This is a genomic window from Dactylosporangium maewongense (assembly GCF_039531485.1).
In the GTDB taxonomy this organism is placed as follows: Bacteria; Actinomycetota; Actinomycetes; order Mycobacteriales; family Micromonosporaceae; genus Dactylosporangium; species Dactylosporangium maewongense.
In genome coordinates this window covers 294,196-351,866 of the sequence record NZ_BAAAQD010000001.1, presented here as the reverse complement: position 1 = coordinate 351,866, position 57,671 = coordinate 294,196, and the positions used below count along the sequence as shown (strand labels likewise).

49 protein-coding genes (2 of these 49 only partly in view) are annotated in these 57,671 nt (G+C 73.5%); 24 read left to right on the top strand and 25 right to left on the bottom strand.

What is annotated here, in order from left to right:
* From ABD332_RS01575 to ABD332_RS01565, 3 genes are all read left to right on the top strand, one after another.
* Nucleotides 1–609 carry the 3' portion of a CaiB/BaiF CoA transferase family protein gene (locus ABD332_RS01575; protein WP_344498676.1) on the top strand. 585 nt of this gene lie to the left of the window's left edge, so the window shows 609 of its 1,194 coding nt (coding positions 586–1,194); the start codon falls outside the window, past its left edge; it ends in the stop codon at nt 607–609.
* Nucleotides 609–1,232 carry an isochorismatase family protein gene (locus ABD332_RS01570; protein WP_344498674.1) on the top strand — a complete coding sequence of 208 codons (624 nt, stop codon included), beginning with the start codon at nt 609–611 and terminating at the stop codon, nt 1,230–1,232. Before ABD332_RS01575 ends, ABD332_RS01570 begins: the two co-directional genes overlap by 1 nt.
* Nucleotides 1,233–1,295: 63 nt before the next feature.
* The gene (locus ABD332_RS01565) at nt 1,296–2,495 is read left to right on the top strand and encodes an acyltransferase family protein (protein ID WP_344498672.1); all 1,200 of its coding nucleotides are present in this window, start codon (nt 1,296–1,298) and stop codon (nt 2,493–2,495) included.
* 20 nt (nt 2,496–2,515) lie between these two features.
* Here the strand turns inward: ABD332_RS01565 and ABD332_RS01560 are convergent, their stop codons facing one another.
* The 3 genes from ABD332_RS01560 to ABD332_RS01550 all read right to left on the bottom strand — a co-directional run bounded on the left by ABD332_RS01560 (nt 2,516) and on the right by ABD332_RS01550 (nt 6,020).
* The gene (locus ABD332_RS01560; protein WP_344498670.1) at nt 2,516–3,736 is read right to left on the bottom strand and encodes an MFS transporter; all 1,221 of its coding nucleotides are present in this window, start codon (nt 3,734–3,736) and stop codon (nt 2,516–2,518) included.
* 25 nt (nt 3,737–3,761) lie between these two features.
* Nucleotides 3,762–4,508 (bottom strand): sulfite exporter TauE/SafE family protein, encoded by a 747-nt coding sequence (locus ABD332_RS01555; protein WP_344498668.1) that lies wholly within the window; start codon nt 4,506–4,508, stop codon nt 3,762–3,764.
* Nucleotides 4,509–4,586: 78 nt separating this feature from the next.
* The gene (locus tag ABD332_RS01550) at nt 4,587–6,020 is read right to left on the bottom strand and encodes a dihydroorotase (RefSeq protein WP_344498666.1); all 1,434 of its coding nucleotides are present in this window, start codon (nt 6,018–6,020) and stop codon (nt 4,587–4,589) included.
* Between the two features lie 75 nt (nt 6,021–6,095).
* Here ABD332_RS01550 and ABD332_RS01545 point away from each other — a divergent pair, with 75 nt between their 5' ends.
* The 4 genes from ABD332_RS01545 to ABD332_RS01530 are packed head-to-tail and all read left to right on the top strand — an operon-like array spanning nt 6,096 to nt 14,568.
* Nucleotides 6,096–7,292: a CaiB/BaiF CoA transferase family protein gene (locus ABD332_RS01545; protein ID WP_344498664.1), complete on the top strand. Its 1,197-nt coding sequence runs from the start codon at nt 6,096–6,098 to the stop codon at nt 7,290–7,292.
* On the top strand, nt 7,292–8,113 hold the full coding sequence (locus ABD332_RS01540; RefSeq protein WP_344498662.1) for a cyclase family protein: 822 nt from the start codon (nt 7,292–7,294) through the stop codon (nt 8,111–8,113). Before ABD332_RS01545 ends, ABD332_RS01540 begins: the two co-directional genes overlap by 1 nt.
* On the top strand, nt 8,110–9,501 hold the full coding sequence (locus tag ABD332_RS01535; RefSeq protein WP_344498660.1) for an MmgE/PrpD family protein: 1,392 nt from the start codon (nt 8,110–8,112) through the stop codon (nt 9,499–9,501). The genes ABD332_RS01540 and ABD332_RS01535 overlap by 4 nt, the downstream gene beginning before the upstream one ends.
* Before the next feature lie 48 nt (nt 9,502–9,549).
* Entirely contained in the window at nt 9,550–14,568 is a 5,019-nt protein-coding gene (locus ABD332_RS01530) for a DUF6531 domain-containing protein (protein WP_344498658.1), read from the top strand.
* A gap of 66 nt (nt 14,569–14,634) precedes the next feature.
* Here the strand turns inward: ABD332_RS01530 and ABD332_RS01525 are convergent, their stop codons facing one another.
* The 6 genes from ABD332_RS01525 to ABD332_RS01500 form a co-directional block, all read right to left on the bottom strand.
* Nucleotides 14,635–15,063: a hypothetical protein gene (locus ABD332_RS01525; RefSeq protein ID WP_344498656.1), complete on the bottom strand. Its 429-nt coding sequence runs from the start codon at nt 15,061–15,063 to the stop codon at nt 14,635–14,637.
* Nucleotides 15,064–15,175: 112 nt separating this feature from the next.
* Entirely contained in the window at nt 15,176–15,535 is a 360-nt protein-coding gene (locus ABD332_RS01520; protein WP_344498654.1) for a DeoR family transcriptional regulator, read from the bottom strand.
* A gap of 13 nt (nt 15,536–15,548) precedes the next feature.
* Nucleotides 15,549–17,042, bottom strand: coding sequence for a glycoside hydrolase family 36 protein (locus ABD332_RS01515; protein WP_344498652.1), 1,494 nt, complete (start codon nt 17,040–17,042; stop codon nt 15,549–15,551).
* Between the two features lie 67 nt (nt 17,043–17,109).
* Nucleotides 17,110–18,447, bottom strand: a complete 1,338-nt coding sequence (locus ABD332_RS01510; protein ID WP_344498650.1) for an ABC transporter substrate-binding protein — start codon at nt 18,445–18,447, stop codon at nt 17,110–17,112.
* Between the two features lie 38 nt (nt 18,448–18,485).
* On the bottom strand, nt 18,486–19,367 hold the full coding sequence (locus ABD332_RS01505) for a carbohydrate ABC transporter permease (RefSeq protein ID WP_344498648.1): 882 nt from the start codon (nt 19,365–19,367) through the stop codon (nt 18,486–18,488).
* A gap of 10 nt (nt 19,368–19,377) precedes the next feature.
* Nucleotides 19,378–20,325, bottom strand: a complete 948-nt coding sequence (locus tag ABD332_RS01500; protein WP_344500670.1) for a carbohydrate ABC transporter permease — start codon at nt 20,323–20,325, stop codon at nt 19,378–19,380.
* 167 nt (nt 20,326–20,492) lie between these two features.
* Between ABD332_RS01500 and ABD332_RS01495 the strand changes: the two genes are divergently transcribed.
* Both ABD332_RS01495 and ABD332_RS01490 read left to right on the top strand, forming a co-directional pair.
* Nucleotides 20,493–22,838, top strand: a complete 2,346-nt coding sequence (locus ABD332_RS01495) for a DUF4832 domain-containing protein (RefSeq protein ID WP_344498646.1) — start codon at nt 20,493–20,495, stop codon at nt 22,836–22,838.
* A 55-nt stretch (nt 22,839–22,893) separates the two neighbouring features.
* Nucleotides 22,894–25,386, top strand: a complete 2,493-nt coding sequence (locus ABD332_RS01490) for a DUF4832 domain-containing protein (RefSeq protein ID WP_344498644.1) — start codon at nt 22,894–22,896, stop codon at nt 25,384–25,386.
* A 6-nt stretch (nt 25,387–25,392) separates the two neighbouring features.
* On the opposite strand, the gene ABD332_RS01485 is transcribed toward ABD332_RS01490, so the two are convergent.
* On the bottom strand, nt 25,393–26,643 hold the full coding sequence (locus tag ABD332_RS01485) for a Gfo/Idh/MocA family protein (RefSeq protein WP_344498642.1): 1,251 nt from the start codon (nt 26,641–26,643) through the stop codon (nt 25,393–25,395).
* A gap of 45 nt (nt 26,644–26,688) precedes the next feature.
* Here ABD332_RS01485 and ABD332_RS01480 point away from each other — a divergent pair, with 45 nt between their 5' ends.
* Both ABD332_RS01480 and ABD332_RS01475 read left to right on the top strand, forming a co-directional pair.
* A complete protein-coding gene (locus tag ABD332_RS01480) occupies nt 26,689–27,855 on the top strand; it encodes an ROK family transcriptional regulator (RefSeq protein ID WP_344498640.1) in 1,167 nt (388 codons plus the stop codon).
* Between the two features lie 516 nt (nt 27,856–28,371).
* Nucleotides 28,372–29,301 carry an ADP-ribosylglycohydrolase family protein gene (locus tag ABD332_RS01475; RefSeq protein ID WP_344500668.1) on the top strand — a complete coding sequence of 310 codons (930 nt, stop codon included), beginning with the start codon at nt 28,372–28,374 and terminating at the stop codon, nt 29,299–29,301.
* Nucleotides 29,302–29,309: 8 nt separating this feature from the next.
* Here ABD332_RS01475 and ABD332_RS01470 read toward each other — a convergent pair whose 3' ends face one another.
* Nucleotides 29,310–30,455 carry an FAD-dependent oxidoreductase gene (locus ABD332_RS01470; RefSeq protein ID WP_344498638.1) on the bottom strand — a complete coding sequence of 382 codons (1,146 nt, stop codon included), beginning with the start codon at nt 30,453–30,455 and terminating at the stop codon, nt 29,310–29,312.
* Between the two features lie 124 nt (nt 30,456–30,579).
* Here ABD332_RS01470 and ABD332_RS01465 point away from each other — a divergent pair, with 124 nt between their 5' ends.
* Entirely contained in the window at nt 30,580–30,966 is a 387-nt protein-coding gene (locus ABD332_RS01465; protein WP_344498636.1) for a hypothetical protein, read from the top strand.
* A gap of 75 nt (nt 30,967–31,041) precedes the next feature.
* On the opposite strand, the gene ABD332_RS01460 is transcribed toward ABD332_RS01465, so the two are convergent.
* Genes ABD332_RS01460 through ABD332_RS01410 form a run of 11 tightly spaced genes read right to left on the bottom strand, consistent with a single transcriptional unit; the run spans nt 31,042 to nt 40,425 of the window.
* Entirely contained in the window at nt 31,042–31,923 is an 882-nt protein-coding gene (locus ABD332_RS01460; RefSeq protein WP_344498634.1) for an HpcH/HpaI aldolase/citrate lyase family protein, read from the bottom strand.
* Entirely contained in the window at nt 31,920–33,083 is a 1,164-nt protein-coding gene (locus ABD332_RS01455; protein WP_344498632.1) for an acyl-CoA dehydrogenase family protein, read from the bottom strand. The genes ABD332_RS01460 and ABD332_RS01455 overlap by 4 nt, the downstream gene beginning before the upstream one ends.
* A gap of 3 nt (nt 33,084–33,086) precedes the next feature.
* Complete coding sequence (locus ABD332_RS01450) at nt 33,087–33,449, bottom strand: Zn-ribbon domain-containing OB-fold protein (protein ID WP_344498630.1); 363 nt, start codon at nt 33,447–33,449, stop codon at nt 33,087–33,089.
* Nucleotides 33,446–34,558, bottom strand: a complete 1,113-nt coding sequence (locus tag ABD332_RS01445; RefSeq protein WP_344498628.1) for a thiolase C-terminal domain-containing protein — start codon at nt 34,556–34,558, stop codon at nt 33,446–33,448. Before ABD332_RS01445 ends, ABD332_RS01450 begins: the two co-directional genes overlap by 4 nt.
* On the bottom strand, nt 34,555–34,938 hold the full coding sequence (locus ABD332_RS01440) for a MaoC/PaaZ C-terminal domain-containing protein (RefSeq protein WP_344498626.1): 384 nt from the start codon (nt 34,936–34,938) through the stop codon (nt 34,555–34,557). Before ABD332_RS01440 ends, ABD332_RS01445 begins: the two co-directional genes overlap by 4 nt.
* A complete protein-coding gene (locus tag ABD332_RS01435; RefSeq protein ID WP_344498624.1) occupies nt 34,935–35,423 on the bottom strand; it encodes an FAS1-like dehydratase domain-containing protein in 489 nt (162 codons plus the stop codon). The genes ABD332_RS01440 and ABD332_RS01435 overlap by 4 nt, the downstream gene beginning before the upstream one ends.
* On the bottom strand, nt 35,420–36,388 hold the full coding sequence (locus ABD332_RS01430) for a RidA family protein (RefSeq protein WP_344498622.1): 969 nt from the start codon (nt 36,386–36,388) through the stop codon (nt 35,420–35,422). Before ABD332_RS01430 ends, ABD332_RS01435 begins: the two co-directional genes overlap by 4 nt.
* On the bottom strand, nt 36,385–37,713 hold the full coding sequence (locus ABD332_RS01425) for an MmgE/PrpD family protein (RefSeq protein ID WP_344498620.1): 1,329 nt from the start codon (nt 37,711–37,713) through the stop codon (nt 36,385–36,387). Before ABD332_RS01425 ends, ABD332_RS01430 begins: the two co-directional genes overlap by 4 nt.
* Entirely contained in the window at nt 37,710–38,921 is a 1,212-nt protein-coding gene (locus tag ABD332_RS01420) for a CaiB/BaiF CoA transferase family protein (RefSeq protein WP_344498618.1), read from the bottom strand. Before ABD332_RS01420 ends, ABD332_RS01425 begins: the two co-directional genes overlap by 4 nt.
* Nucleotides 38,918–39,925 (bottom strand): LLM class flavin-dependent oxidoreductase, encoded by a 1,008-nt coding sequence (locus tag ABD332_RS01415; protein WP_344498616.1) that lies wholly within the window; start codon nt 39,923–39,925, stop codon nt 38,918–38,920. Before ABD332_RS01415 ends, ABD332_RS01420 begins: the two co-directional genes overlap by 4 nt.
* Nucleotides 39,922–40,425 (bottom strand): MaoC family dehydratase, encoded by a 504-nt coding sequence (locus ABD332_RS01410; RefSeq protein ID WP_344498614.1) that lies wholly within the window; start codon nt 40,423–40,425, stop codon nt 39,922–39,924. Before ABD332_RS01410 ends, ABD332_RS01415 begins: the two co-directional genes overlap by 4 nt.
* Nucleotides 40,426–40,502: 77 nt before the next feature.
* Between ABD332_RS01410 and ABD332_RS01405 the strand changes: the two genes are divergently transcribed.
* The gene (locus tag ABD332_RS01405) at nt 40,503–41,192 is read left to right on the top strand and encodes a hypothetical protein (RefSeq protein ID WP_344498612.1); all 690 of its coding nucleotides are present in this window, start codon (nt 40,503–40,505) and stop codon (nt 41,190–41,192) included.
* A 23-nt stretch (nt 41,193–41,215) separates the two neighbouring features.
* On the opposite strand, the gene ABD332_RS01400 is transcribed toward ABD332_RS01405, so the two are convergent.
* Nucleotides 41,216–42,028, bottom strand: a complete 813-nt coding sequence (locus tag ABD332_RS01400) for an IclR family transcriptional regulator (RefSeq protein ID WP_344498610.1) — start codon at nt 42,026–42,028, stop codon at nt 41,216–41,218.
* 136 nt (nt 42,029–42,164) lie between these two features.
* On the opposite strand from ABD332_RS01400, the gene ABD332_RS01395 reads away from it, so the two are divergent.
* From ABD332_RS01395 to ABD332_RS01365, 7 genes are all read left to right on the top strand, one after another.
* Nucleotides 42,165–43,409, top strand: coding sequence for a flavin reductase (locus ABD332_RS01395; RefSeq protein WP_344498608.1), 1,245 nt, complete (start codon nt 42,165–42,167; stop codon nt 43,407–43,409).
* A 16-nt stretch (nt 43,410–43,425) separates the two neighbouring features.
* Entirely contained in the window at nt 43,426–44,724 is a 1,299-nt protein-coding gene (locus tag ABD332_RS01390; protein WP_344498606.1) for an acyl-CoA dehydrogenase family protein, read from the top strand.
* A 1-nt stretch (nt 44,725) separates the two neighbouring features.
* On the top strand, nt 44,726–46,144 hold the full coding sequence (locus ABD332_RS01385) for an aldehyde dehydrogenase family protein (protein ID WP_344498604.1): 1,419 nt from the start codon (nt 44,726–44,728) through the stop codon (nt 46,142–46,144).
* Entirely contained in the window at nt 46,141–46,995 is an 855-nt protein-coding gene (locus ABD332_RS01380) for an isocitrate lyase/PEP mutase family protein (protein WP_344498602.1), read from the top strand. Before ABD332_RS01385 ends, ABD332_RS01380 begins: the two co-directional genes overlap by 4 nt.
* Nucleotides 46,992–48,116 carry an FAD-dependent oxidoreductase gene (locus ABD332_RS01375; RefSeq protein ID WP_344498600.1) on the top strand — a complete coding sequence of 375 codons (1,125 nt, stop codon included), beginning with the start codon at nt 46,992–46,994 and terminating at the stop codon, nt 48,114–48,116. The genes ABD332_RS01380 and ABD332_RS01375 overlap by 4 nt, the downstream gene beginning before the upstream one ends.
* The gene (locus tag ABD332_RS01370; RefSeq protein WP_344498598.1) at nt 48,113–49,552 is read left to right on the top strand and encodes an aldehyde dehydrogenase family protein; all 1,440 of its coding nucleotides are present in this window, start codon (nt 48,113–48,115) and stop codon (nt 49,550–49,552) included. The genes ABD332_RS01375 and ABD332_RS01370 overlap by 4 nt, the downstream gene beginning before the upstream one ends.
* A 68-nt stretch (nt 49,553–49,620) precedes the next feature.
* Nucleotides 49,621–51,327: a cellulose binding domain-containing protein gene (locus ABD332_RS01365; RefSeq protein ID WP_344498595.1), complete on the top strand. Its 1,707-nt coding sequence runs from the start codon at nt 49,621–49,623 to the stop codon at nt 51,325–51,327.
* Between the two features lie 105 nt (nt 51,328–51,432).
* Here the strand turns inward: ABD332_RS01365 and ABD332_RS01360 are convergent, their stop codons facing one another.
* Both ABD332_RS01360 and ABD332_RS01355 read right to left on the bottom strand, forming a co-directional pair.
* On the bottom strand, nt 51,433–52,791 hold the full coding sequence (locus ABD332_RS01360; protein WP_344498593.1) for an MFS transporter: 1,359 nt from the start codon (nt 52,789–52,791) through the stop codon (nt 51,433–51,435).
* Between the two features lie 70 nt (nt 52,792–52,861).
* Entirely contained in the window at nt 52,862–53,137 is a 276-nt protein-coding gene (locus ABD332_RS01355; RefSeq protein WP_344498591.1) for a Dabb family protein, read from the bottom strand.
* A gap of 83 nt (nt 53,138–53,220) precedes the next feature.
* On the opposite strand from ABD332_RS01355, the gene ABD332_RS01350 reads away from it, so the two are divergent.
* The 4 genes in view from ABD332_RS01350 to ABD332_RS01335 are tightly spaced (at most 60 nt apart) and all read left to right on the top strand, a layout consistent with a single transcriptional unit that may run on beyond the window.
* On the top strand, nt 53,221–54,816 hold the full coding sequence (locus tag ABD332_RS01350; RefSeq protein ID WP_344498588.1) for a nitrilase-related carbon-nitrogen hydrolase: 1,596 nt from the start codon (nt 53,221–53,223) through the stop codon (nt 54,814–54,816).
* Between the two features lie 60 nt (nt 54,817–54,876).
* Complete coding sequence (locus ABD332_RS01345) at nt 54,877–55,677, top strand: oxidoreductase (protein WP_344498586.1); 801 nt, start codon at nt 54,877–54,879, stop codon at nt 55,675–55,677.
* Nucleotides 55,674–56,639, top strand: coding sequence for an alpha/beta hydrolase family protein (locus ABD332_RS01340; RefSeq protein WP_344498584.1), 966 nt, complete (start codon nt 55,674–55,676; stop codon nt 56,637–56,639). Before ABD332_RS01345 ends, ABD332_RS01340 begins: the two co-directional genes overlap by 4 nt.
* Nucleotides 56,640–56,648: 9 nt before the next feature.
* On the top strand, nt 56,649–57,671 hold the 5' portion of the coding sequence (locus ABD332_RS01335; RefSeq protein WP_344498582.1) for an aromatic ring-hydroxylating dioxygenase subunit alpha. 168 nt of this gene lie beyond the right edge of the window; only the first 1,023 of its 1,191 coding nucleotides appear in the window; its start codon is at nt 56,649–56,651; its stop codon lies beyond the right edge, outside the window.

Below are 57,671 nucleotides of genomic sequence, written 5' to 3'. Positions count from 1 at the left end.
GTCGACTCCGCCATCTACGAGGCCGTGCTCACCTACATGGAGTCGCTGCTGCCCGAGTGGGTCGTCGCCGGGTACCAGCGCGAACGCACCGGCGCGATCCTGCCCAACGTGGCGCCCAGCAACGCCTACCCGACCGCCGACGGGGTCGACATCCTCATCGCCGGCAACCGCGACACCGTGTTCGTGCGCCTGTGCGAGGTGATGGGCCGCCCCGATCTCGCGCTGGACCCGCGCTACGCGACGCACGGCGCCCGCGGCGCCAACCAGCAGGAGCTCGACGACCTGATCGCGGCCTGGACCGCCACCCTGCCGGCGAACGAGACCCTCGCGTTGCTGCATGCGGCCGGTGTACCGGCGGGCAAGATCTACCGTCCGGCCGACATGCTCGAAGACCCGCACTTCGCCGCCCGCCAGTCCATTGTGGACGTCCCGCACCCCGACTTCGGCGCGCTGCCCATGCAGGCGCCGGCGCCCCGGCTGTCGGACACCCCGGGCTCGATCCGCTGGGCCGGCCCGGCGCTCGGCGAGCACAACGCCGCCGTGTACGGCGAGCTGCTCGGCCTGTCCGCCGACGAGCTCGACAAGCTGCGCGCGGACGGCGTGATCTGATGTCGCTGGACGATGACTACGTCGGGGCCGGGTTCTCCGCCCGGCTGGGGTGGGGGGCGCGGCCGGCGCTGCTGCTCGTCGACCCGGTCGTCGCCTACCTGTCGCCGTCCTCGCCGCTGTACTGCGCCACCGCGGCCGACGCCCTCGCCGCGATGGCGTCGCTGCTGGCGTCCGCCAGGTCCGCCGGGCTGCCGGTGGCGTTCACCGCCGTGGGGTTCGCCGACGAGACCTGCTCCGAGGCGCCGCTCTTCGCCGCCAAGGTGCCGGGCCTGCGGGTGTTCGCCGACGGCTCACCGCTCGCGGCGCTGCCCCCGGAGCTGGCGCCGCTCCCCGGCGAGCTGGTGCTCCGCAAGCACTACGCGAGCGCGTTCGCCGGGACCGCGCTCGCCGCGTGGCTGACCGCCGCCCGCGCCGACACCGTCGTCATCGGCGGCTACTCGACGTCGGGCTGCGTGCGGGCCAGCGCCGTCGACGCGCTGCAGGCGGGCTTCCGGCCCATGGTGGTGCGGGAGGCGTGCGCCGACCGCGCCCCCGGCCCGCACTCCGCGAACCTGTTCGACCTGGACGCGAAGTATGCGGACGTCGTCTCCCTGGATTCGGCGCGGCGCGCCATCGCAGGATGAGGTTCGATGTGAGGCGCTTCCGGACCGCCCTTGGGGATGCGCATCGTTCGTTAAACAACTGGGGTGGATCGTAACAGCCGCCTGCCGTCGCTCACCGGACTGCGCTGGGTTGCCGCGTTCATCGTCTTCGGCCAGCACCTGCTCGAGCAGTACTACAACCCGCAGCTCGTCGCCCCGAAGCCCGTCCGGTCCGCGGTCTGGGCCCTGCTCGCGCACGGCGGCGGCCTCGGCGTCTCGTTCTTCTTCGTGCTGTCCGGCTTCGTGCTCGCCTGGTCGTTCCGCCCCGGCACGCCGACGACCACCTTCTGGTGGCGGCGCTTCACCAAGGTGTACCCACCGGCGATCGTCACCACGGTGGCGGCGGTCTTCATCGTCGGCGGCGCCGGCCCGCTGCAGCTGGCCACCCACCTGACCCTCACGCAGAGCTGGCTACCGCGCCGCGACGTGTACACCGCGCTCAACATCGTCAGCTGGTCGCTGTCCTGCGAGGTGTTCTTCTACCTGTGCTTCCCGCTCCTGCTCGCCGGCCTGCGCCGGCTCGGGCCGGCCGGGCTGTGGGCGATCGCGGTCATGATGGTCGAGTGCGTCGCCGCCCTGGCCACGAACCTCGTCCACGCCTCGCACGACACCGCGGGCTGGGTCGGCTACGTCCTGCCCCCGGTCCGCATGGCGGAGTTCACGCTCGGCGTCACGGTCGCGCTGCTGGTCCGCTCCGGCGCGTGGCGCGGCCCCGGCCTGCGCTGGTCCCTGGCGCTGGTGCTCCCGGCGATGGTCGCGGGCCTGTTCGCGCCCTACCCCGTCAACGAGCACGCCCTGACCCTCGTCCCCGTCACCTGCGTCGTGGCCGCCGCCGCCCGCGCCGACCTGTTCGGCCGCAAGACCTTCTGGTCGCGGCCCGCCATGGTGTACCTGGGAGAGCTGTCCTTCGCGTTCTACCTCGTGCACTTCCTGGTGATCATCGGGTTCAACCGCACCGGTCTGCTCCCGCACCAGGCCGGCCCGGCCCAGGCCCTCGTCGCGACGGTGTCGGTGCTGTGGTTCAGCCTCATCGCCGCCATGCTGCTCCACCACGGCGTCGAGCTGCCCGCCCTCCGCCTGATGCGCCGCACCGCCTCGGCCCCCGCCGCCGGCCGCCACCGCCGCATCGCCCTGACCTCCGCGCCCGCCGTCCCGAGGCAACGCCGGGAGCTGCCGGCCCACGCGGTGCCGGCCCAGCGCGCCTCCACCACCAGACCGCGATCGCGCGCCCGGCACGCGCTGTAGCCGCCCCGCCCCGTCCCGGGTCAGGGCGGGTCGGTCGCCGTCGTCGACGGGTGGAGCGCGCGGAGGCCGGCGACCGCGAGCACGGCCGTCGCGACGGCCGCGGCGAGCGCGACCAGCAGGCCGCCGCGGGCACCCGAGCCGTCGACCGCCACGCCCGCCGCGGTCGCCGCGAGGGCGGAGCCCGCGGCGCTCGCCGAGCCGAGCCAGGCGAACGCCTCCGTCAGCACCCCGCGGTCGACGACGGCGTCGGCGAGGACCGAGCCGAGCACGATGACGACCGGCACCGCGGCCGCGGTCAGCACCGCTCCCGCCGCGACCCCCGCCAGGCCGCCGGCCGCCAGCGGCAGGGCGCCGAGTCCCAGCGCGGCGCCCGCCAGGGCCAGCTGCGTGCGTGGGGGGACGGGCCAGGGGCGCAGGCCGTACAGGAGGACCGCGACGAGACCGGTGCCGTTCGACGCGGCGAAGAGCACGGCCGCCAGCTCCGGCGCGCCGCGCTCGACGGCGAACGCGGTCACGGCGATCGACATCGTGCCGAAGAAGCCGCCGATGGCGGTGTTCACGCCGACGAGCAGCAGGAACCCGGGTCGTCGCAGCGCCCGGCGGTGGTGCGACCGGTGGCGGCCGTCGGTCGCCACGACCGGCGGCGCGGTCCGCCGTTGCAGCGCGAGCAGCGACCCGCCGGCGACCACCAGCGCGGCGGCGGTCAGCGTGCCGAGGACGGGCCGGCCCGCCGCGGCGATCGCGCTCACCAGCGCCGGCCCGACGAGGTACGCGACGCTGTTGCTGAGCGACTCCAGCGCGTATGCCGACGGGAGCGCGGCCCGCCGCCCGCCGTCCAGCAGCGCCGACCACCGGGCCAGGGCGACCGCGCTCAGCTGCGGCAGGCTCGCCCCGACCAGCGCACCGGCGACGGCGAGCAGCCAGGCCGGCGCGTGCCCGGCGGCGCCCGCCACAAGCGCACCGACCGCCACGGCGTGCACGACGGCACCCGGCAGAAGCACCCTGGCCTGCCCGAACCGGTCGATCAGCCGCCCCACCTGCGGCCCCACCACGGCGTCCGCGACGGCGAACGCCCCGGTGACCAGGCCGGCGGTCGCGTAGGACCCGGTCGCGTCCCGGACCAGCCACACGATGCTGAGGCTCGTCATGGCGATCCCGACCCGGCCGCCGGCCGTCGGCACGAAGAACGCCGCCGCGCCCGGCGTCCGCAGCAGCGCCCGGTAGCTCGCCGCGCCGGTCACCGCAGACCGCGGGTGGGTGCGGCGGTCACCGGTACGCCTGCCAGCCCAGGTGGACGGCGAGGCCGAGGCCCAGGGCGGCGATGACGCCGCGGAGCGCGGCCGGCGGGCTGCGGCGGATGACCACCGGGCCGAGGCGGCCGCCGATGAACAGGCCCACGCCGAGTGGCAGCACGGCGAGCCAGTGCACCGGGCCGAAGAGCGCGAACGCGAGCGCGGCGACCGCGTTGGCCGCGCCCAGCAGGACGTTCTTCTCGGCGCTGCCCTGCGCGAACGTCGCCGGGGTCAGCGCCAGCAGCAGCGCGAGCAGCACGATGCCGGCGGCCGCGCCGAAGTAGCCGCCGTAGACGCCGACCAGGGCGACCCCGCCCGCCAGGAACCACCCGTGGTGCCGGTGCGGCTCGGCGTCGGCCGGCCGGCGGGGCAGCAGGATCGCCAGGGACGCGCCCGCGATCAGCCACGGCACCACCACCTCGAACGTCTCCGCCGGCGCGAGCAGCAGCAGCGCGCTGCCGGTGACCCCGCCGGCGACCGCCGCGACCGCCAGCCGGCGCAGCCGCGCGGCCCGCCCGGCGAGCTCGGGGCGCGACCCGGCGATGGAACCGGCACTGCTGAAGACGAGCGAGACGCTGTTGGTGACGTTCGCCGTGACGGGCGGCAGCCCGATCGCCAGCAGCACCGGGTAGCTGATCAGCGACGCCAGCCCGGCGACGCTGCCCACCAGCCCGGCGCCGACCCCGGCGAGGGGCAGCAGCGCATACATCCACCACGACACGCACCGGAGTCTTCCCCGGCGGCCCGGCGGCGCCGCCGGCAGGTCACCCGCGCCGGAGATCCGTCACACCGAGGGGTGTCAGCGGGCGACGAACGCGCCCCGGGGGTCGCCGACGACGGCGCCGTCGCGGTACGCCACCTGCCCGCGCAGCACGGTGGCGACGGGCCAGCCGCGGACCTTGCGACCGGCGAAGGGGCAGTGGTCCTGGCCGGACAGGAGCAGCTCGCCGGTCACCTCCTGCTCGAGGTCGGGGTCGACGACGGCGAGGTCCGCGTCCTGGCCGACGAGCAGCGAGCCCTTGCGCGGCCAGAGGCCGTACGCGCGGGCCGGGTTGCCGGAGACCAGCTCCGCGACCCGGTGCGGGGCCAGGCCGCGCTTGTGCATGCCCTCGCTGAGCAGCACCGGGTAGAGCAGGCCGGTGCCGCCGAAGCCGGGCAGCGCCGGCCAGAGCTCGTCGCCCTTGTGCTCCTCCAGGCAGCAGGCGTGGTCGGAGGCGACCCAGTCGACCTTGCCGGACAGGACGCCGTCCCAGAGCGCGGCGCTGTCCTGCGCGCTGCGGATGGGCGGGTTGACCTTGCCGCCGAGGCCGGACAGCTCGTCGTAGTTGAGGCAGAGGTGGTGCAGGGTGACCTCGGTGCGCAGGTCCAGGTCCGGGCGGGCGAGCCGGGCCTCGGTGGCCGCCGCCAGGGCCTCGCCGCTGGACAGATGCAGCAGGTTCACCGGGCAGGCGGTCGCGGCCGCGAGGGTGGTGGCCTCGCCGATCGCGACCCGCTCGGTGAGCGGCGGGCGGGCGTCGGAGTACGCCTTCAGCGTCTGCGGGTCGCCGGCGGCGCGGACCCGCTCGATGAACAGGCGCATCAGCTCGGCCTGCTCGCAGTGCAGCGACAGCGAGACGCGGCGGCCGGCGTCACGGGCCGCGGCGGAAACGGCGGCGGCGGAGACGGCCTCCATGATCTGGTAGAGGTGGCCGAGGTCGTACTCGTCGCTCATCGTGAACGCCTTCGCGTCCCGGGAGTCGGCGGACAGGTTGAAGCCCTTGTAGAACATGTAGTACTTGAACGAGCTGATCCCGTGCCGGTCCACGAGCGCGGGCACCTCGCCGACCTGGCGGGTGTCCATCGGCGCGAGGTGGAAGCCGAAGTCGGTCCAGGAGCGGCCGGACACGGCGGCCAGCACCTCGGGGAGGATGTCCTCGTAGGCGCCGGTCTTGTTCAGGTAGTGCTGCCCGGTCCGGAAGTAGGACAGCACGGTGGTGGCGCCGCCGACGAGCGACGAGCGGGTCTCCTCGGCCGCGTCCACCTCCAGGGGCCGGTAGATGCCGAGGTGGTAGTGCGCGTCCACGGCGCCGGGGAAGACCAGCTTGCCGGTCGCGTCGAGCACCTCGTCGGCGTCCGTGAGGTCCTCGCCGATCGCGGCGATCCGGCCCGCGCGGGTGGCCAGATCGGCCCGGATCTCCCCCGTGTAGGGCAGCACCAGCGTGCCGTTCTTGATGATCAGGTCGTACCGCGACACGTGAAGCCCCTTCCCGGCGTTTCCCTCAATGTAACGGGGTTTCCATTTCGACGGAAGTGCCGTTAGGCTCGGGTGGTGGAACCGCAGCCCGCCCTGGCAGGCATCACCGTGGTGGACGTGTCCACCCTGTTCGCCGGCCCCCTCGCCGCCACCATCCTCGGGGACTTCGGCGCCGACGTCATCAAGATCGAGCATCCCGTGAAGGGTGACCCGTCCCGGGGCCACGGCCCCGCCAAGGACGGCGTGCCGCTGTGGTGGACCCTGCTGGGGCGCAACAAGCGCTGCGCGACCCTCAACCTGTCCAAGCCCGCCGGCGCCGAGCTGCTCAAGCGCATCCTCGCCGGCGCCGACGTGCTGATCGAGAACTTCCGGCCCGGCACCCTGGAGCGGTGGGGCCTCGGCCCCGACGTCCTCGCCGAGGTCAACCCGCGCCTGGTGATCGCGCGGGTGACCGCGTTCGGGCAGTTCGGCCCGTATGCGAACCGGCCCGGCTTCGGCACCCTGGCGGAGGCGATGAGCGGCTTCGCGGCCATCACCGGCGAGCCCGACGGGCCGCCGACCCTGCCGCCGTTCGGGCTCGCCGACGGGATCGCCGCCATCTCGGCCGCGCAGGCGGTGACCACGGCGCTGCTCGCCCGGCACGCCACGGGCCGCGGGCAGGTGGTCGACCTGGCCATCATCGAGCCGATCCTGACCCTGCTGGGGATGCAGCCGATGGTGTACGACCAGCTCGGCGTCGTCCAGGCGCGCACCGGCAACCGCAGCGTCAACAACGCGCCGCGCAACACGTACCGCAGCCGCGACGGCAAATGGCTCGCCGTCTCCACCTCCGCCCAGGCCGTCGCCGAGCGCGTGCTGCGTCTCGTCGGGCATCCCGAGGTGATCGCCGAGCCGTGGTTCGCGGCCGGGGCCACCCGCGCCCAGCACGCCGACCTCCTCGACGGCTACGTCGGCGACTGGATCGCGGCCCGCGACGCCGCCGACGTGATCGCCGCGTTCGAGGCGGCGGAGGCGGCGGTCGCCCCGATCCACGACATCGCCGCCGTGTTCACCGACCCGCAGTACGCGGCGCTCGGCACGCTGCGCGCCGTCGACGACCCGGTCCTCGGCCCGGTCCGCATGCAGAACGTGCTCTACCGCCTGTCCGCCACCCCCGGCGACATCCGGTGGACCGGCCCGCGGCTCGGCGCGCACAACGACGAGATCTACCGCGACCGGCTCGGCCTCACCGGCGAGGACATCGAGAAGCTGCACGCGGACGGGGTGCTGTGATGTCCGGATTCCTCGAGGGTGCCACGGTCCTGGACCTCGCGCAGCCGATGCGCCGGGGCATGCCCCAGTCGCCCAACCACCCGCCGTTCCGGATGGCGCTGGAGCGCCGCCACGGCGACCTGGTCCGCCCCGACGGTGGTTCGGCCGCGAACGAGCTGATCGTCACCGGCGGCCACGTCGGCACCCACGTCGACGCCCTCGCGCACGTGTCACAGGACGGCCTGCTGCACGGCGGCGTCCCCGCGTCCTCCGTGCAGAGCCACCTCGGGTTCACCTCGCACGGCATCGAGTCCTTCGAGGTGTACGTCGGCCGCGCCGTCGTGCTGGACGTCGCCCGCGTGCACGGCGTCCCGGTCCTGCCCGCCGGCTACGAGATCACCGCCGGCGACCTCGACGCGTGTGCCGCCGATGTACGGCCCGGCGACGCCGTCCTCATCGGCACCGGCTGGTCGCGCCGGTGGGAGGAGCACGACGCCTTCATCGGACAGCGCGACGGCACCCCCGGCCCGGGGGTCGCCGCCGGCGAGTGGCTCGCGTCGCGCGGCGTCAGGGTGGTCGGGGCCGAGACGATCGCCTTCGAGCACATCCCGCCGGGCAAGGGGCACGCGGTGCTGCCGGTCCACCGGATGCTCCTCGTCGAGCGCGGCGTGCACATCGTGGAGACGATGCGGCTGCACCCGCTGCTGGACACCGGCGCCCGCGAGTGCCTGCTGGTGCTCAACCCGCTGCCGATCGTCGGCGCGACCGGCGCCCCGGTCCGCCCGCTCGCCATCCTGCCGCCGGCCGGGAACACAGCCGCGAACACAGGGGGTGCGGCATGACGTTCGTGGAGCGCCTCGCCGGGTTCGCGGTCGCCTGCCGGGACAAGCCGTTGCCGGCCGAGGTGACCGCCGACGTGCCCGCCCGGGTCCTCGACATCCTCGGGCTCGCCCTCGCCGCCCACGGCGATCCGGACGCCGACGCCGCGCCCGCGGTCCTGCGGTCGGTGCGCCGCTGGGGCGGCACCGCGGAGGCGACCGTCATCGGCTCCGGCGACCGGCTGCCCGCCCCGGCCGCCGCGCTCGTCAACGGCACCCTGGCGCACTCCCTCGACTTCGACGACACGCACCTGCCGTCGGTGCTGCACCCGTCGGCGTCCGTCGTCCCCGCCGCCCTCGCCACCGCTCAGGCCACCGGCGCGCCGGGCGCGGCGGTGCTCGCGGCCGTCGCCGCCGGCGTCGAGCTGACCAACCGGCTCGGCATGGCGGCCTACGACCCGGCGATCGCCAACAGCATCTTTTTCGAGCGCGGCCTGCACGCCACCTCGATCTGCGGCGCGATCGGCTCCGCGGCCGCCGCCGCGCTGCTGCTCGGCCTCGACGCGCCCGGGGTCGCCTCGGCGATGGGCGTCGCCGCCAGCATGGGCGCCGGCCTCATCGAGGCGAACCGCACCGGCGGCACCGTCAAGAAGGTGCACTGCGGCTGGGCCGCGCACGCCGGCGTGTCCGCCGCCTACCTGGCCGCCGACGGGCTCACCGGCCCGCCGACCGTCCTGGAGGGCAGGTTCGGCTTCTTCACCGCGTACACGGACGGCCGCCGCGACGACGACGCGCTCCTGGGCGACCTCGGCACCCGCTGGGAGCTGCTGCGCACCGCGTTCAAGCCCTATCCGTCCAACCACTTCACCCACCCGGGCATCGACTGCGCCCTCGCCCTGCGCGCCGCCGGCCTCGACCCGGCGGCCGTGGACTGGATCGAGCTCGGGGTGGCGGCGCCGACGCTGCGCACCATCGCCGAACCCGCCGCCGAGAAGGCCCGGCCGCGCAGCACCTACCACGGGAAGTTCTCCGGCCCCTACACGGTCGCCACGGCCCTGCTCGGCGGCGGCGGGCTCGGCGTCGGCCTCGACGACTTCACCGGCCCGCTCGACCCCGCCCGCCTCGCCCTGGCCGCCAAGGTCCGCTGCGTCGCCGACGACCGCGCCACGAAGATCTTCCCCCACGCGTTCGCCGCCGTCCTGCGGATCGGCGCCGGCGGCACCGTCCACGAGCACCGCGTCGACGCCTCGCTCGGCAGCGCCGAAGCCCCCCTCTCCCCCGCCGCCCTGACCCGCAAGTTCCAGCTCAACGCGGCCCGCGCCCTCACCCCCGACGCCGCCGGGGCGCTCGCCGCCCGCACCACCGCCCTCGCCACCCTGCCCACGGTGGACACCCTGCTCGGACAGTCGTGAAGCCGTCGCTCACGTGACGGAGCGTGACCGCGCTGCTTCCATGTGCGCATGCCCACACGGAACGCGACCGTCATCGGTGCCCACGTCCTCAGCCACAGCGGCGAACACGCCCCCACGCTGGTGGACCTCCAGCTGTCCGGGCGGGGCCCGTCGGTCCAGATCGCCCGGACCTACCGCTCGCAGACCGGGCCGCCCGACGGCCCCTTCGGGCGGGGCTGGTGCTTCGCCTACGACAAGCGCCTGACCTGGGCCAGTGACGGCCTGATCCTGCGCGACGGCACCGGCCGCGAGCTGCGGTTCACCGACCGCGCCGACGGACCCGGCTTCGACCCGCCCGACGGCGTGTACGCGCGGCTGGAGCGGGCCGGTGACGGGCTCGCGCTGCTCCAGCCGCGCGGCAACCGGCTGGTGTTCACCGACCCGGAGGCCGGTGGGCGGCTGGTCGCCGTCGCCGACCGCAACGGCAACACGGTGCGCCTCTCGTACGAGGACGACGCCATCCTCGTGACGGACCCGTTCGACCGCGAGGTGCGGCTGCGGCTGCGCGACGGCCGGATCCATGAGATCGACGACGGCGGCCGCCGCTGGCAGTACGCCTACGACGGCGACGGGTGCCTGGTGACGGTCGTCCAGCCGCCGCGCAACAACGGCCTGGAGCGGCCCACGGTGCGGTACACGTACGACGAAAGGCTGCGGCTGGAGAGCGTCACCGACCCGAACGGCAGCACGTTCCTGCGCAACGTCTACGACGACGAGGACCGGGTCGTGACACAGCTGCACGGCGGCGGCACCATCACCTACGGGTACGAGGGCCGCCTGACCCGCCTCGTCGGCAAGAACGGCGGCCGGGTCGAGCTGCGCCACGACGACCGGGGGCACGTGGTGGAGCAGACCGTCTGGTCCGGCGGCGTCGCGCTGACCACCAGCAGCGAGCACGACCGGCACGGCGAGCTGGTCCGGCGGGTCTACCCGGCCGGGCACCGCGACGAGTGGCGCTACGACCCCGACGCCGACGACCCCCGCGACCGGGGCAACCTGATGGAGGCGGCCCGCGTCGACGCGTCCGGCTCCGTCCGGCAGGTCCGGCGGTACGCGTACGACCCGGCGCACCAGGGTGTCGTGACGATGGTGGACCCGCACGGGCGGCGGTGGCGCTGGTCGTACGACGAGCGCGGCAACCTCGTCGAACGCACCACGCCGCCGGCGACGGTGTCGCTGCCGGGCGAGGAGGCGGCGACGGTCACGCTGACCGAACGCTTCGAGGTCAACGACGGCGGCCAGCTGACCCGGTACACCGACGCGCGCGGGGCGGCCACCGAGTACCTGCACTACGCCGACGACGACCCGACCGGCGCCCGGACGGCGCCCGGCGACCCGGCCGAACCGCCGGCGCGCGGCGGCTACCTGCGGCGGGTCGTCCGGGACACGGTGACGGCCGCGTTCACCTACGACGCCGCCGGCCATGTGACGTCCGTCGTGGACGGCAAGGGCGCCGCGACCGGGCTGGTCCGCGACGCCCACGGCGACGTCACCGAGCTGCGCTCGCGGGCCGGCGACGCGTACCGGCAGGCGTACACGTACGACCTCAACGGCAACCTGGTCGAGCGCACCGTGTCGTTCGTCCGCGGCGGGTTCGACGGCGCCGAGGCCACGGACGAGCCGGCGGTCGTGGTCGAACGCTTCGCCTACAACGACCTGAACAACCCGATCCGGCGCACCGTCGCCGGCGAGGGCCTGGAGCAGGTCACCGTGCTCGAGCGGGACGCCGCGGAGAACGTGGTCCGCGAGGTGGACCCGACCGGCGCGGTCACCACCTACACGTACGACGAGCGCAACCTGCCGGTGGCGGCGGTCGCCGCGGACGGGACCGCGCTGCGCTGGACGTACACGGCGAACGGGCAGCTGGAGTCCGAGACGGACGGCCGCGGTCACACCACCCGGTTCCGCTACGACGGGCTGCACCGGTACGCGGGGTACGACGGCCCGGACGGCACCTCGCTCGACCAGTGGCGCGACGCGGCGGACCGGGTCGTGCGGGTCCGGCTGACCGGCGACGCCGGGAACGCCGACCCGGCGGTCCTCGCCGAGGCGTTCTACGCCTACGACGAGCTCGACCGGCTGGTCCGCATCGACCGGTCGTGGCACGACCCGGCGACCGGGGCGCCGCTGGGCGGCAACGGCCTGGTCTCGGCCTTCGTCGAGTACGGCGTGCACAGCAAGCCGGTCCGCTGGTGGACCCCGGCCGGCGGCGCGCTCACCATGACGTACGACGGCGCGAACCGCATCACCTCCGTCACCGACGAGTCGGGCCTGACGGCGGCGGTCGGCTACGACGAGAACTCCAACCCGGTGCACCTGCGGCGGGGCGCCACCGTGGTGACCCAGACGTTCGACGAGCTCGACCAGCTGCGCACCCGCCGGCTCGGCGACGACCCCGCCGACCTGTTCGTCCACAATGGACTCGGTCGGCTGGTCGGGCACGTGGACGGCGCCGGTGGGTCCACCCGCTACGTGCACGACGGGCTGGGCCGCCCGACCGGCAGGGTCCGCACCGCCGCGCCCGGGCAGGTGCTGTTCGACCAGGTGAGCTACGACGAGGCGGGCCGCGTCACCGCCCGCACCGACGCGGCCGGCAACCTGACCCGCGCCACGTACGGGCCGCGCGGCCTGGCCACGGTGATCGAGGCCGACGGCGCCGTCACCGGGTTCGAGCGCGACGCCGTCGGCGACGTCGTCCGGCTCACCCAGCCCGACGGCACGGTCGTCACCAGCGACCGCGACCCCGCCGGCCGGCTCGTCGCGCAGGCCGTCACCGCCCCGGGCGGGGGCGCCGTCCCGGTGACCGCGCTGCGCTACGACGGGCTGGGCCGGACGACGTCCACCTGGACCCCCGACGCGAGCACCGCCGTCGCGTACGACTCGCTCGGCCGGCCGCTCACCGAGACGCAGGCCGGCCGGACGATCCGGTACTCCTACGACACGGCGGGGAACCTGACCGGGCTCGTCTACCCGAGCGGCCGCCGGGTGAGCCGCGCCTACGACCGCCGGGGCCGGCTGACCGGCGTCGCCGAGGACGGCGTCACGATCGTCTCGTACGAGTACGACGCCGACGGGCGCCCGGTCACCGTCCACTTCGGAACATCGCTGGTCGCCGAGCTGTCGTACGCGACGGGCACGGGGCGGCTGACGGCGCTCACGTACCGGTCCCCGGGCGGGGCGGTCGCCGACGCCTTCTCCTACCTGTTCGACGACGCCCGGCGGCCGGTCGCCGAGGACCGCGGCAACGGCGCGGCCGTCACCGGCGACCGGTTCGGCTACGACGCCGCGGGCCGGCTCACGTCCGCGTCCTACGGGGACTCCGGGGTCTCCGTCCGTTACGAGCTGGGCCCGCTCGGGCTGTGGCAGCGGCGGGTCGAGACGCTGCCCGACGGCACCGAGGTGGTCGGCGCGGCGACCGTGAACGCCCGCGGCGCGTACGTGACGGCCGGCGGCACCGCGTACACCTACGACGACAACGGCCGCCGCACGGGGGAGACGACGGACGGCACCGGCCGGACGTACGAGTACGACCACGACGGCCAGGTCGTCGGCGTCGACGGCGGCGCGATCCGGTACGGCTACGACGCCCACGGCCGGCAGGTCGGCCGGAACGGGGTGACCCGGGTGTGGAGCGGCGACCACCTGCTGGAGGAGTGGGACGGCGAGCGCCTGCTGCGCAGCTACACCTACGGCGACGGCCCCGGCCAGCCGGTCCAGGTGTCCACTGAGGACGGTACGCGCTCCACGTACGTGCTGAGCGGCCGCGGCCTGATCGCCGGCCTGGCGGACGCGTCCGGCGCGCCGCCCCGCAGGTACTTCTACGACGCCTACGGCCGCCCGACCGGCTCCGCGGCGGACGGCGCGCTGCTCGGCGGCGCCGTGCTCTGGGACCCGGGCGCCGGGCTGTACTACACCCGCAGCGGCGGCGGATACGCCACGACGTCGATGCTGCCGTTCAAGCCGCCGAAGCCGGACCCGAGGCGTCCGGGGGTCGACTACCGCGACGCCTGGGACAAGATGTCCGACGTCGGCGAGGGGCTCATCGTGCTCGGCATCATCGGCGAGTTCTTCCACGTGCCCGGCTCGGAGATCGTCCTGCTGGTCGGCGCGGTGCTGGTCGCGCCGCACCAGGTCGACAAGATCGGCCAGCGCTTCGGCTGGTGGGGCCCGCCCGCGGCGAAGCCCGCCAAGCCGGGCGACCACTCGGGGCGCAGCGACGGGTTCGGCGACGGCTTCGGCGGCCTCGGCGACGGCTTCGGCTACGGCGGACCCGGCTACGGCGGACCCGGCTACGGCGGGCCGGGTCACAGCGGCGGCGGGTACGGCGGCTCGGGTTACGGCGGCACCGGGTACGGCAGCCCGGGCGGCGCGGACAGCGGAGGCGGGTACGGCGGCGGGGAGCCGGCGGGCCCGTGGGGCGACCGGCCCGACCGCGAGCCGTCCGGCTCCGGATCCGGTTCGGGCGGCCCGCGGGCGCCGGAGTACGGCGACCCCGGCGGCGGCTCGTCGACGCCCGAGTCCCCCGAGCCGACCCCCAAGCCCGACCCCAAACCGTCCGGCGGCGGTTCCGGCGGTGGCGGTGGCGGCGGCGGGAAGAAGGACGAACCGAAGGGCGGCGGCGACAAGCCCGTGCCCGACGACAAGACACCCGTGCCGCCCGGCACGCCGATCGCCACGCCGAACCCGGTCGACGGCACCGGCGAGGGCGTCGACAAGGACTGGTGGCGGGGCATGCCCGGGCGCAGCGCCCTGACCGCCCTGTCCGGCACCAAGGTCGACGAGCGCGAGGCGACGCCGCTGTTCCAGCCCCCCACCGCCGCCTCCGTCGTGGAGATCCTGGCTCCGCGGTTCATCACGAAGGACGAGGGCGGCGAGGGCGTCACCATCAACCTGCACACCGTCCACTCGGCCTGGGTCGCCGGCGGCAGCGGCAGCAGCTCGCCGGACGGCTGGGGCGACAAGCCCCACACCCTCGCCGAGAGCCTCGCCGCCCCGCGCATCCGGGACGCCTCGATCGCCCGCTTCTGACCCGGAACCCGTGAACAATGCTGCTGCTCGCGGCCGCCGCCGGCGGCCGCGAGCAGCGCCGCGTCGCTAGGGGGTGGCCTCGAACTCGTACTGATACCAGTCGGTCCAGCCGGGACGGTCGAGCGCGTGCGCCGGCGCCCGCTTCAGCCGCACCCCGTCATCCATCGTCACCGTCCGCTCGAACCAGACCCCGACGGCGATCAGGACGACGAGCATGGCCAGCAACCCGAAACCGTCGTGGACCGCGCCGCTGCGGAACACCCAGACCGTGCCGCCGACCCCGGCACCCGCCGCGACCAGGCATGCCACGCTCACCAGCACCTTCTCCCGCCGGACCGCCGAGCGGCTCAGGACGGCCACGGCGACCCGCTCCCCGCACGTCGGGCAGGTGACGACCACCTCGGCCCGGCCGCTGTCCGGCCGCTCCTTCCCGATCGCCACCCCGTCGTCCAGGGGCGCCCCCTTGTGGACCAGCCGCACCTGTGAGTCCGTCATCTCGCCAGCATAGAAGTCCGGCGATGCGTGCTCCTCGACTCCGGTGTCCGGTCCTTGTCCGGAGGTACGCCACCGGACAGGCCTCGATCCCGCTGGTTCGCCATGGCCGGGGTCAGCCGCGGCGGAGCCGGGCGCAGGCGTCGAGGGCCTGGTGCAGGGCGTTCTCGGCGGTGGTGAGGTCGTGCCGGTCGAGGGCGTGGCGGACCCGGGTCAGGCACGCGGCGAGCAGGCGGGCCTCGCCGCGTGGTGGCTGGGGACGGGTGGCGCCGCCGCGGACCCGGGCCAGGGCGCCGGTCGTGGCCAGCCGCGCCAGGTCGCGTTGCGTGGTCGCCAGGGAGGCGCCGGTGGCGTTGCGGACGTCGGCGATCGTCACGTACTCGGTCTGGGCCAGCAGCTCGATGATTCGCTGGTGGCGAACGGCCGGCAGCAGGGGTTCCGGGCTGGACTCCGTTGTGGGCTCCGGGTTGGGCATGGGCGGCACCGCCTCAGGAGATGGGGTAGAGCTGGCCGTCGGTGGCGACGGCCGGGGCGAAGTCGACCTCGCGGCCGTCGAGGGTGAAGCGGTAGCGGCCGAGCCGGCGGATGACCGGCTTCGCGTCGAGGTATTCGCGCATGTCCTCGAGCTCGGCCGGCGTGAGCCAGCTCGGCGGGTCGGAGACCGCCCGGAAGCCGCAGACGTCGGCGAGGTCGCGCAGCCAGCGGGTCTGCTGGGTGGTGAGCAGGTTGAGCTTGCTGCGGAAGTAGATGACGTCGGGGTCGACCTCGACGAGCGGGGACTGCCAGAGCCGGTGCACGCTGTTGACGACGGCGTTGCGGGCGGTGGCGTCGGAGGGGTCGATTGAGGCGTAGTTGTCCCACATGGGCGCGACGTCGGGGCCGCTGCGCAGGCCGTCGAGGATGCCGAGCGACGGCAGCAGGATCGCGCCGGAGCCGAGCAGGTAGACGTCGTCGCCGGCGGCCTCCCGCATGACCCGCAGCCCCTCCCGGTAGAGCCGGTCGCGGTCACGGCCCGGCAGCGGCGCGGCGCCGGCGTTGACGAAGTCGAGCTTGAGGTAGCGGTACCCCCAGTCGTGCACGACCGTCCGGATCAGCTCGGCGACGTGCGCCAGGGCGTCCTCGCGGGCGAGGTCGAGGGCGTAGTAGGGGCCGCCCCAGTTGTACCCGGCGACGACCGGCTGCCCGGACCCGTCGCGCAGCAGCAGCTCGGGCCGTGCCGTGGCGAGGCGCGAGTGCGGCAGCGCGATGAACGGGGCGAGCCACAGCCCCGGCGTGAACCCGGCGTCGGCGATACGGTCGGCGACCGCCCGCATGCCGCTGGGGAACTTCGCGTTCGGCTGCCAGTCGCCGACCAGCTCCTCCCAGCCGTCGTCGATCTGCACGACGTCGAAGGGCAGCCCGGCGAGGTCCGCGACGTCCTTCGTCAGCTGGGCCTCGGTGACGTTCTCGTAGTAGGCGTACCAGCTGCACCACACGTTGCCGGCTTTCCGCGTGCCGGCGCCGAACCGCGACGCGAGCGCCGCGGCGTAGGCGGCGAAGACGTCCTCCTCGGGGCCGTAGGCGAGGAACCAGTCGGCGCCGGAGGAGGCGTACCACCCGGTGAGGGTGTCGTGGTCGGCGGTGAGCCGCGGCGTGTCGAGGCCGAGCGCGCCGAGCAGCAGGGTGCCGCCGTCGGTGCCCTGCAGCACGGCGACGGCCGAGGAGTGGTGCCGCGCCGGGTCGTCGAAGGTGGGGTCGTCGGCGGTGACCAGCCGGGTCGGGTTCGGCACCCGCAGCGGGGGCTCGCTCAGCCGCCGCCAGCCGCACGGGCTCCACGAGTTCTGCCCGTGCCGGTAGAACGACGCGTCGCCGAGGCCGTGCAGGATCGCCACCCGGCCGGGGGGCAGCAGGACGCCGCCGGGGGCGGAGCCGATCTCGACTGCCGGTGCGGCGGAGTGCTGGACGGCGAAGTGGTGTCCGCCGACCTCGACGAGCTGTGCCATGGTTCTCCTCATCAGGTTGTGTGGCGGCGGGGCGCGGGCCGAGCGCCCCGCCGCTTGGTTCAGGTGGCTACTTGAACAGGGCGTTGACCTGGTCGTTGGCCTTCTTCAACGCGTCGGCCGGAGCGGCCTGGCCGAGCACGACGGACTGGATCGCGTCCTGCACGATCTGGCTGACCTCGTTGCCGTGGTCGGTGATCGGCAGGAAGAAGGTGCCGCCGGACGCGGTCGCCTGGTCGGTGAAGGCCTGCACGTTGCGGCCGGCGGCCTTGTGGGCGGCGAGGGCCTTCTCGGTGCCGGACTTGACGGCGGGGAAGACGACGGCCTTCTCACCGACGATGTCCTGGCAGGCGGACGAGCCGAGGAACTTCACCCACGCCCACGCCTGGTCGGGGTGCTTGGTGCCGGCGTAGATGGCGTCGGAGAGGCCGTTGATGGCGGTCTTGCGCCCGGACGGGCCGGTGGGCAGCGGGGCGAAGGCGTACTGCTGCTTGGCGCCGGTGCCGAGGTAGGTGCCGATGGTCCAGGAGCCGACGATGGTGTACGCCGCCGTCCCGGTGTCCATCACCGCGTCCCGGCCGAGGTTCGACTGCTTGTCGAACTTCGGCGCGTAGCCCTTGTCGATGAGGTGCTTGAACCAGCCGATGGTCTCGGCGAGCTTCGGGTCGTCGTACTTGTACTTGGTGCCCCACGGGTTCTTGTCGAGGTAGGTGAAGCCGTTGGCGACGGCGAGGTCGCCCCAGCCGTTCTGGCCCTGCGAGCCGTCCGCCCACTCCGGCAGGAAGCCGTGGACCTTCACGTTGTTCTTGTCGAAGGCCGGGTCGAGACCGTTGCGGCCCTGGCTGTCCACGGTGGCCTTGGCAATCGCCTGCTCGAAGGTGCCGCCGTCGCTCGGGTTCCAGGTGAGCTTGTCCAGACCGGCGGTGTCGGTGACGAGCTTGGTGTTGTAGACCAGGGCCATCGTGTCCCAGTCCTTCGGCAGGCCGTAGCGCTTGCCGTCCTTGACGAACAGGTCCGCGAGGCCGGCCTGGTACTGGCCGAGGTCGACCTTGTCCTTCGTGACGAACGGCTGGATGTCGAGGATCTGGTTGCTGGACACGAACTGCGGGTAGTAGGACGCGTGGTCGGTCCACACGTCGGGCGCGCTGCCGGCGGCGAGCTGGGTGGTCAGGTTCTGCCAGTACTGCGACCACGCGGTCTGCGTGAACTTGATGGTGATGTTCGGGTTGGCCTTGGTGAACGCGTCGGCGCACGCCTGGTAGGGCGGCAGCTGCTTGTCGTCCCAGAGCCAGTAGTTGAGCGTGACGTTGCCGGTGTCGCCGCCGGACTCGTCGGAGCAGGCGGCCGCGAGGGGCAGGACGATCGCCGCGGCGGACAGCGCGGCCGCCGCCATACGGAGTCTGGACATGGGGATCCCTTTCGAGGAATGGAGCGGGGGGTGGGGTGTCACTTGATTCCGGTGAAGTTCAGCGATTGCACGAGGCGCTTGCCGAGGAAGATCAGCAGCAGCAGGACGGGCAGGACGGACAGGGTGGAGCCGGCCATGAGCCCGGTCCAGTCGGGTGCGGTGTTCGGTGACTGCTGGAGGAACACGCCGAGGGCGACGGTGAGCACCCGGTTGTCCTCGCCGCGGCCGACGAGCAGCGGCCAGAGGTAGTCCTTCCACGCCCACACGGACGTGGTGAGGCCGATGGTGATGAGCGGGCCGCGGCTCATCGGCAGGATGACCCGCCAGAAGATGCCCCAGCGGCTCGCGCCGTCGATGACGGCCGCCTCCTCGACCTCGCGCGGCACCGACAGGAAGAACTGGCGGAGGAAGAACACCGCGAACGGGGTCATCAGCAGCGACGGCGCGACCATGCCGGCGAGGGTGTCGACGGCGTCGAACTGCCGCATGAGCGCGAAGTTGGGCAGCAGCGTGAAGATCGGCGGGACCATCAGGGCCGCGACGAACAGCCCGAAGAGCAGGTCCCGGCCGGGGAACCGCAGCCGGGCGAAGGCATATCCGGCCATGGCGCAGCAGAAGGTCTGGACGGTCGCGATGAGCCCGCTGTAGATCAGGGAGTTCAGCGTGTACCGAAAAAAGTTGATCTTCGCGCCGGAGCCGCCGGCGGCGCGGGCGGTCTGGTCGTCGACGAGCCCGAGGACGCGCTCGAAGTTGATGAGGGTGGGGTGCTCCGGCACGAGGCCGGTGCTGTCGCGGTAGATGTCGGCGGCGGGCGTGAGCGCGGTGCGGACCATCCAGTAGAAGGGCACGATCGTCACCACGAGGAAGGCGATCAGCGCGGTCCAGGCCAGCAGCCGGCCGGGCGTCAGGCGGCGGAACATGAGGCCCCTCTCAGGTGAGGTCGGATCGGGAGGCGCGCAGCAGCCACATCTGCACGGCGGTGAGCAGGCCGAGGATCAGCACGAGCGCCATGGCGACCGCCGACGCGTAGCCCATGTGGAAGTACGTGAATGCCTGCTGGTAGATGTAGTAGTAGATGACCCGGGTGGCGCCGACCGGCACGATCTTGTCGGTGACGGCGACGGTGTCGAAGATCTGGAACGAGCCGATGAGCGACACGACGAGCACCAGCGCGAGGATCGGGCGCAGCAGCGGCAGCGTGATCATGCGAAACATCCGCAGCTCGCCGGCGCCGTCCAGGGAGGCGCTCTCGTAGAGGTGCGGCGGGATCTGCAGCATCCCGGCGTAGAGCAGCAGCGCCGTGTAGCCGGTGTAGGCCCAGGTGTTGATGAGCGCGATGGACGGCATCGCCAGGTCCGGCGAGGTGAGGAAGCCCTGGCTGTCCAGCCCCGCGGCGGTCAGCAGGTGGTTGACGAAGCCGAGGTTGGCGTCCAGCAGCCACATCCACAGCAGCCCGACGGTCACGTTGGGCACCAGCCACGGCAGCAGCAGCGTCGCCCGCAGCACGACCGAGCGGGTCAGCCGGTGCATGAGCGCCGCGACGCCGAGGGCGAGCAGCGTCTGCGACCCGATGTTGACGACCACGTAGTACGCGGTGATCCGCAGCGACTTCCAGAACTGCGCGTCGCTCACGAGCTTGGCGTAGTTGTCGGCACCCACGTACGACGGGGTGTTGAGCAGGCTGTAGTCGGTCAGCGAGTACCAGACGCCGCGCACCGTCGGGTACAGGTAGAACACCGCGAAGCCGACCAGCACCGGCAGCAGGAACAGCCAGGCGACCCGCCGGTCGTCGCGGTGACGGCGCGGTCCGGCGGCGCCTGACGGCCCGCCGGGCGGGTCCGGCGCGGGCGGCGCGGTCACCGCCAGGGAGTTACGCATCGTCACGGTCCGGCCTCGATTCGTCCATCGAAAGTCTTCGAGATTGATGTCTTGCGGCGAGGGGTGGGCGGCCGCTAATAATGATGAAGCTCAGGGAAACTTTGTCAACACCTCCTCGTATCAAATCGAGGTACGGGGACTTCACCCCACGTCCCGGAGGCCCATCCATGCGTACCGCCCCGCGGCGGCGAGCCCTCGCGTTCGCCGCCGCACTCTGCACGGCCGCCGCCACGGCCGTGCTCGCCGTGACCGTGCAGGCGCAGCCCGCCGTCGCGGCACCGGCCGGCCCACCGGCCAGACCGGCTCCGCCCGCCACGCCGAGCCCGTCGCTGACCGACCACCCGCTCACCGCCGCCCCGAGCCCGCTCGACAACCCGTTGAAGGGCTTCGCCCGGTTCTACTTCCCGGGCGACAACCAGAGCACCGGCTACCCGCGGTCCCTCGCGTGGAGCTACTTCGGGCTGTCCGAGGTGATGACCAACGCGGCGAACTGCGGCAGCTACGACTGGTCGATCGTGGACAGCGCGCTCAACGAGATCGCGTCGTACGGCAACCAGGCCGCCATCCGGTTCTTCATGGAGTATCCCGGCGGCACCGGCAGCCATCCCGGAAACTCCATTCCGCACTGCTTCGACGGGCACGTCACGTACCGCAACAACACCTTCTGGGGGACGGTGTCGCCGGACTACGACAGCCCCTACCTGCTCAGCGCGCTGTCCGACTTCATCGCCGCGTTCGGCGCCCGCTACGACGGCGACCCCCGGATCGGCTTCATCAACCTGGGCATCGTCGGACTCTGGGGCGAGTGGCACACGTGGCCGTTCGACACCGACACCGCCGACGGCTACCCGAACCTGATGCCGACCGACGCGCACGGGGCGCAGATCATCCAGGCGTTCGACACCGCGTTCAACAAGACGAAGCTGGAGATCCGCTACCCGGACTCCGCCGGCGGCGCCGCGAACACCCGCGACATCGGCTACCACGACGACTCGTTCTGCTACCGGGAAGGCTCGCCGCTGGCGGGCGTGACCCTGCCGCAGTCGCTCGGCGGCGCGAGCTACTCGCAGCTGCAGCGCGCCGTGAACATGGGCGTGGAGAACAAGTGGATCACCAGCTCGATGGGCGGCGAGGTCCGGCCGGAGATCCAGAGCTCCGCGTTCACCTCGTGGCCCGGCGGCTCGGGCCAGGTCGACAACATGAAGGCCTGCATCGAGCTGGAGCACACCACCTGGAAGATCAACCAGACCAGCCAGAGTTACTCGCCGTCTGACCCGAACGTGGCCGCGGCCGTGCGGCTCATGGGCTACGACCTGTCCGCGACCCACGCGTACTTCCCGAACACCGTCAGCGGGAGCAGCGCGACGGTCGGCGTCACGCTCGTCAACAACGGCGTGGCCCCGTTCTACTACCCGTGGACGGTCACGCTCGGCCTGAAGAACTCCGCCGGGACCGTGGTCAAGACCTGGGACACCCCCTGGGACCTGCGGACCGTCCAGCCGCTGAAGATCCGGGCGTTCCCCGACTGGGGCGTCGGCGCCGACCCCACGTACCGCGACTTCGGCTATCCCCAGTACTTCCAGGCCGGTGTCAGCCTCACCGGGGTGGCGACCGGCTCGTACCAGCTGGTGCTGCGGGTCAGGAACCCGCTGGAGGCGGTGAGCGCGAACGCGAAGAAGCTGCGCTTCGGCAACGCCACGCAGAACGCCGACGGGTGGCTGGGCCTCGGCGCGATCGGGGTCGGCGGCGGGGGCGGCGGCGACACCACGGCGCCGACCGTGCCGACCGGGCTCGCCTCGCCGGCGAAGACGGCGAGCAGCGTGTCACTGACCTGGAACGCGTCGACCGACGCCGTCGGCGTCACCGGCTACCGCGTGCTGCGCGGCGGCACCCAGGTCGGCACGTCCGCGACCACGTCCTACACCGACAGCGGCCTGTCCGCGTCGACCGCCTACACGTACACCGTGCAGGCCTACGACGCCGCGGGCAACGTGTCGGCGGCGTCCAGCCCGCTGACCGTCACGACCTCCGCGAGCGGCGGGGGCGGGGGCGGCGGCATCGGCCTGGACGACTTCGACGGCAACCCCGCCTACCCGTCCGCGGCGAAGAACGACCTCGCGAAGTGGACCGGCGGCAACTGCTTCGGAAACGGCGGCGGCAACGGCGTCGTCGCCGGCGGCGCGCTGACGTTGCAGTACAACAACTGCGGCTGGTTCGGCAGCGACGTCGCCACCGACGTCTCCGCGTACACGTACCTCGTCGTGCGGGTCCGCGGCGCCTCCGGCGGCGAGCAGAGCCACTTCAACCTGAGCCTCGGCGGCGCCAGCAAGGTGTTCGGCGACTACACCCTCGACGGCGGCGGGCACCCGGTCATCACGACGTCCTACCAGGACATCAAGATCCCGATGGTCGCCAACGGGATCAGCCGCACCAGCCCGGCGCAGCTCGCCATGGGTTTCTGGTACGGCGGCAACAGCTCCATCTCGATCGACAGCCTCTCCTTCAGCAACTGACCCCCCGCGCCGGCGCCGTCCACTGTGGACGGCGCCGGCCTCGCCAAGGAGCATGATGCACCGGACCCGAATCGCGGCCGCGCTCCTCGCAGTCGCGCTGCTGTCGACGCCCGGCGTCGCCCACGCGGCGGCGCCGACCACCACCGCCACCTACACCGCCGACCTCGGCACCGTGTTCACCAACCCCGAGCGCGGCTTCCACAACCGCTACGAGATCGTCGACGACCCCGCCGTCAACGACTACGCCAGCAACACCATCCCGGGCTTCAACCCCGACATGCTCGACCGCACCTTCGCCCGCGCGAAGGCGAACGGCAACACCCTCATCCACAGCTACCTGCACCTCGACAAGTACCAGACCGCCGACCTGCCACCCGCCCTGATGACCAACCTGGGCACCGGGCTGGCCGCGATCCGCGCCCAGGGCATGAAGATCGTCCTGCGGGTCGCCTACGTCTGGGACGGCTACTCCGCGGTCACCGAGCCGCAGATGGAGCGCCACATCGACCAGCTCGCGCCGGTCCTCGCGGCGAACGCCGACGTCGTCCTGCACCTGGAGGCCGGGTTCTTCGGCGCCTGGGGCGAGTGGCACTCCAGCCCATACACCGCGTCGTCGGAGGAGAGCCAGGCGCCGGTCCGCTACCGCCTCGTCAAGAAGCTGCTCAGCAGCACGCCCGCGACGATGCCGATCGCGATCCGCTACCCCATCTTCAACTACGAGTTCGCGCAGCGGACCACGCCGCCGCCCGGCTGCCCGCTGCCCGACAACTGCCTCATGACCACCCAGGACAAGGACCGGCTCGGCTTCCACGACGACTGCTTCCTCGCCGACACCGCCGACATGGGCACCTACGACCAGAACTCCTGGCTCGGCTGGTTCGACGTGTCGGTCAAGAAGCAGTGGGTGTACGACATGGCGACCAGCGCCGGCGGCAACAAGATGATCGGCGGCGAGACCTGCAACGCCAGCGGCGCCAACGACAGCGCCGGGGTCAACGCCCAATACGAGCTGTCCCACCAGCACTGGACGGAGATCAACGAGGACTACGCGCCGGTCAACACCGACATCTGGAAGGCCGCGCACCTGGCGGCGTCGGGCAACGACCCGGCCGAGACCCTGTTCACCCGCATCGAGCGCAAGCTCGGCTACCGGCTGCGGCTGCAGGACGCCACATACACCACGCAGGCCGTCGCCGGCAGCCCGTTCACGTTCGCCGCGCACCTGACCAACGACGGCTACGCGGGCATCATCAAGCCCCGCCCCGTCTTCCTGGTCTTCGACAACGGCACCCAGCGCTACAACGTGCCGCTGCCGGACCTCGACCCGCGCACCTGGCGCCCCGGCGCGGTCACCGTCCCCACGCAGACCGTGACCCTGCCGTCGATGACCGCGGGCACCTACAAGCTCGCGCTGTGGCTGCCCGACCAGGCCACCGGGCTGCGCGGCAACCCCGCGTACTCCGTGCGCCTGGCCAACACCGGCACCTGGGACGCGACCAAGGGCTACAACGTGCTCGCGGGTGCGATCCAGGTCGGCTCGTGCACGGCCGACTGCGTGCCGCCCACCGCGCCCACGCTGACCTCGACCGGCACGACCGCCACCTCGGCGTCGCTGTCGTGGACCGGCGCCACCGACAACGTCGGCGTCACCGGTTATGCCGTCCTCCGCGACGGTACGCAGGTGGCCACGGTGTCCGGCACGTCGTACACCGACACCGGGGTGCCCGCGGGCTCCCACACGTACACCGTCACCGCCCGCGACGCCGCCGGCAACGTGTCGGTCCCGAGCAACGCCGTCACCGTCGGCGTCGGCTGCACCGACTGCGCACCGCCGTCGACGCCGGCCGGGCTCGCGGTCACGGGCACCACCACGACCTCGATCTCCCTGGCGTGGAACCCCTCGACCGACAACGTCGGCGTCACCGGATATCTGGTGTTCCGCGACGGTACGCAGGTCGCCACGGTTGTGGGCACCGCCTACACCGACGGCGGCCTGAGCGCCGGCAGCTACACGTACACCGTGAGATCCCGCGACGCGGCGGGCAACCTCTCACCGGCGTCGGCGCCGCTGACCGCCTCCACCGCCCCGCCGACGCCGGCCGGTCTGGTCGTCGACGACTACGACGGCACGCCCGCCTACCCCTCGGCGGCCAAGAACGACCTCGGGAAGTGGACCGGCGGCAACTGCTTCGGAAACGGCGGCGGCAACGGCGTCGTCGCCGACGGGGCGCTCACGTTGCAGTACAACAACTGCGGCTGGTTCGGCAGCGACGTCGGCGTCGACGTCTCCAGCCGCACCTACCTCGTCGTGCGCATCAAGGGCACGTCGGCGGCGCACTTCAACCTCAGCCTCGGCGGCACCACGAAGGTGTTCGCCGACTACACCCTCGACGGCGGCGGGCACCCCGCCCTGACCGGCACCTTCCAGGACATCAAGATCCCGCTGGTCGCCAACGGCATCAACCGCGCCAACCCCGCGCAGCTCGCGATGGGTTTCTGGTACGGCGGCAGCGGCACCGTCACGATCGACAGCATCTCTTTCGTCTGATCCTGTTCACAGCCTGACCACGGTGCTGGTCAGCCGGGCCCGCTCGGCTGACCAGACCACCCGGTGCGAGGCGAGGCTCGTCGCCATGTCCGAGCTGAGCAGGCTGCCGTCGTTCGCCGCGACGGCGGCGAGGAAGGCCTCCACGAGTCCCTCGTCGCCGCCGTCGTGCCCGTCGCCGGCCTCGCCGGTGTCGACGGTGCTGGTGGTGCTGGTGGTGCCGGTGCGGAAGTCGGTGACGCTGAGGTGGCGGCCGTCGCCCTCGATGCTGCCGTGGCTGCCGAAGAGCCGGGTCTGCCGGCGCTGCATGGGCGTGAACGCCGTCATCGTGAACGTGGCCGTCACGCCGCCGGTGTACTGCATGGCGACGACCTGGTGGTCGACGACGTCGTTGTCGCAGTCGTACACGCAGCGGCCGTACGGGCCTTCCCGGAGTGCGCGTCCCAGATCGCGCGGATCGTCGGTCACGGCGTCCACCGGCCACCTCAGCCTGCCGTCTTCTGTCTTGTACAGCCTGACCGCCGAGTACGGACACGTCGGCTCCACCGCGCAGTCGACGCACCGCTTCGCTGATCCCGGCGGCCGGTTGCCGGCGTGGAAGTGGGCCAGGCCGCCGAACGACGCCACCTGGCTGGGGGTGTCGCCGACGACGTACGCCAGCCAGTCGAGATCGTGGCAGGACTTGGTCAGCAGCATCGGACCCGACTCGTCCTTGCGCCGCCAGTTGCCGCGGACGAACGAGTGCGCCTGGTGCCACCAGCCGACCGGCTCCAGGTGCTGCACGCTGACCAGGTCACCGATGCTGCTGGTGTTCAGGAGGTGCTTGAGCGCTCGCGTGTACGGCGTGTAGCGCAGCACGTGGCAGACCGCGCCGATCACGCCCGCCGCCTCGACCGCCTCCGCGATCCGGCGCGCCTCCGGCTCCGTCGGCGCCATCGGCTTCTCCAGCAGCAGGTGGTATCCCTGCCGCGCCAGCGCCACGGCCGGCTCGACGTGCAACCGGTCCTGGGTGGCGATGACGGCCGCGTCGGCAAGCCGTCCCGCCGCGCTCATCGCCTCCCAGCTGTCGAAGACCGCGCCCGCCGGGATGCCGTGGGTCCTCGCGAAGGCCGCCCGGCGCTCGGGGTCCGGCTCGGCAACCGCGACGATCTCGGCATGCCGCGCCGCCGCGAGCCGTGCGTACTGGCGGCCCCGCAGGCCCGCGCCGACCACCGCGATCGTGACAGGGTTGCGATCCCCCGAGTACTTTGTAAACTCCATAGCAATATTGGCGCGCCGCCGGCACGATACGTCAAGGGGAAAACTGTGACAGATCAGGTCATCAGCGGCACCGATCTGTCCCGGCTGCGCGAGCTCAACTCGCTGACGGTCGTCCGGGCGCTGCGCGACCAGCCCCCCGCCACCGTCACGGAGCTGGCGAAGCTGACCGGGCTGTCCCGCCCCGCCGTCGACGTCATCGCGCAGGGCCTCGTCACCGGCGGCTGGGCCACGGTCGTCGAGCCGAGCGGCAGCAGCGTCGTCGGGCGGCCCGCGCGGCGGTACCGGTTCCGCGCCACCGCCGGACACGTCATCGGCGTCGACGTCGGCGCCCACAAGATACTGACGTTGCTGGCCGACCTCGACGGCAACGTCGTGCACACGGCCCGCTGCACCGTCGCCGCCGACGCCGACCCGCCGTCGCGGCTCGCCGCGCTCGACGCCGTGCTCGCCACCTGCCTGTCGGAGGCCGGGAAGACGGAGCAGGACATCTGGGCCGTCACCATCGGCGTCACCGGCCCCGTCGACGCCAGCGGCAAGACCACCCTCTTCACCCCGCTGCCCGGCTGGCAGACCGTCGACCTCGCCGCCCACCTCAGCGACCGCTTCACCTGCCCCATCGTCGTGGAGAACGACTGCAAGCTCGCCGCCCTCGCCGAGCGCTGGCAGGGCGCCGCCCGCGACGCCAACGACATCGTCTTCCTCCTCGCCGGCCTGCGCATCGGCGCCGGCCTCATCATCGACGGCGTCCTGCGCCGGGGTTACGGCGGCGCCGCCGGCGAGATCGGCGCCCTGAAGGCCGTCCGCTGGCTCACCGCCCCCTCCCACCTGGGGCAGTGCCCCGGCGTGCCGGCCACCGTCAGCCCCGACGACGCCGCCGCCTGGGTCTTCAACGCCGCCCGCGACGGCAACCGCGACGCCCGCTCCGCCGTCAACCGCTACGTCAAGGACCTCGCCATCGGCACCGCCGCCCTGGTCCTCGCCCTGGACCCCCAGGTCGTCGTCTTCGGCGGCGGCTTCTCCCGCTCCGCCGACCTCGTCCTCGACCCGCTCCGCCGCGAGCTGGGCCGCCTGTGCCTGCGCCTCCCCGACGTCCGCGCCTCAACCCTGGGCGCCGACAGCGTCGCCCTCGGCGCCCTCCGCCTCGCCCTCAACGAGGTCGACCAGCGCCTCTTCACCCTCGGCCTCAGCGCCCCCGTAGCCCCCCGCCGCTAGCCGGCTGGCTGTAATTCCCCCCCACCGCCGCCGCGACGCCATGATCCGGAAGAGTTTGTGTCGCCATAGCAGCACAAAGTCTTCCGGATCATGAGAAACGGCCCTGGTACCAACCAGTCCAGCAAACGACGTCCATCACTACCCCATGATCCCGCGCGATCCCGGCAGCCACAGCCACCGCAACCATTCGGGATCACGGGCCGCCGAGCCCACCACCATGATCCGGAAGGCTTTGTGTCGTCACAGGCACACAAAGTCTTCCGGATCACGAAAAACGCCCCCGGGACCGACCCGTCCAGCAAGCGGCGACCGCCACTTCCCCATCCCACGCGGTTCCGGTGGACAGGACCACCACAACCATTCGGGATCACCAGCCGCCGAGCCCACCACCATGATCCGGAAGACTTTGTGTCGTCATAGCAGCGCAAAGTCTTCCGGATCATGAGAAACGGGCCCGGGATCGACCGTTCAGCGGGATCACGGGGGTGGTGGGGGTGCTGGGAGGATCTGGGGGTGGTGAGGTTTGCGCTCACGGAGCGGGTGCGGCTCGGGCTGGTCGACGACAGCCTGGCGGGGTTGTCGGTCGGGGATGCGCTCGGGGCGCAGTTCTTCATGGTCGGGCGGTCGGTGGGCGACCTGGTCGCGGGGCGGGTGCCCGACGGGCCGTGGGAGTGGACCGACGACACGCACATGGCCTGCTCCGTCGTGACGGAGCTGCGGGACGGGCCCGCCATCGACCAGGACAGGCTCGCGACGCGGTTCTCGCTGCGGTACGAGTCGCACCGCGGCTACGGGGCCGGCGCGGCGACCGTCCTGCACGAGATCCGAGAGGGCGTGCCGTGGCGGGAGGCCGCGCGGCGGGCGTTCGGCGAGCAGGGGTCGCTCGGAAACGGGGGTGCGATGCGGGTGGCGCCGGTCGGGGCGTACCACGCGGACCGGCCCGCACGGGCGGCCGAGCAGGCGGCCCGTGCCGCCGAGATCACCCACGCGCACCCCGAGGGGGTCGCCGGGGCGGTGGTCGTCGCCGTCGCGGCGGCGCACGCGGCGGCGTCGAGGCTCGGTGGGATGCGGCCGGAGCCGAAGGCGTTCCTGGAGCTGCTGCGGCCACACACACCCGATGGCGCCGTGGAGCGGGGCCTCACGAAGGCGGGCCGGCTGATCGGGCGGACCGCGCAGGAGGCCGCGTACGAGCTCGGCAACGGCAGCAGGGTCACGGCGCAGGACACGGTGCCGTTCACGGTGTGGGTGGCCGCGACTCACCTCGACGACTACCCGGCGGCCGTGACCGCGTGCGTCGTCGCGGGCGGCGACATCGACACGACCGCGGCGATCGCCGGCGGGATCGTGGCCGCGTACACGGGTGTCGGTGAACGCACCGAGACAGGCGCCGGCGTACCGCGGCCGTGGATCGACGCCAGGGAACCGCTACCGGACTGGGCCTGCTGACGGGCGGGTCACCGGACCGGGCTGGGCGACGGTGACGAGGACGGGGACGGGACGTCGGGGAAGGAGCGGTCGCCGAAGAGGATCCTGGCGGCGGCGGAGCGGCCGGGGCGGGTGCGGAGAAGGGCGACCGCGGCCTCGGCGGCGGCCGGGGAGGTGACGGACGCGAGGGCCCGGCGCAGGGCGAGGCGGCCGCGGAAGCGGGAGCGCAGGGCGTTGCCGTCGTAGGCGCGCAGCACATGGTCGTCGCCGGTGCGCAGATAGTCGGCCGTGACCGTGGCGGCGAGCTCGGACAGGCGCAGGCACGGGTCCAGGCCGCCGGCGGTCAGCGGGGAGACGGCACCGGCGGCGTCGCCGACGAGGAGGCCGGACGGGCACGCCAGGCGGCGCAGGACCCCGCCGACGGGGATCGGGCCGCCGCGGCGCTCTGCGGGACCGGTGGGGCCGGCGGGTGCGGTCAGGCCGGGGGCGTCCGACGTGAAGGCCGACAGGAGGTGGCGTACGCCGGAGCGCATCGCGGACGGGTAACCGGCGACGCCCGCGTGGACGTGGTGACCGTCGTCGATGACCCACCCGAGGTAGCCGGGGGCGACGCGCGGGTCCAGGACGCAGTGGAACGCGGGGACGGTCGTGGCGGACCCGCTCGGGTGGATGATCTCGGCGCCGACGAGCAGCCGGCGGTTGACGTCGAGGCCGAGGTCGCGGGCGACGGCGGAGCGGGCACCGTCGGCGCCGACGACGAACCGGGCCCGGACCGGCTCGGCGCCGTCCAGGTGCGCGATGCCGGTGGTGATGCCGGTGTACCGGACGCCGAGCAGCACCCGCGCGCCGGCGGTCTCCGCGGCCCGCCGGGCGTGGTCGTAGACGGCCGGCATGTCGGCGACGCGGTACTCGTCGCGGTCGCTGGTCAGGTGTACAGGGTCGCGGCGGGACGGCGGGTAGAGCAGCACGTCGCGGACGCCGGGGCCGAGGAGGTGGCCGGGCAGGTCGAAGTCGTCCAGGGTGCGCCGCACGAAGATCCCGGTCGTGCGGACCCCGGCCGCGAGGGACCTGCGCCGGTCGACGACCAGGACCCGCAGGTCCCGCTCCGCGAGCAGGCGGGCCGTGTGCAGGCCTGCCAGTCCGGCCCCGACCACCAGTACGTCAACCGTCTCCACGGGACGGACGGTAGAGCCGATCCGGGCCGCACGGGCCGGCGTGCACCGGACCCGCCCGACACCTTCGCAGCAGGTTCACAACGCGGCCCGGGCCGGCGTTGACACGGCGCGTGACACTGTCGGCATGCTCGCATCGAAGCCCGTGCGTACGGTGCTCGCCGCGTTCACCGCCGTGACGCTGGCGGGCTGCATGCTTCGCCCGAGCGACGAGCCCGACGACCACCTGCTCGATCCGGCCGCGACGGCGGCGACCCCGGACCCGTGCGGGCTGCTGACGCCGGAGGAGGTGCAGCAGGTGCAGGGCGGCACGATCGAACCCGGCGAGGAGATCCGCGGCAACCGTACCGGCGAGCGGGTCTGCTCCTTCGACCAGCAGGGCACGAAGCTGCTCACCACGGTCAGCGTCTACCCCGAGGACCGCGCCGGGTTCGACGGCGAGTTCGAGACCGTCAAGGCCGCGAAGCCGAAGCTGCTCGCGCTGGGCCCGAAGGCGGTGGCAAGGCTGCCGTGAGGCCTGCAATCCTTCCCCGCCGCTTGATCGAATGACGAATCTGGCGCCCACCATGATCCGGAAGACCTTGTGCAGTCATAGCTGCACAACGTCTTCCGGATCATCGAACGGCGGGCCGGCGAGGTCCAGCACGCGTCGGGCGGCGCGGACCACGGCGGCGTCGACCATGCGGCCGTCGGCGCCGACGAGCACGCCCGCGCCCGAGGAGACCGCCGCGTCGAAGCGCTCCACCAGGTCGGCCGCCACCGCGATCTCGACCGCCGACGGGGTGAAGACCTCGTTGACGACCGGGATCTGTGCCGGGTGGATGCACGCCCGGCCGACGAACCCGAGGCGCCGGAAGGCGACCGTCGACGCCCGCAGCGCCGGCAGGTCGCGGTAGTCGGTGCTGACGGACGCGACCGGCGCGGCGATCCCGGCGGCGGCGCTCGCGAGGACGACCTGCGAGCGGACGAAGAGCAGCTCACGCTCGTCGGGGCCCAGGGTGACGCCGAGCTCGGCACGCAGGTCCGCCTCGCCGATCTGCAGCCGCGCGACCCGCGGTGCCCGGGCGATCCGGGCGGCGTCGAGGACCGCTGTCGCCGTTTCCAGCAGCGGTACGACGGGGACCGCGCCGACCGGAAGCCCCCGCTCCTCCTCGGCCGCGGCCAGCACCGTCCCGAGCGCGGCGACCTCCGCGGCGCTGCCCGCCTTGGCGAGGCACACGCCGGCCAGCCGGGGGCCGACGACCGCACGGACGTCGTCGAAGCCGGCGGGGCCAGGGTTCACCCGCACCCAGACCGCGGGACCGGCGGCCGGCAGGTCGGCCAGCCAGGCGGCGACGATCGCGCGGGCGCGGGCCTTGCCGGCCAGGGGCACCGCGTCCTCCAGGTCGACGATGAGCGCGTCGGCCCCCCGGTCCAGGGCCTTGTCGAGCTTCGCGGGAGCGTCGCCCGGCACGTACAGGTAGGACCTCATCCGATGCTGCCCTTCCCGCTGGTGAGCGCCTTGGCGATGACGATGCGCTGGATGTCGTTGGTGCCCTCGCCGATCATCATCAGCGGCGCGTCGCGGTAGAGGCGTTCGACGTCGAACTCCTTGGAGTAGCCGTAGCCGCCGTGGACCTGCATCGCCGACAGCGCGCACGCGGCGGCCGCCTCCGACGCGAACGCCTTCGCCATCCCGGCCTCCATGTCGACGCGGCGGCCGGCGTCGGCGCGGGACGCCGCCCAGTACACCATGAGCCGCGCCGCCTGGACCTGCATGGCCATGTCGGCGAGCCGCAGCTGGATCGCCTGGAAGTCCGAGATCTGCGACCCGAACGCCCTGCGCTGCCCCGCGTAGCGCAGGGCCTCGTCGTAGGCGGCCTGGGCGATGCCGAGGGCGCGGGCGGCGACGTTGATCCGGCCGGTCTCCAGGCCCGACAGGACCTGCTGCATGCCGCGCCCCTCGACGCCGCCGAGCAGCGCGGACGCGGGGACCCGGCAGTCGTCGAAGAGGATCTCGCACGACTCGGTGCCCTTGTAGCCGAGCTTCGGCAGGTCCCGGAGCACCTCGAAGCCGGGGGTGCCGGCCTCGACGAGCAGCACGGACATACCGCGGTGCGCGGGGTCGGCCGACGGGTCGGTCTTGACCAGGACCGGCAGCGGGTCGGCGTGCCGGGCGTTGGTGATCCAGGTCTTGCGGCCGGTGATGACGTAGTCCTGGCCGTCGCGGCGGGCGACGGTGCGGATGCCCTGCAGGTCGGTGCCGGCGTCGGGTTCGGTGAGCGCGATCCCGGTGCGGCGGGCCCCGGTCGCGAGGTCCGGCAGGTACGCGCGGCGCTGCTCGTCGGTGCCGTGCCGCGCGATCAGCCAGCACGACAGGGAGTGGCTGCCGAGGATGCCGGCGATGCCCATCCAGCCCTTCGCGATCTCCTCGAAGACGAGGGCGAAGGAGACCATGTCGGCGCCGAGGCCGCCGTACTCCTCGGGGACGGTCAGCCCGAACAGCCCCATCCGCCGCATGGTCTCGACGATCTCGGCCGGGTAGCGGTCGGTCGCCTCCCATTCGCGGGCGACGGGACGGATCTCCCTGTCGACGAACGCGCGCAGCGCGTCGCGGAACTGGCGCTGCTCGTCGGTGAGCTCGAAGTCCACGGGTCACCCCAAACGGAAGACGGGAAGGTTGCGGCCGTCGTCGAGCGGCCGCCAGTGCACGACGACGGTGGCGCCGATCGCGGCGTCCTGCCAGGGCTCCACGTTGGACACCAGGCGGGGGCCTTCGGCGAGCGTGATGACGGCGACCGCGTAAGGCTCCGATGCGCGGCGCACGACGGTGTACGTCTCGATCACGCCGGCGCCCGAGGTGTCCACCAGGGGCGGGTCGGGCTCCCCGCAGCGCAGGCACAGCGGGCGTGGGTAGTGCTGGTGGTGCCCGCAGGCGGCGCAGCGCTGGACGGTGAGCCGCCGCTGCCTCGTCGCGTCCCACCACGCGGCCGTCGTCTCGTCCACCGGGATGCTCACGAGGTCCGTCCAAGCAGGACGGTGCCGTGGGTGGAGAGGATTCCGCCGGTACCGTGGGCGAGCGCGACCCGGTCCGCCGTGCCGCGCAGCCGTCGGACGGCCTCGACGAGCAGCAGCACGCCGAGCTGCCCCGGGTGGCAGTAGGACAGCCCGCCGCCGGACGTGTTCATCGGCAGAGTCCCGGCTTCGACGAGGTCGGGCGCCTCGCCGAAGCCGCAGAAGCCGAGGGCCTCGAGGGTCAGCAGCACGGTGATGGTGAACGAGTCGTAGATCTGGGCGCTGTCGACGTCGGCGGGGGTGAGCCCGGCCATGGCGAACGCGCGCCGGCCGGAGTCGACGGCGCCGGTGCGCAGCAGGTCGCCGACGCCGACGATGGAGGTGCCGGTCGTCGCCTCGCCGTAGCCGAGGACCTCGACCGGGACGGCGGGCAGGTCACGGGCGCGGTCCACAGTGGTCAGCACGACGGCGCCGCCGCCGTCGGTGACGAGGCAGCAGTCGGCGACCCGCAGCGGGTCGCTCACCAGCGGACTGGCGTCCATCTCCGCGGCGTCCAGCGGTCCCGCACCGTACCGGTAGGCGCGCGGGTTCTGCTGCGCCCATTCGCGGGCCGCGACGGCCACCGACGTCATGCCGGCCCGGCCGCGGTCGGCGCCGTACGTGTGCAGGTAGAGCTGCGCGGCGAGCGCGTACGCCGACACGGGGTACAGCGGCCCGTACGGCTGCTCGAACTGCGCCTCCGGCGTGTGCGCCTCGTAGGGGTCGAAGGTGCGGCTGCGGGCGGAACGCTGGTTGGACCCGTACGAGATGACGACGACGGACGCCTGCCCGGCCTGGATCGCCTGGACGGCGTGGCCGACGTAGAGCTCGAACGCCGCGCCGCCGGCGAACGTCGAGTCCGTCCACCGTGGACGCAGCCCGAGGTGCTCGGCGACCTGGGTGGCGGAGAAGCGGGACACGCCGTTGGTGGCGAGCCCGTCGACGTCGGCGAGGCGCAGCCCGGCGTCGGCGAGCGCCCGGGCGACCGCCTGCGTCTGCAGGTGCAGCGCGGTCTTGCCGGTGACCCCGAGGTCCGACTCGGCCGCGCCGACCACGCAGACCCCGGTGGTCATCGCAGTTCCACTGTGGACGACGCGGGCGCGACCGCGACCCGGCCCTCGGCTTCGACTCGGTGCTCGATGGTGACGAGCCGGCCGTCGACCGCCTGAACAACACCCAGGCAGCGCACTGTCTCGCCGGCGTAAACGAGGCTTTTGAAGCGGAACGTCAGCGAGCGAAGCACTCCAAAAGTGCCGATCCAGTCCTGGACCTGCTCGGCGAGCAGCGCCCCGAACACCTGCCCGTCGACGACCGGCCGGTCCAGGCCGCGCGGCGCCAGGTAGGACGGGTCGTAGTGCAGCCGGTGCCAGTCCCACGTGGCGCCGGCGTAGGCGATCATGTCGGGCAGCGCGATCAGCCGTTCGAGGGGCGGCAGCTCGAGGCCGGGCTTCACGGCGTCACCGCCAGGTAGATGATGGTCTCCTCGTTGGTGGCGAGGAGGTCGCCGTCCTGGTTGGTGTAGGTGGCGCGCGAGGTGAACACCAGCATCGGCTGCCCGGCACCCGTGGCCCGCTCGGCGATGTCCACGAGCCGCCACACGGCGGTGACCACGTCGTCGGGGCGCACCGCCCGGTGGAACTCGTAGGCGTTGCCGCCGCGGACCTGGCGGGTGCCGGGCAGGTCGATCCCCCACGTGTGGCCGGCGTAGCCGTCGGCGTCGCGGGGCAGCCCGGCGTACTGGTTGGTCTCGCAGATCAGCGTCGGCGGCGCGACGACCCCGTCGTGGCCGGCGGCCCGGGCGGCCGCGTCGTCGGTGTAGACGGGGTTGTCGTCGCCGACCGCGAGGGCGAAGTAGCGGATCGCCGCGCGGCCGAGGGGTTCGGGCGCGGTGTAGGTGGCCTCGCGGCCGATGAGGGCCCGGATCTCGTCGGTCATCATGCGAGCACCGCCGTCGGCACGACCTCGATCAGGAACTCCGGGCGCAGCAGCGCCGAGCAGACGACGGAGGTGACGGCGGCGTCCGGGTACCGTTCGGCGCGCACCGCGGCGAGCTTCGGATAGTCCGCGGCGGCGGCAGGGGTGACGTATTCGAGCAGACGGGTGACGGTCCCCCGCCCGGCCGCCTGGAGCACCAGGTCGACGCTGTCGTAGAGGTAGTGTGCCTGCATCAGGAGGTCCCCCTCGTGCAGCGCCAGCTGGGTCTCCGGGTCGAGCGCGCCGAAGCCGGACATCACGAGGGTCTCACCCGCTACGACGCCGGGGACGTAGGTCAGCGTGTCGTACCGGTCCCAGCCCGGGTTGAACGACCGCAACGGCCCCCGACCGGCCAGCGCGTCGATGGAGACCATCGCGCCCGCCTCCACCGGGTTGTCGACGAGGATCCCGGCGGCACCGGGGAACACCGGGCCGAGCAGGTCCCGGCGAGGGCGGCCGCAACGCGGGTACTCGGCCCGGGTCGTGGTGGCGGTGAAGTCGGTCGTGCGGACCAGGGCGTCGAGGCCGAGACCGGCGGCCTGCAGCAGCTCCCCCAACCGGACCAGGCACCAGCGGTACTGGTCGCGGAAGGCCCCGGTCGTGGTGTGCACGCTCGGCAGGTGCACCAGGTCCCCGGCGGCGCGCAGCAGGCCGCCGGCGATCGCCTCGCCCCCGCCGGGGTGCGCCGTCAGTTCGACGGCGAAGCGGTGCCCCGGGTCGGGGAACCCGGCGACGGGCACGACCGACACCGGCACCCGGTGCCCGTCCAGGAACCGCTCGCGGGCGCCCGGTGGGGCGGTGGCGGTGACGTACTCGGCGACGTGGACGACGTCGCCCGGCCCGAACCCGGCGTCGGCGAGGTGACGGGCGGCCGACGCGTAGACGGTCGCGGGGTCGGGGCCGGCGATCCCCGGCAGGTAGGTGGTCATGCGGTCGCTCCCAGCGCGTCGAGAAGGTCGTCGAGGTCCGTGGCTTCCGGTAGCGCGTCCACGGCGGCGAGCACGGCGGGCCCGCCCGCGCCGAGGTTGGCGAGGGCCTTGCCGCGCACCGTGTCCGCCAGGCCGGGCGAGTCCGGCCCGCCGCCGCTGCGCGGCACCTCGGCGGTCAGCGTCCGGCCGTCCCGGAGCGTGACGACCACCCTGCCGGGCTGGTCGGCTGCGGCACCCGCGAGGTCGGCCACGCGGTGCCGTACCGACGCCGCCAACGCCGACACGTCGGGCCGGTCGACGCGGGTGAAGGTGTCCACGGTGACGGCCCGGTCGACGAGCATCGCGGCGACACACCACGCCAGGGCGAACTTCGCCTGGTACGCGGTGCGCGGCGCGGCCTGGTCCGGCCCGCAGACGATCGCCTCGGCGTCGGGGTGGATGTCGACGACCACGGCGGCGACGTCGGCCGGGTCGAGGCGCAGGGTGGCGGCGGCGTCGAGCGGGGCGTGCAGCAGCTGGCACGCCGGGTATGGCTTCACGGTGATCCGGGTCAGCTCGAACCGCTCGCCGAGGCCGTCGAGGACCGCTTCCGGCGCGACCCGCCGGCCGGCGAGGGCGGCGTAGAACCCGGACGCGCCCTCGATCGCGCTCGCCGGCCCGCTGGCACCCGCGGCGGCGAGGCGGGCGGCGAGGATCCCGTGGTGCGCCGCGAAGCCGGTGTGCAGCTGCTTCGTCGACGACCCGGTGTGCAGGAACTCCAGGAGCCCGCCGGCCTGGCTGGCGGCGATGCCGATCGCGTCGACCGTCTGCGCCTGGGTGAGGCCGTGCAGCCGGGCCGCCACGAGCGCCGCGGCGATCACCCCGCAGGCGGCGGTGGCGTGCACCCCGCGCGCGTGGAACGCGTGCGGCGCCGCACCCCCGAGCCGGCAGATCGTTTCGAGCCCGACGACCGCGGCCGCGACGGCTTCGGCCCCGCTGACCCGCAGCTGCTCCCCCACCGCGAGCACCACGGGCAGCACCGGTGCCGTCGCGTGGACGAGGCCTCCGGCGTGCGTGTCGTCGAAGTCGAGCGCGTGCACGAGGACCCCGCCGGCGAGCGCGGCGGCGGGCGCCCCGAGGCGCGTGCCGGTGCCGGGGCTGCGCGCCTCGGGCGGTCCGCCGAGCCCGCGGGCGACCGCGAGCGCCGGTCCGGCCGCGTCCGAGCGGAGCGCGGCGACGGCGGTGCCGCAGCCGTCGAGCAGATGGCGCAGCGCCGCGTCGACCACCCGCGGCGGCGGCGCGGTGACCGACATCGCCCACTCGGCGAGGGCCTCGGAGACCGTCATGCGGGCGGTCCGAAGGCGCCGGCGGCTTTGAGCGCGGCGACGCGGGTGTCGTCGTAGCCGAGGACGTCGTGCAGGACGTAGCCGGCGTCCTCGTTGCGGCGGGGGGCGCGGCGGTGCGGGACGGGGTCGGTGCCGACCCGTACTGGCGACGCGGGCTGCCGGACGGTGCCGAAGTGCGGGTGGTCGGTCTCCACGACCAGGCCGCGGGCGACGGTGTGCGGGTCGGCGAGCGCGGCGGCGACGTCGTTGACGGGGCCGCACGGGATGCCGGCGGGCTGCAGGTCGGCGAGCCACGCCGCCACCGTCCGCGTCGCGAAGGCGTCCTCGAGCAGCGCGAGCAGGATCGTCGCGTGGCGGTGCCGGTCGCCGAACGTCGCGAACCGCGGGTCGGCGGCGAGCGCCGTGCCGGCGACCCCGTCGAGCAGTGTGGCGAGCCGCCGCCAGAACTTCTCCTTCGCGCAGCCGACGACCAGCCAGCCGTCCTGGGCCGCGAACACCTGGAACGGCACCAGCGACGGATGCGCCGAGTGGTGCGTCCGGATGGGCTCGAAGCCGCCGTTGAGGTGCCACACGGCGGGGTACGTGAGCATGCCGACGGCCGTGTCGTACAGGCTGAGGTCGCAGTCCATGCCGACGCCGTCGCGGCGGGCCGCGTGCACCCCCGCGAGGAGCGCGATCGCGGCGACCAGGCCGCCGCTGTAGTCCACCAGGGACAGCCCGCTCTTCGTCGGCGGGCCGCCGGGCTCGCCGGTCAGCTCCATCCAGCCGGCGAGCCCCTGCAGGACGTAGTCGTAGCCGGGCTGGTTGGCGCGCGGGCCGGTCATGCCGAAGCCGGTCAGGGAGCAGCAGACGATCGCGGGGTTGATCCCGGCGAGGTCCTCGTAGCGGATGCCGAGCTTCGCCGGCACGTCGCCGCGCAGGTTGGAGTAGACGGCGTGGCTGGCCCGCACCAGGTCCTCGAACACGGCCCGCCCGGCCGGCGCGGTGACGTCGAGGGAGATGGAGCGCTTGTTGCGGTTGAACGTCTCGAAGAACAGCGAGTCCTCGCCGTCGGCGAACGGCGGCACGTAGCGGCCGACGTCGCCGCCGGTCCGCGGGTCCTCGACCTTGATGATCTCGGCGCCGAGGTCGGCGAGGTGCACGGACCCGAACGGTCCCGCGCCGTACTGCTCCAGGGAGACGACGCGGACGTCTTCGAGCGGTCTCACCGGCTCAGCTCCTCGATCAGGCGCAGGATCCGGTCCTGCAGCGCGCGGATCCGCTCGGCGGGCAGCCCGTGGGTCGGCGGGCTCAGCTTCACGGCCGCGGCCAGGCCCGAGTACGCGGCGATGCGCGACGCGACCTCGTCGGGGGTGCCGCTGAGGGTGAGCCGGTCGACCATGGCGGGCGCGACGGCGCCGGCGAGCCCGTCGGCGGGCAGTCCGCCGCGGAACGCCTCGATGACGCCCCGCTGCTCCTCGGCGAGGTCGTGGAAGGCGAACAGGTCGGCGTAGGTGCGCACCGAGGCGTAGAACCCGACGACCCCCGCGGCGGCGGCGCGCGCGGCGGCCGGGTCGTCGTCGACGGCGCAGCAGGCGGACACGACGACCTCGAACCCGGGCCGGGGCCGCAGGCGGGGCAGGACGTGCGACGACAGGTAGGACGGTGAGCACAGCTCGTGGGAGATCCACCCGTCGCCGATCTCCCCGGCCAGGGCAACCATCGCGGGTCCGACGCCCGCCAGGTACACCGGGATCTCGGTGCGCAGCGGCGGGTACGGCCGGCGGTAGCCCCGGATCCGCAGCCTGACGAGGTCGCCGTCGAGGTCGACCGGCTCGCCGGTGTGCGCGCCTGCGACGACCAGCCTGATCGCGGCGACCGTCTCGCGGAGGCGCTGGACCGGGCGGGACCAGGCGACGCCGTGCCAGTCCTCGTTGAGCCGCTGCACGCCCGTGCCCAGCCCCAGGCGCAGCCGCCCGCCCGACAACTCGTCCAGGTCCAGCGCGGACAGCGCGGTGAGGAAGGGACTGCGCGCGAAGGCCAGGGCGATCCCGGTGCCCACGCCGACCGTGTGGGTACGGGCGGCGAGGGCCGCGGCGGTGACGGGCGCGCTGCGGTGCAGCTCCGGTGCCCACACCACGGCCGCCCCGGCCGCCTCCGCCCGGCGTGCCGCGTCGAGCTGCTCTCGCAGCGTCGCGCCCCAGGGCTGGAAATGCAGCGCCGGAATCGTCATACCGTCAGCGGCCCGGTCTTGGCCACCGGGAAGTGTGACTTGTCGTGGGGGGCGTCGCGGCGGTACACCATGACGCTGCGCCGCCAGGACATCACCTCGTCACCGTCCTGGTTGAGTCCGCGGGTGCGGCAGGTGACGATGCCGGCGTAGGGCCTCGACGCCGACGGGCGGGTCTCCAGGACGATCGACTCGGCGTAGAGGGTGTCGCCGACGAACACCGGCGCGGTGAGGCGGATCTCCTCCCAGCCGAGGTTCATGATCGCGTGCTGGCTCATGTCGGAGACGGACAGCCCGAGGACGACCGCGACGCTCAGCCCGGAGTTGACGATGAGCCGCCCGTACGGTGCGGAGGCGGCGAAGTGGGCGTTGAAGTGGTTCTGGTTGGTGTTCATGGTGAGCAACGTGAACCACGTGTTGTCGGCCTCGCTGATCGTGCGCCCCAGCGGGTGCTGATAGACCGCGCCGACGGTGAAGTCCTCGAGGTAGTTGCCCAGCGTCATGCTCGTGACGCTAGGCAGCGCGCCACGCCAGAGTCAAGCACTTGTTTCCCACAGCGGATCAGTGTTTCCATTGTGCGATGGGCTGGTGGATCCTGCTGCACATCGTGCTGTTCGTGTTCTGGCTGGGCGGGGACCTCGGCGTCTTCTACTCCAGCCGCTTCGTCCTGCGGCCCGACCTGCCGCCCGTCGCGCGCAACACCGCCCTGAAGATCATGGGCGGGCTGGACCTGGGGCCGAAGATCTGCCTGGTGCTCTTCCTGCCCAGCGGCGTCACCCTGATGGCCCTGGACTCGCACGGCGCGCGCCTGGGCGGCTTCGAGCTGTTCCAGTGGTGGACGGTGCTGCCGGTGTGGCTCTTCGCCTTCGGCTGGCTGTTCCTGACGGTCAAGGACCACCACGAGCCGGGGAAGCACCCCGTGGTGCGACGGGCGGACTGGGGCATCCGGATCGGTTTGATCGGGGTGTTGTACGCCCTGGCGGGGTACACGATCATCGCCGCCGAGCCGTTCGGCGTGACGACGAACCCGAAGTGGCTCGGCGCGAAGGTCGCGCTCTACGCCACGGCGATCGCGTGCGGCCTCGGCATCCGGCTCACGCTGCGCGGCTTCGCCGCCCCCTACGGCGCGCTCATGACCACAGGCTCGACGCCGGAGGTGGAGCGCGGCCTGCGGCGGGCGGTGGACGGCTGCCTGCCCTACGTGTGGGGCATCTGGCTGTCCGTCCTCGCCGCCGCCGCCTTCGGTGTCCTGAAGCCCTGGATGCACTGAGGCGCCCGGAAGCCCTCGTCGAGCTACGGCGCGTGGTAGCCGAAGTGGCCGGAGACCCGGGCGGCCGCGACGAGAAGCCGGTCGGCGCACTCGGACATCCGCGGCTTGAAGCGCGACAGCGGCCCGGCCGCCGACAGCACCGCGATGACGTGCCCGTCGTGGTCGAAGACCGGCGCGGCCACCGACGCCGCGCCGACCTGCCGCTCCCCCAGCGAGGTCGCGTAGCCGCGGCGCTGGATGGCGGCCAGCTCGAGGCGCAGCGCGGCGTCGTCGACGATGGTCTTCTCCGTCAGCGCGCCGAGGGTGTGCTTGGCCAGGTACACCTCGATCTCGTCCTCGCCCAGGAACGCCAGGAACGCCTTCGACGAGGCGCCCGCGTGCAGCGGGTAGGGCGTGCCGAGCTGCACCTCCAGGCGCAGCTCCTGCTCCGGCACCACCTGGTCGGCGTAGAGGCGCATGTCGCCGCGCCGGATGGACAGGGTGGCGGTCTCGCCGGTCTCCTCCGACAGCCGGCGCAGCTCCGGCGCCGCGATCGCGCGCAGGTCGGTGCGGGCCAGGTAGGCGCGGCCGAGCGCGACCGCCGCGTGGCCGAGCGCATACCGGCGGGTCGTCGGGTCGACCGTGACCAGGTCGCGGTTGCGCAGCGCGGTGAGGATGCGGTGCACCGCCGCCTTGGTCAGGCCGAGCTCGGCGGCGATCTCGGTCACGCCCAGGTCGGGGCGCCCGACCCGGCCGAAGAGGAGCAGGACGTCCATGGCCCGCTCGACCGCCGCGATGGAGCGGCTCGCGGAGCCGTCGGTGTTGTCGGCGGAAGCCGCCGTGGTGGTGGTCGACACCCCAGAAGTCTAAGCACAGATTTCCCTAGGGGAAACGGCGTCGCACATCGTTGACATCGCTTGACCACCGTCGTTACCTTGACGGTGACAGCGTTTCGCCAAGTGGAACAGTTCGGCAGACAGAAGGTGAGCGCGGGTGACGATCGACCCCGACACGTTCCGCTCGGTGCTCGCACAGTGGCCGAGCGGAGTCAGCGTCGTGACCACGGTCGCGGGCGACGGCTGGCACGGTATGACCGCGAGCTCGTTCTCCAGCGTGAGCATGGACCCGCCGCTGATCCTCGTGTGCCTCAACCGGCGGATCACCACGCACGCGCTCATCGAGGCCAGCGGCGTCTTCGCCGTCAGCGTCCTGGCGAAGGACCAGACGATGGTCGGCCGCCGCTTCGCCGGCCAGGAAGGCGTCGCGGACCGGTTCGCCGGCGGCGCCTGGGAGACCCGGGTCACCGGCGCGCCGGTGCTCACCGACGCCGTCGGCTGGCTCGACTGCCGGGTCGTGCACGCGTACGCCGGCGGCGACCACACCATCTTCGTCGGTGCGGTCCTCGGCGCGTCGACCGAGCGGGTCGTCGCGCCGCTGCTGTTCCACTCCCGGGCCTGGGGACAGCTCGCCGACGTGCTGCCCGACCTGGTCAGCGTCGCCGACACCGGGCTGCTGTCCGCGCTGCGCACCCACGCCGTGCCCGCCACCGCCGCCGGCGCCCTCGCCACCGCGCTGCGCGCCGCCGGGGTCCGGGTGCGCGTGCGGGACCCGTACGGCTGCCTCGTCTCGACCGGCGACCGGCGCACCGCGACCGCGCTCGTCGCGACCGCCGACGAGGTCGCCGACGCGGCCCTGTCCGGCGCCGGGGTGATCGAGCTGCCCGCCGGGGACCCCGTCGTCACGAAACACATCCTCGACGAGGCCGGCCGCTACGACATGACGGCGGCCTGCTGGCTGCCGGACGCGTTCGCGCCCGCCCGCGCCGCCGACGTGCTCGACGCCGTCGACATGCTCGCCGCGCTCGGCTGCGCCGAGATCGGCCTCGACGAGGGCGCCGAGGCGGCCTCGCCCCGCCAGGTCCGGGAGCTGCTGCAGGACGCGACCGTCCGCGCTGCCACGAGGCCCATGCCCGTGTCCTTACGGGTACGCCTACGCGACCGGCACGGGCTCGGCCTCGTCAACGCGCTGACCGCGATGAAGAGCGGCGTCCGGCACTTCGACACCACCCTCGGCGGCATCGACGGGGTCCTGGCCTGCGAGGACGTGCAGTTCCTCGCCGACCGGCTCGGCGTCGCCTGCGACAGCCCCCGCGCCGCCCTGGTCGCCGCCGCCGCCGACCTCGAACGACACCTCGGCGGGGCGCTGCCCGGCCGCACGTACCGCGTTTCCACCTCCTGAAGGGACCCCGACCGTCATGGCACAGCTCACCGCCGACCGTCTGCTGGACGGCCTGTCCGACGCCGAGCGTGGCCGGGCCGCACGGGTCGAGGCCGTCCTGCCCGCGCTGCGGGACGCCGCGGCGGGCGCCGACGCCGAAGGCCGCTTCCCGGTCGAGCACGTCGCCCGGATGCGCGACGCGGGGCTGCTCGGGCTCGTCGTGCCGGAGGAGTACGGCGGGCTCGGCGGCACCCTGCGCGACCTCGCCGCCGCCACGTTCGCGATGGGCACCGCGTGCGGGTCGACGGCCCTCGCGTACTTCTTCCACAACACCAGCGCGTCGCGCGGCCTGCTGCCCCTGGAGGCGATCAGGGCCGGGCTGTTCGAGCCCGACGAGGTCCCGGTCGTGCGGGCGTTCGCCGAGAAGGTCCTGACCCGCATGGCCGGCGGCGTGTGGCTGGCCAACTTCGCGTCCGAGTCGGTGAAGAGCGCCGGCGCGAACATCTCCATCAGCACCACCGCGACGAAGGTCGACGGCGGCTGGCTGCTCAACGGCGAGAAGTCCTTCGGCTGCGCCACCGGCGTCGCCGACTACTACCTGACCACCGCCCGGCTGGACGGCACCGACACCGCCGCCGGGCTCGCCACGTTCTTCGTCCCGCGCGACGCCGCCGGCGTCGGCGAGCGCCCCACCTGGGACGCGCTCGGCATGCGCGCCACCGCCAACCAGGGCATCACCCTCAAGGACGTGTTCATCGCCGACGACGAGGCGCTGACCCTGCCCGGCGCGTTCGTGCGGATGCTCCAGGTCAGCCGCGGCTCGTTCGTCGGCAACCAGCTCGCCATCTCCGCCGTCTACCTCGGCGCGGCGCAGTCGGCGTACGACGCGGCCCTCGCCGCGACGACCGGCAAGGCGTTCGCCGACACCGGGCGGCCCGTCGCCAGCAGCCCCATGCACCAGGTCCTGTTCGGCGACATGACCGAGCGCCTGGAGACCGCGTACCTGTGGATCCGCCGCCAGCTGGAGCTGGAGACCTCCGAGCCGCCGCTACGCGGAAAGGACGACGTGTTCCGCCAGTGGCGGATGGCGAAGGGCTCCATCACCGAGGCGTGCTTCGACGTGGCCGTCGGCGCGCTCAAGTGCACCGGCACGTCCGGCACCGCCAACTCCGGCGTCATCGCCCGCGCCGTCCGCGACACCGCGATGTCCCTGGTGATGACGTTCCCCGCCGAACGCGGCCGCCTGGAGGCCGCCAACCTGGTCACCACCGGCGCCGAGAACGCCCTGTTCGCCAACGTCGCGTCGACCACGACGACGACAGGGAAGGATCGCTGACATGACGGCCCGCTCTCTCGTCGACGGTGGCTGGAAGCCCGCCAACCGGACGCTGCCCGGCACCCTGGAGGACCCGGCGACCGGCGCGGTGCTGGGCCCGCGGCTCGGCAGTTCCCGCGAGGACGTCGAGACCGCCCTCGCCGCCGCCGACCGGGCCGCCGGGCCGTGGGCGGCCGTCCCGCCGGCCGAGCGCGCCGACCTGCTCGACGCCTGCGCCGACGCCCTCGAGGCGGCCGTCGCCCGGATCGTCGCCGTGGAGAGCGCGAGCACGGGCGTGCCGATCCGGCAGGCGACCCCGCTCGGGTTCATCGTCACCGGCTCGTTCCGGCTCGCCGCCGCGCAGCTGCGCGAGGGCTGGCTGACCCGGACCGTCACCCGCGACGACGGCCGGCCCGTCACCGTCGAGCTGCTGCCGTGGGGTCCGGCGCTGTGCCTCGTGCCGTGGAACGCGCCCGCACCGATGGCCGCGCACAAGGCCGCCAACGCCCTCGCCGCCGGCTGCCCCACGATCCTGAAGCCCAGCGAGTACGCCCCCGCCGGCACCCAGCTGCTCGTCGAGACGATCGCGGACGTCCTGCCGCCCGGCGTGCTGCAGCTGCTGCACGGCGGCGCCGAGGTCGGCGGGGCGCTCGTCGGCGACCCGCGGGTGCGGGCCGTGTCGTTCACCGGCGGCGTCCCCGGCGGCCGCGCCGTCGCCGGGCTGTGCGCGGCCGGGCTGAAACCGGCGCAGCTGGAGCTCGGCGGCAACAACCCGCTGCTCGTCATGCCCGACGCCGACGTCGACGCCGCCGCCCGCGCCGCCGTCGACCTGCTCACCACCCTCAACGGCCAGTGGTGCCGGGCGCTGGGCCGGCTCATCGCCCCGCACGACCTGCTCCCGTCGCTGCTCGCCGCGATCGGTGAGCGCCTGGCCGCGCTGCGCGCCGGCGACCCCGCCGACCCCGCCACCGAGTTCGGCCCGCTCATCCACAGCGGGCACCGGGCGCTCGTCGCGGCCCGGCTCCTGGACCTCGGCGGCAAGGCGCACACGTTCACCGACGTGCCCGCCGGCGGGAACTTCTTCGCGCCCGCGCTCGTCACCGGCGCCGCCGAGGAGCCCGCCCGGCACGAGATCTTCGGGCCCGTGGCCACCGTCCACGGGTACGGCACCGTCGACGAGGCCGTCGCGCTCGCCAACGACACCGCGTACGGCCTGGAAGGCTACGTGTTCGGCACCGACGAGGAGGCCGCGCTCGCCGCCGCCCGCCGCATCCGGGCCGGCGAGGTGAAGGTCAACGGCTCGTCGGTGATGAGCCTGCACCTGTTCACGCCGCGCCCCGCGTGGGGCGTCTCCGGCCTCGGCGAGGAAGGCACCGCGGAGACCCTGCGGTTCTTCACCAACCCGCGGGTCACCGGCGTCGAGAACGGCTTCGCGCTGTGAGGTCGCTGCTGCACGCCCCGGGCGTGACCCACCTGCCCGGCGTGTACGACCCGCTGACCGCCGCGCTCGCGGCCCGGGCCGGGTTCTCGGCCGTGCACCTGTCGGGGGCGGCGGTCGCGGCGCTCGCGCTCGGCCTGCCCGACCTGGGCTACGTGCACGGCACCCACATCGCCGACCGCGCCGCCGCGCTCACGCCCGCGCTCGGCGGCGTGCCGCTGCTCGCCGACGCCGACACCGGCTACGGCAACGCGCTGCACGCGGTGTGGACGGCCCGCCGGTACGCCGCCGCCGGCGTCGCCGGGCTGCACCTGGAGGACCAGGTCAGCCCGAAGCGCTGCGGGCACCTGGCCGGCAAGGAGCTCGTGGACGTGCGGGTGGCCGCCGCGAAGATCCGTGCGGTCGCCGAGGCCGCGACCGGTCTGGTGCTCGTCGCCCGCACCGACGCCTACACCGTCACCGGTCTCGACGACGCGATCGGCCGGTGCCTGGCCTACGTCGAGGCCGGCGCCGACGCGGTCTTCGTCGAGGGGGTCACCGGCGCGGCGGAGCTGGCCGCCGTGCACGCCGCGCTGCCCGGCGTCCCCCTCGTCGTCAACCGGTCCGAGGCGGCCGGTGCCGACGTCTTCCTGAAGGACGCGGACCTCGCGGCGCTCGGTGTCCGGCTCGTGCTGCACCCGGTCGCGCCGCTGCTCGCCGCGCTGCACGCGGCCCGGGCCGCGTACGCCGCGATCGCCGCGCACGGCACCGCCGCCGGCGTCGCCCGGCTGCCGTGGGACGCGTTCACCGGCCTCGTCGGCCAGGGCTCGGCCCTCGCCCTCGACGCCCAGTACGCAGTGGAGGTGCCCGCATGAAGGTCATCGTCGCCGGCGCCGGGCCGGTCGGGCTCACCGCCGCGCTCACCCTGCACCGGCTCGGCGCCGACGTCACCGTCCTGGAGGCGGGCGAGGCCCTCGCCACGGAGTCCCGGGCGTCGACGTTCCACCCGCCGTCCCTGGAGATGCTCGCCGGGCTCGGCGTCCTGCCCGCGCTCCTGGAGCAGGGCCTGGTGTCGCCGCGGTTCCAGTACCGCGAACGCGGCGGCGGCATCATCGCCGAGCTCGACATGGGGCTGCTCGCCGGCGACACCCCCTACCCGTTCCGGGTGCAGTGCGAGCAGAGCAAGCTGACCCGGCTGCTGCTGCCGCTGCTGCCGCCCGGCACCGTCCACTTCGGGCAGCGCGTCGAGCGCGTCGCGCAGGACCGCACCGGGGTGACGGTCAACGACGGTCTCCGCGGCGACTGGCTCATCGGCGCCGACGGGGCCAACTCGGCGGTGCGCCGGTCCCTGTTCGGCGACGCGTTCGAGGGCATCACCTACCCGGACCGTTTCCTGGTCGGCTCCACCGACGAGGACCTCGCCGCGCTGCTGCCCGGCATCGCCGACGTCAACTACCTGTTCGACCCCGTCGAGTGGCTGGTCCTGCTGCGGACCCCCGACCACTGGCGGGTGCTGCTGCCGACCCCGCCGGACACCCCCGACGACCTGGAGAAGGCGCGGCTGCCGGAGCGGCTCCTCGGCGTCGCCGACCCCGGGCGGCCGTGGCGGGTCGCGCACACCACGCTGTACCGGGTCCATCAGCGGGTCGCGGAGTCCTTCCGGGTGGGCAGGGTGCTGCTGGCCGGGGACGCCGCGCACATCAACAACCCGCTGGGCGGGATGGGCATGAACTCCGGCATCCACGACGCGGTCCTGCTCGCCAAGGCCGTCATGACCGGCGACGAAGACGTCATCACCGGCACCGCGGACGCCAGGCGCGCCGTCGCCCGCGACTACGTGCAGAAGACCACCCACGGCAACTGGGAGAAGCTGCGCTCCGGCGGCGCCTCCGCCTACGCCGCCGAGCTGCGCGCCCTCGCCGCCGACCCCGCCGCCGCCCGCGCCTACCTGCTCCGGTCCTCGATGATCGCCTCCCTGCGGCAGGTGACCGCGTGAGCATCCGGCGGGAGAACCCGGCGCGGCATGTGGAGATCGTCGGGCGGGTCGACCCGGTCACCCGCAACGTCCCCGACCGGGTCGACGACGCCGTCCGCGCCGCGCACATCGCGTTCCGCGGCTGGTCCGGCACGCCACTGGACGACCGGCTCGCGGCGCTGGGCCGCGCCGCCGACGCGATCGCCGGTGAGCTCGACGACCTCGCGGTCCTGCTCGCGCGGGAGATCGGCAAGCCCCTGCCCGACTGCCGCGGCGAGATCGGGTTCGCCGTCCAGCACCTGCGGTGGGTCATCGAGCACGCGCCGGCCGCGTACGCCGACCGGGAGCTCGACGACGCCCAGGGCCGGCTGCTGACCGTCCGGAAGCCCTACGGGGTCGTCGTCGCGGTCACCCCGTGGAACGCGCCGGTCATCCTCGCCATGCTCAAGCTCGCCGCCGCGCTCGCCGCCGGCAACACCGTCATCGTCAAGCCCTCCCCGCTCGGCCCGCTCACCGTCGACCGCCTGGTCCGGCTGCTCCAGGCGCACCTGCCCGACGCCGCCGTCCAGGTCCTGCACGGCCACGCCGCCCTGGTCACGGCGCTCGTCACGCACCGCCTGGTCCGCAAGGTCGCGTTCACCGGCGGCGAGGACGCGGGCCGGGCGATCGCCGCGGCCGCCGCGGACCGGCTGATCCCGACGGTGCTGGAGCTCGGCGGCAACGACCCGGCGGTGTTCCTGCCCGACGCGCCGTTCGACGACGCGAGCATGGAGCGCCTGGTGATGGCGAGCTTCGCGACCGCCGGGCAGGTGTGCATGGCGGCGAAGCGGCTGTACGTGCCCCGGGACCGCGCCGGCGAGTTCGTCGACGCGTACGTGGCCGCCGCGGCCCGGGTCCTCGTCGTCGGCGACCCGCTCACCGAGGGCGTCACGATGGGGCCGCTGATCAGCGCCGAGGCCAGGTCCCGCGCGTCCGACCTGGCCATCACCGCCATGGGCGACGTTGTCGACCTGGGCCGCGAGGCCGACGGCTACGACGAGCAGGCGGGCTACTTCCTGCACCCGTCGCTCGTCGTCGACCCGGGGCCGGACTCCGCGCTCATCCGCGAGGAGCAGTTCGCGCCGGTGGTGCCGCTGGTCCCGTACGACTCCGAGGACCAGGTGCTGGCCATGGCCAACGACGACGACCTGGGCCTCGGCGCGTCGGTGTGGAGCGCCGACGAGGAGCGGGCGTTCGCCTTCGCCCGGCGCCTGGAGGCGGGGTTCGCGTTCGTCAACACCCACAACCGCACCGGCATGTCGCTGCGGGCGCCGTTCGGCGGGGTGAAGCGCTCCGGCTGGGGCCGCGAGTACGCCGAGGAGGGCCTCGCCGAGTACACGCAGACGTGCGTGGTGCACGCCCCGGCCGCGTTCCGCGCGGGCGGGGCAGGCCTGTCCCCCACCGCCTACCCGTCGTAGAAAGTGTTATCGGGATCGTCCGGCATGCATCTCTCAGGGGACGCACACCCCCGTCAGAGAGGTCCGACATGTCAACGGCACGAACAACACTGCTGCTCGCCGCGGCGGGCGGGCTCGTCGTGGCCGCGCTGGTCGCCACCGGTCCCGCGGCGAACGCGGCCGCGGTGCCCGCGTTCCCGGGAGCGGCCGGCCCGGCCATGTACGCCACCGGCGGCCGGGGCGGGGACGTCTACCACGTCACCAACCTCAGCGACAACGCCACCGCCCCGCAGCCCGGGTCCCTTCGGTACGGCATCGCCAACGCCCCTGGCACCGGCCGGACGATCGTGTTCGACGTCGCCGGCACCATCAAGCTGTCCCCACCCGGCCGGCAGGGCTGGCTCGCCATCGGCAAGAGCAACCTGACGATCGCCGGGCAGACCGCGCCCGCACCCGGCGTCACGATCATGGGGCAGGCCACCAAGGTCACCGGCGACAACGTCGTCATCCGGCACCTCAAGTTCCGGCCCGGGCAGGACCAGGCCAACCCCGGCACGGCGACGAACGACGGGATCTGGGTCACCGGCGACCGGGTGATCGTCGACCACGCGTCGGTCAGCTGGGCCGACGACGAGGGCATCAGCGCCAGCGACGGGGCCGGGCAGGTGTCGGTCCAGTACGCGATCGTGTCCGAGGGGCTGAACTACAACGGGCACAGCTACGGCGCGCTCGTCGGCAGCGACGTGACCGGCTCGAACATCGCCTACCACCACAACCTGTTCGCCCACAACCTCAGCCGGCTGCCCCGGCTGGGCAACGAGACCGGCGCGGTGAACGCGGTCGACTGGAGCAACAACGTCGTCTTCGAGGGCAAGGGCTACAGCGGCGACAACCAGAACGCGAACGCCAACTTCGTGGGCAACACGTACCTGCGCCACAACTCGAGCAGTCCCGCGGTCTTCACCGGGGCCACCGGCACCAGCCTCTACCAGTCGGGCAACCGGGTCGACTACGACGGGGACTCGAACCTGGCCAACGGGCGCGACGCCACGTGGACCGAGTACGCCTCGGTCCCGATGCACCGGTCGGCCCGCCTCGACGTGCCGAACATGACCTACGAGACGGCCGCCGCGGCGCTGCCCAAGGTCCTCGACCGCGCCGGCGCGTTCTGGTGGGCCCGCGACGCCGTCGACACCAGGATCGTCGCCGAGACCCGCACGACCAGCGGCGGCCTGATCAACGCCCCGAACGCGGGCGAGTGGAACGCCCTGTGGAACGCCGCCCAGGTGAGCCGGCCCAGCGGCTGGGACACCGACCGCGACGGCATGCCCGATGCCTGGGAGTCCGCCAACGGCCTCGACCCGAAGGTGGACGACCACAACGGCGACGCGGACGGCGACGGCTACCGCAACATCGAGGAGTACCTGGAGCACGCCGCCCAGGGCGGCCAGGCGAACCCGACCCCACCGGTCACCACCCCGCCGGTCACGACCCCGCCGGCGGGTGGGTGCACGGCGGCCTACCGGACCACCAACAGCTGGTCCGGCGGCTTCCAGGGCGAGGTGACTGTGACCGCCGGCGGCTCGCCGGTCACCGGCTGGTCGGTGCGCTGGGCGCTCGGCAGCGGCCAGAGCATCGGCCAGATCTGGAGCGGCCGCCTCGCCACGAGCGGCGCGGCCGTCACCGTGACCAACGAGTCCTACAACGGCGCCCTCGCCGCCGGCGCCTCGACCACCTTCGGCTTCATCGCGACGGGCACGGCGACGACGCCGGCCCTGACCTGCGCCGTAAGCTGACCCAAGCCCCGGCGCCGGCTTCCTGCCGGGCCCTGTTCAGGGCCCGGCGGGTGCGGCTGATGCAGGAGGAAGCCGGCGCCGGCTCCCCCGCCGCCCCCTGAAGGTTCAGCGGGGGCGGCGGGCGAGGAGCACGTCGGTCACCGCGGCGGCGAAGGCCAGGGCGATGAAGCCGATCGCGACCGCGAGGGCCATCTCGATCGCCGCGGTCCAGTCGCCGTGCGTGCCGGTGAGGCGGGCGAAGAACACCGCACCGATCGCCGCGATGCCGAACGCCGCGCTGACGCGCTGGGCGGTCTGCACGACCCCGGCGGCGCTGCCGGCGCGGTCGACCGGCACGTCGGCGAGGGTGAGGGTCTGGTTGGGCGTGATGACCAGGCCGCTGCCGACGCCGGCGACCAGCAGCGGCACGGTCAGGGCCCACGGCGAGGCCACGAGGTGCAGCACCGCGGCCGTGCCCACGAGGCCGGTGAGGACCGTGACCAGCCCGGCCACGACCAGCGACCGGCCGAACTGGTTGACGACCCGGCCGCCCGCGAACGCCGCCAGGGCCGAGCCGAGCGCGAACGGGGTGATCGCCAGCCCCGCCTGCAGCGCCGTGAAGTGCTGGCCGCGCTGCAGGTACAGGGTGAGGATGAAGAAGTTCGCGGTGAACCCGGCGAAGTAGAGCAGCATGACGACCGTGCCGAGCGCGTAGGAGCGCCGCCGGAACAGGTGCAGGTCCGCCAGCGGCACTCGCGCGTGGCGCAGCTCCCACCACACGAACCCGCCGAGCGTGAGCGCGCCCGTGCCCAGCAGGTACCACTGCCGCTGCTCGATCAGGGGCAGCAGGATCTGCACGACGGCGCCGCCGAGCAGCAGCACGCCGACCGGGTCCAGGCTCTCCCGTCGCCTGCGCTCCTCGGGGCGCCGCGGAATCATCCGCCAGCCGAGCGCCGCGGCGGCGAGCCCGACGGGCACGTTGATGTAGAACACCCAGCGCCAGCCGTCGGCCGTGCCGGCGAACTGGATGATCACCCCGCCGAGCAGCGGCCCCACCGCGGTGGCGATGCCGATCGTGGCGCCGAGCAGGCCGAACGGCCGGGCCCGCTCGGGCGGCGGGTACAGGCGCTGGATGAGGCCGGTCACCTGCGGGTTCACCACGCCGGCGAAGGCGCCCTGGATGAGCCGGGCGACGACCAGCCACGCCTCGCTCTGCGCCGCCCCGGCCGCGGCGCTGGACGCCGTGAACCCGAGCAGCCCGGCCACGAACACCGGCCGGATCCCGCGCGCGTCACCGACCCGCCCGGCGGGCACCAGCAGCAGCCCGAACGTCAGCGCGTAACCGGACAGGACCCACTGCAGCCCGCTGGCGCTCATGTGCAGGCTGGCCTGCATGGAGGGGATGGCGACGTTGACGATGCTGACGTCGAGCAGCGTCATGAACGCCGCCACGAGGGCGATCGCGAGCGCCCGTCCCCTCCACATCGGCGCCGGACCTACCCGCCCGGCGGCCGTTCATGCCGCCGGGTGGCCGGCACGGGGGTGCGCGGCAGGCTCAGAAGTCCACCACGGTGCGCGACGCCAGGCGGGGGCGCAGCCAGGCGCCGACCTCCTGGTGCGCCTCGTGCGACTGGTAGCCGCGCAGGCCTTCGACGTCGTCGTGGGTGGTGATCAGGCACAGGTCGGCGGAGACGTCGCTGCGCACGGTGTCCAGGCCGACGACCATCGAGCGGATCTGCGGCACCACGCCCACGAGGCCCTGCAGGAGCTCCTTGGCGCTCGGCGCGTCGGCGGGATCCAGGAACTTCATGACGACGACATGGGTCAGCACCAGAATCGACCTCTCTTTCAGTGGACGCGCGGCGAGTGTATGTTCGGGAAACACTGTTCCGCTAGAGGAACCAGGAGGCCCTCGTGAGGGTTGCCGCTGTCCAGTTCGCCGTCGGTCAGGACGTGTCCGCGAACCTCGCGAACTGTCTGCGGATGATCGACCAGGCCGTCGCCGAGGGCGCGGACCTGGTGGTCCTGCCGGAATTCTGCAACCACCTGTCGTGGTACGACGACCGCGACCACGCCCGCCGCATGGCCTGCCGCCTCGGCGACCCGTTCCTGACCGCCGTCGCGGACCGGGCCGCGCAGCACCGCGTCCACGTGAAGATCAACGTTACGCTCGCCCGCGACGACGGGCGGACCACGGGCACGAACCTGCTCTTCGGTCCCGGCGGCGAGCTGCTCGGGCAGAGCGACAAGCAGACCCTGATGGGCAGCGAGAACGACCACCTGCACCGGGGCAGCGAGAACGGCCCGATCGTCGCCACCGCCTTCGGTACCGTCGGAATGTATGCCTGCATGGAGGGCGTCGCACCCGAGGTGGCCCGCGGTCTCGCGCTGCGCGGGGCGGAGGTGCTGCTCAACAGCCTCAACTCGTTCGCCACCGACGAGGCGAGCCTGCACATCCCGGTGCGGGCGGCGGAGAACCGGGTCTGGGTCGTGGCGGCCAACAAGGTCGGCCCGCTGCTGCCCGCCGACAAGCTGGGCGCCATCAGCGCCGGGCTCAAGGTGCCGCCGGAGTGGCTGCACGGCGCCGGCGAGAGCCAGATCGTGGCCCCGGACGGCACCGTCGTGGCCAAGGGCCCGCGAACCGGCGAGGCGGTCGTGGTCGCCGACATCGACCCGGCTCTGGCCAGGGACAAGCGCCGCCCCGACGGCACCGACCGCTTCACCGCCCGGCGCGGTCCGGTCTACGCACCGATCGGCCACGAGCCGCGGGACCCCGGAAGGCCGCAGGCCGCCGAGTCGCTGCAGGCGGCGGTGGTACGGGCAGCCGACGGCGCCCCCGAGGCCCTGGCCGCCGGCGCCCGCCTCCTGGTGCTCCCGGAGCTGCAGGATCCGTCGGTCGTGCCGGCCCTGCGGGAGCTGCTGCGGGGCACGGACGCGGTCGCGGTCACCAGCGTCCTGGAGGACGGCGCCCACGTCGGCGTCGTGGTCTCCGGCGAGGGGGTCATCGGCCGGCAGCCGCAGCTGCACCCGGTCGCGCGGCTGGCCGGGCAGGTCAGCCGGCACGGCGACGGCGTGGCCACCTTCGACCTGCCGTGGGGGCGCCTCGCCGTCGCCGTCGGCGACGACGCCATCTACCCCGAGGTGTTCCGCCTGGCCGCGATCGCCGGCGCGGACGTGGTGGCGGTGCCGTTCACCCCGGCCGAGGACTGGGAGCTGGCGCTCGGCCTGCCGGAGCGGGCGGCGGAGAACCGGCTCAACATCGTCGCCGCGGCACCCCTGGGCTCGCCGTCGGCGTTCTTCGCGCTCAGCCCCGACTTCACGCTGTGGACCGCGTGGGAAGGGCCGTTCACGGGGCGGATCAGCCACCCGCTCGTCACCCTCGTGGAGGCCGGCACGCCGGTCGCCACGGCGGTCCTCGCGCCCGCGCAGAGCCGCAACAAGCTCGTCTCGCGCGGCACCAACCTCCTCGACGGGCGGCCCTGGCAGCTCGTCGACGCGCTGACCCGTTGACATCCGTTACCCGTAGCGAAACACTGTTTCCATTACGGACCAACGTTGGAGAGTGAGCGCGTGGAGGAAACCGTCCAGCACGTCGAGGAGATGCTCGACGCGTCGCCCATGATCGACGTCCACGACACCTTCGCACAGTTCCAGCAGCTCCTGGCGGATCTCAAGGCCAAGATCGACGCAAGGTTCGACACGACGCGCGACCCGTCGACGGAGATCCTGGAGCAGTACGGGACATATCCGGAGGGTCCGGGCGGCCGGGTGGCCGCCTACAGCGGGCCGGAGGTCGACTGGATGGTGCACTCGTGGCTGGGTGACCCGTCGCGCAGCTTCGTGAACCTGCACCTCACCTGCTGGCTCGGCCCGCAGGTCCGGGTGCCGCACCTCGGCATCGCGCTGCTGTGCTGGCCCGGCGGCTGGTTCTACACCGACTACATCCCGCGGACCGACATCGTCGTCGACGGCGACTACTTCGACCGCTACTACGCGGGCCCCAACGACGCGTGGCTGGAGCACCGGGCGGACGACCAGTTCGCCTGGTTCACCAGCCGGGCCGGCTTCATCCGCGCCTCGCTGTCACCGAACGCGTACGTGTACTCCTTCGAGCGCACCGCGCGGAACCTGCAGGTGGTCAGCGACGTGCTGCACGCCCGGGTCGACCAGTGGCTCACCTGGGTCGACGAGGCTCCCCCCGTGCCGGAGGAGGAGCGCGCCGCGCTGCGCGAGCGGGACCTCGCGACCCGGCGCAACATCGCCGACCGCGACCCGGCCAACGTGATGGGCGTGCGGTACTTCGGCGAGGAGACCACCCAGCGTCTCGTGCGCGCCCTGTGGGGCGGCGACCGCGAACTGCCACGCCCGTGACGACGATCCGCTCCCTCTGGTCCGCCGCGACGATCCCCGGCGCCGAGGACCCCTACGCCACCGCCCATCTGAAGGTGTACTACCCGGCGCTGGTCACCGGGTCGGACACCGAACGGCTCAGCGGCGTCTTCCAGGCCGACCCGGCCGGCGGGCCCTACCCGGTGGTGCTCGTGCTCAGCGGCGTCAACGTCGGCCAGGACGCCTACCGCTGGCTGGCCGCCGAGCTCGCCGCGCAGGGCTTCGCCGCCGTCACCTACGACTGGGTCGGCCCGCTGTTCGCCGGCCAGGTCGGCATCACGCCCGGCGTCGACCTCGCCCTGGCCCGGCCCGGCACCTACGGCGACGGACCCACCTGCCAGGCGATCGCGCCGCTGCTGGAGCGGCTGGCCGCGCTCAACGCCGCCGAGGGGCCGCTGCACGGCGCCCTCGACCTGGACCGGGTCGCGCTGTTCGGGCACTCCGCCGGCGGCACCGTCGCGCTGCAGTCCGGGCGCTTCTTCCCGCAGGTGCGGGCGGTCGCCACGTACGGCGCGCACACCATGGTCTCCACGATGCTCGGCTGGCCCGCCGGCACGATCGCCGAGGCGCTCGTCGAATCCCCGGTCATGCTGCTCGCCGGCACCGAGGACGGCGTCATCGCCGCCTCCTCCGACCGGTACGGCGCCGCCGCGGACAAGCCGCACGACCCGGTGAGCCGCACGTTCGACGAGGCGCTCAAGGACCGCGACGGCGCCCACGTCCTCGCGACCGTGCACGGCGCGAACCACTTCAGCGTCGTCGAGCCGGCCGACCCCACCTCGGCCCGGTCGTTCCTCGACCGTCCGTCCACCGTGGGCGGCGCCACCGCCCGCGGCGCGATCGCCGGGCTGCTCGCGGCGTTCCTCCGCACCCACCTGCGCGACGGCGACCCGGCCGCGCTCGACACGTTCCCCCAGGACCTGGTGTCCGTCCGGCGCCGCTAGGAGCCCAGCATGTTGAAGAACTTCTGGTACGCGGTCGAGTTCGCCGACCGCGTCACCACCAAACCGATGCGCGCCACCTGTCTCGGGCAGGAGCTGGTGCTGTACCGCACGCCGAAGGGCCGCCCGGTCGCGCTGTCGGACCTGTGCGTGCACCGCGGCGCCGCGCTGTCCGGCGGCTGGGTGAAGAACGACTCGATCGTCTGCCCGTACCACGGCTGGGAGTACGAGCCCAGCGGCGCGTGCGTGAAGATCCCGGCGAACCAGCCGGGCCGCGGCATCCCGAAGAAGGCCCGGGTCGACTCGTACCCGGTGGAGGAGCGCTACGGCTTCGTCTGGGTGTTCCTCGGCGACCTTCCCGCCGAGGAGCGCCCACCGATCCCGGTCTGGCCCGAGTTCGACGACCTGGTCACCAACGGCGGGCGCTACAAGGCGGTCACCGGCGAGTACCTGTGGAAGTCCAACTACGAGCGGATCCTGGAGAACGGCTGCGACATCGCGCACACGCCGTTCGTGCACGCCGGCGCCTTCGGCAACCCGGAGCGACCCGACGTCGAGGAGTACGAGCTGGAGATCCCCGACGAGTGGTCGGCGTTCGCCACCGTGCGGCTGCACCCGCCCGCGCCGAAGGGCATCTGGGCGATGGTCGGGCGGCGTGGCAGGAACCTCAAGGAGCGCCCGCCGGTCGCCACCACCGCCGGCTGGATGCTGCCCAACATGATCAAGCTGCACGTCCGGCTCCCGCTGGGCAACCTCATCATCTACGACACCAACATCCCCATCGACGAGACCACGACGCTCGTGAAGTGGGTCGCGCTGCGCGACTTCTTCACCGGCAACTGGGCCGACAAGAACGCCGTCCAGCGCGTCGAGAAGATCTTCGGCCAGGACGCCCCGGTCGTCGACAAGGTCCGCCCGGAGCTGCTGCCGTTCGACCTCGGCGCCGAGCTGCACGTGAAGAGCGACCTGATCGCCGTGCACTACCGGCGGCGCCGGCAGGAGCTCGCCGAGCAGGGCTGGCTGCTGGGCGACGAG

What these genes read in the sequence shown, in the direction of transcription:
- ABD332_RS01570 (WP_344498674.1), top strand. Translation starts at nt 609, where the DNA reads ATGTCGCTGGACGATGACTACGTCGGGGCCGGGTTCTCCGCCCGGCTG.
- ABD332_RS01540 (WP_344498662.1), top strand. Translation starts at nt 7,292, where the DNA reads ATGTCCGGATTCCTCGAGGGTGCCACGGTCCTGGACCTCGCGCAGCCG.
- ABD332_RS01535 (WP_344498660.1), top strand. Translation starts at nt 8,110, where the DNA reads ATGACGTTCGTGGAGCGCCTCGCCGGGTTCGCGGTCGCCTGCCGGGAC.
- ABD332_RS01530 (WP_344498658.1), top strand. Translation starts at nt 9,550, where the DNA reads ATGCCCACACGGAACGCGACCGTCATCGGTGCCCACGTCCTCAGCCAC.
- ABD332_RS01525 (WP_344498656.1), bottom strand. Translation starts at nt 15,063, where the DNA reads ATGACGGACTCACAGGTGCGGCTGGTCCACAAGGGGGCGCCCCTGGAC.
- ABD332_RS01520 (WP_344498654.1), bottom strand. Translation starts at nt 15,535, where the DNA reads ATGCCCAACCCGGAGCCCACAACGGAGTCCAGCCCGGAACCCCTGCTG.
- ABD332_RS01515 (WP_344498652.1), bottom strand. Translation starts at nt 17,042, where the DNA reads ATGGCACAGCTCGTCGAGGTCGGCGGACACCACTTCGCCGTCCAGCAC.
- ABD332_RS01510 (WP_344498650.1), bottom strand. Translation starts at nt 18,447, where the DNA reads ATGTCCAGACTCCGTATGGCGGCGGCCGCGCTGTCCGCCGCGGCGATC.
- ABD332_RS01505 (WP_344498648.1), bottom strand. Translation starts at nt 19,367, where the DNA reads ATGTTCCGCCGCCTGACGCCCGGCCGGCTGCTGGCCTGGACCGCGCTG.
- ABD332_RS01500 (WP_344500670.1), bottom strand. Translation starts at nt 20,325, where the DNA reads ATGCGTAACTCCCTGGCGGTGACCGCGCCGCCCGCGCCGGACCCGCCC.
- ABD332_RS01495 (WP_344498646.1), top strand. Translation starts at nt 20,493, where the DNA reads ATGCGTACCGCCCCGCGGCGGCGAGCCCTCGCGTTCGCCGCCGCACTC.
- ABD332_RS01490 (WP_344498644.1), top strand. Translation starts at nt 22,894, where the DNA reads ATGCACCGGACCCGAATCGCGGCCGCGCTCCTCGCAGTCGCGCTGCTG.
- ABD332_RS01485 (WP_344498642.1), bottom strand. Translation starts at nt 26,643, where the DNA reads ATGGAGTTTACAAAGTACTCGGGGGATCGCAACCCTGTCACGATCGCG.
- ABD332_RS01465 (WP_344498636.1), top strand. Translation starts at nt 30,580, where the DNA reads ATGCTCGCATCGAAGCCCGTGCGTACGGTGCTCGCCGCGTTCACCGCC.
- ABD332_RS01460 (WP_344498634.1), bottom strand. Translation starts at nt 31,923, where the DNA reads ATGAGGTCCTACCTGTACGTGCCGGGCGACGCTCCCGCGAAGCTCGAC.
- ABD332_RS01445 (WP_344498628.1), bottom strand. Translation starts at nt 34,558, where the DNA reads ATGACCACCGGGGTCTGCGTGGTCGGCGCGGCCGAGTCGGACCTCGGG.
- ABD332_RS01435 (WP_344498624.1), bottom strand. Translation starts at nt 35,423, where the DNA reads ATGATGACCGACGAGATCCGGGCCCTCATCGGCCGCGAGGCCACCTAC.
- ABD332_RS01430 (WP_344498622.1), bottom strand. Translation starts at nt 36,388, where the DNA reads ATGACCACCTACCTGCCGGGGATCGCCGGCCCCGACCCCGCGACCGTC.
- ABD332_RS01425 (WP_344498620.1), bottom strand. Translation starts at nt 37,713, where the DNA reads ATGACGGTCTCCGAGGCCCTCGCCGAGTGGGCGATGTCGGTCACCGCG.
- ABD332_RS01415 (WP_344498616.1), bottom strand. Translation starts at nt 39,925, where the DNA reads ATGACGATTCCGGCGCTGCATTTCCAGCCCTGGGGCGCGACGCTGCGA.
- ABD332_RS01410 (WP_344498614.1), bottom strand. Translation starts at nt 40,425, where the DNA reads ATGACGCTGGGCAACTACCTCGAGGACTTCACCGTCGGCGCGGTCTAT.
- ABD332_RS01405 (WP_344498612.1), top strand. Translation starts at nt 40,503, where the DNA reads ATGGGCTGGTGGATCCTGCTGCACATCGTGCTGTTCGTGTTCTGGCTG.
- ABD332_RS01390 (WP_344498606.1), top strand. Translation starts at nt 43,426, where the DNA reads ATGGCACAGCTCACCGCCGACCGTCTGCTGGACGGCCTGTCCGACGCC.
- ABD332_RS01385 (WP_344498604.1), top strand. Translation starts at nt 44,726, where the DNA reads ATGACGGCCCGCTCTCTCGTCGACGGTGGCTGGAAGCCCGCCAACCGG.
- ABD332_RS01375 (WP_344498600.1), top strand. Translation starts at nt 46,992, where the DNA reads ATGAAGGTCATCGTCGCCGGCGCCGGGCCGGTCGGGCTCACCGCCGCG.
- ABD332_RS01365 (WP_344498595.1), top strand. Translation starts at nt 49,621, where the DNA reads ATGTCAACGGCACGAACAACACTGCTGCTCGCCGCGGCGGGCGGGCTC.
- ABD332_RS01360 (WP_344498593.1), bottom strand. Translation starts at nt 52,791, where the DNA reads ATGTGGAGGGGACGGGCGCTCGCGATCGCCCTCGTGGCGGCGTTCATG.